Here is a 56,377-nt window from a genome sequence, read left to right as displayed (position 1 = left end):
GCACACACTCTGCTAGACTCGTTCCATGAAGCACATTAACTGGAATGCTGAAAAGAACCAGCAGTTGATGAGCGAGCGCGGAGTCTCCTTTGAAGACGTTCTGTTCGCCCTCCAATCTGGTGGTTTACTTGATGATGGACCTCACCCCAACAAGGACAAGTATCCAAACCAGCGCCTGTTTGTGGTTCGGATTGATGATTACGCCTGGTTGGTACCGTACATTGAGAGTGACAAGGAATTCTTTCTCAAGACGATTATCCCCAGCCGCAAGGCCACCAAGAAATTTCTAGGGGGCAGTATGGCCAACACCAAATTAAATCCTGAAGAACAAGAGTTGCTTGAGGCTTATGAGTCTGGAGAGTTTGAGTCAGATCTGGACCCTGATCGCCGGGAATATGTTACCAAGGCAGCGGAAGAAACAGTCAAGAAAGACAAACGGATTAATATCCGTATCTCTAGCCGGGATTTGGAGGCACTTGAGCGCCTGGCTCTGGAGGAGGGGCTTCCGTACCAGTCTCTGGTCTCCAGCGTCCTGCACAAATATGTCTCCGGGGGCCTGACGGACATCTCTGCTAACAAATCAGGCCAGCGGACGCGCTAAAGCGCGCCGCTGCCTTCTGCGTATGCACCGTTTATCAGCATGGCACGGTTCTAGATCTCCCTAACCCCCCTCCCGCGTCACTCGCCAGACGGTATTGGAAAGGTCGTCGGCAATAATCACGGCGCCGTCCGGGGCAACGGTTACGCCGACCGGTCGACCGCGCGTCTTGCTGTCGCTTGTGAGAAAGCCCGTTACGAAGTCGATGGGGTCGCCGTCAGGTTGGCCGTTGCTGAAAGGCACGAAGACCACCTTGTAGCCAACGGGGTCCGAGCGGTTCCAACTGCCGTGCTCGCCGATGAATACCCCTTCCGCGAATTTATCGCCCACGGCGGGCGTGGAAAAGTCGAGGCCGAGCGGCGCCCGGTGTGAGCCGAGGCTGTAATCGGGCGAAATTGCCGATTCCACCTTTTCGGGTTTCTGCGGGCGCACTCGCGAATCGACGTTCTGCCCCCAGTAACTATAGGGCCAGCCATAGAAGCCGCCTTCCTGCACGGAAGTGAGGTAGTCGGGCACCAGGTTGGGCCCGAATTCGTCGCGTTCGTTCACTACCGCCCATAGCTGATCCGTATCCGGCTGAATGGTCAGCGCCGTGGGGTTACGCAGGCCGGTGGCATAAGGCTTGTGCGCGCCGGTCTCGGCATCGATCTGCCATATTTCGGCCCGGTCGACTTCCGCCGCCATGCCGCGCTCGGTGATGTTGCTGTTGGAGCCGATGCCGACGTAGAGAAATTGTCCGTCCGCGCTGGCGGTGAGCGCCTTGGTCCAGTGGTGATTGATCTCGGATGGTAGCAGCGTCACTACCTCGGGCGGGCCGCTGGCCTGGGTCTGGCCTTCCTCGTAATCGAATCGCACCAGCGCATCCTGGTTGGCCACGAAAAGATCATTATCGACCAGGGCAAGCCCGTAGGGCGCGTTGAGGTTTTCGGCGAAAACCGTCTGGTCCTCATAGGTGCCGTCATCGTTGCCGTCGCGCAGCAGCGTCAATCGGTCACCACTCTCGACCGAGGTGGTCCCTTGGGACATGATGACACCGGCAATGAAATCCTTCGGTCTCGGTTTGGGGGCGTCGCCACCGCCTTTACCTTCTGCCACCAGGATATCGCCGTTGGGCAGCACCAGTGTCTGGCGCGGTACCTTGAGATCGGTGGCGATGGCCGTGATCGAATAGCCATCGGGCACCGTGGGTTTCTGGTCGCCCCATGGCGCCGGCTTGGGGATCGTCATGCTGGGCAACAGCCCGCGCTGCGGCTCGGGCAGTGTCGGGTTGGCGCCGTAGGGTCGTTCCACTTCGGCAGCGCTGGCTGTCCCGGCAATCAGGAATATCGAAATCAGGGATGTCGAAAGCGGAGCGGCGTAGCGAATGCTGGAAAATTTCATGCTTTACCTCCAGCGCTGAGACGGGAGAAACCGAGCCAGGTCGCCACGCAAGCCAGCACGGTAACGATGATCGAAAGCACGAAACCCGTAGGCATCACGCCCCAGGCATCCCGGGTATGAACCAGCGCATTGATGAAGCCGAGTATCCAGGTGGCCAACAGAAGAACGAAGTAAACGAGGGAAAGCCGACGACGGCCATCGGCCCGAAACAGGCCAATCAATGCACATAGCAGCGCGAGGCCGTTGAACACGAGACCGCCGACAATCAGCCAGGACGCGAAGTGGGTCCACTGTATGTAATAAGTCGATGAGTAGGCATAGTCGCTCAACGCGGCGCCAAGAAAGAGCGGCAGGGTTCCGGCAAGCAATACCCCATGAAGCGGATGCAACCCGCTTCGATAGGATCGTTCGGCAGTGGCGATCACGGCAAGCTCCTTTTGCTGATCAGGCGAAGATACGCCGCCCAGGGCGACCCGCGTTTTTCCTGTAGGTGATATCCAGTCCATTCGGCTGGAGTGTAGTTGACTCTTTGCGTCTTCAACAGTTTAAAGAAGGCGAGGGCATCTTCATCGAAGAGCCACACAGCGCCGACTGATACCACAAGACCAGCCAAGCCTTCGCTGTGTTCCTGCCGGTGAAGTCCGTGGACGTGGTCGGCGATGGCCGCCACTACGAATGGGTCATTGCGCTGCGCGCCGTGGAAACCATCGACTTCATGACCGCCCGTTGGGCGCACCTGCCTTATGAGCTTTTGGAGAAGGTCTCCAACCGCATCATCAACGGGATTGGCGGCGTATCCGCCGAACCCGGCAGTGTGACCAGATAGTGGCTGAACTCCGTGCGTCGCCAAGGTCGCTGCGGGGTGACTGCGCCTTGGCGAATCAGATCCCGGGCTACCGATAAGCGTGCAAGACATAGTCCCAGCCCTTGAGCGCAGGCGGCGAGCGCCAGGCCGCTGTCGGAGACTGTCAGGCGTCTTAACTCCTCGGGAGCATGCAAGCCAGCTTCACGCCACCACGGGCCCCACTGGCTCCAAGGTTCGCTTATGACGGTGCTGCTGTCTTCGATGAAGCAGGCGCTTTGCCAGTTGCTATTCATCGACCCTCTTGGTCCTCCATTTGCCGGGCCCAGCACGGTAATGGCGTCATCCATCAGATGGTCGGCCTGTAGGCCAGGATAATGGCCAGCGCCGAAGCGGATGGCGATATCGGCCTCGTCTTCGTGAAGGTTGGCGAGCCGGTTGTCCCCCTCCAGTGTCAGTTTCAGCCCTGGATGTCGGTGCAGCAGCTCGCCTATCCGTGGCAGTAAGGTGTGCTGCAGAAAGGCGTGGGGTGCCGACACTCGCAGCGAGCCCTCCATGCTGGGCTGGCCGATCTCGCTGGTCGCCTGCTCGATGAGAATGAAGGCTTCGGCGATGCGGTCCCGATAGCGGGCGCCGGCCTCGGTCAAGGCGACGCCTCGCGGCTTCCGTTCGAACAGTCGTACGCCGATGCCTTCCTCGAGGGCCTTGATGCGGTGACTGACAGCAGCGGCCGTGACGTGTAATTCATTGGCGGCGGCGCTGAAGCTGCTCAAGCGTGCCGCCGCCTCGAAGGCGCGCAGAGTAGCCAATGGGAGTCGCGAAGGCATGGCTTACTCCAGTTAAGCCTGAGGCTGAGAATCGATATGTTGTTATTACACTTGCTAAGGCCAGAATGCGAGTCATGGCTCACCGATCAGGAGAATGCTCATGACTGGCACCCTCTATCGACTTTCCGCTTTCACCCGTGACCCCCGGGGCGGCAATCCTGCCGGCGTCTGGGTGGGTGAGGCGCTACCCGACGCCGCTACCATGCAGCGTATTGCTGCAGAGGTTGGCTATTCCGAGACGGCTTTCATCGCGCCGCTTCACGGCAAAAGTCGTACCGTGCGTTACTACAGTCCTCGGGCCGAGGTGAGCTTCTGTGGTCATGCCACCGTGGCCAGCGGTGTGGTATTAGGACGCCTGAGCGGGGAGGGCACCTATGAGTTGAATACCGCCGTGGGCAAGGTGCCTGTGACGGTTCGTCAGGTGGACGGTGGCTGGCAGGCGTCATTGACGTCGGTGGCGCCAGACTACCAATCAGCCATGCCGGCCCTGGTCGAGGAAGCACTGGCGATTCTCGGCTGGCATTTCACGGAGCTGAATGCGGAGCTGCCGCCGGCCAAGGCTTATGGCGGGGCCTGGCATCTGGTGCTGGCGGTGGCATCGAAGACGAGGCTCGAACGACTGGATTATGACTTCGAAGCGCTCAAAGCGCTGATGCTGCGGGAGAACCTGACTACACTGCAGCTCGTCTGGCGCGAATCGGAGTCGCGGTTCCATGCGCGTAATCCTTTCCCGGTAGGTGGCGTGGTGGAAGATCCGGCCACCGGCGCGGCAGCGGCGGCGTTGGGCGGTTATTTACGTGAGGCGGGACTGATCAAGGTACCTGCAAAGCTAACGATCCACCAAGGTGTGACGATGGGGCGACCAAGTCTGCTAGAAGTCGAGATACCGAGCCGAGGCGGTATCGTAGTTACTGGCACAGTGGTGGACATACCGGAGAAGGCTTGGAATCAGAAGCCATGAACAGAGAATCAAGCATTATCTACGTGATACCGATAAGGCCATCGAGGTACGCTTGGGAGGGGCGGTGACGCCTCCTGTAGGCTCAACATTTGGGCTGCTGTTGGGTAATGCAGTGGACATTGCCTCCTCCCAGTAGAATCTCGCGAGCCTGCACGCCAATGACATGCCTGTCCGGGAAGAGAGCTTCGAGGATGGTCTTGGCTTCATTGTCATGAGCAGGATCGAGCAGCGGCATGACGACGACCGAGTTGCCAATATAGAAATTGACATAGGAGCCGGCCATGCGATCGCCGGGCTGACGGGGCTTTGAGCCGCTCAGACGATCGACGCCGCTGGCTTCCGTGTCGGCGATGGTCAGTGGCCCCGGCTGGGGCAATAAATGAACCTTTAGGCGGCGTCCCTGGGCGTCCGTGACATTTTCCAGGATTTCCCGCGCTTCACGGGAAATAACATGCTGCGGGTCGTTCTCGTCGTCGGTCCAGGTCAGTGCCACTTCTCCCGGGGCGACGAAGCAGCACAGGTTGTCGACGTGGCCATCGGTCTCATCCTGATGACAGCCCCGGGGTAGCCAGATGATCGTGCTCACGCCGAGAAAGCCTCTCAGCACGCGTTCCATGTCCGCCTTGTTCCATTCCGGATTGCGATTGGGGTTGAGCAGGCACTCCTCAGTGGTGATCAGGGTGCCTTCGCCATCCACATGGATCGCTCCACCCTCGAGTACCAACGGCAAGATGAAGCGCTCGATTCCCAACATCTCGGCGATCTTCATGCGAATGCGCCGATCCTTGTCCCAGGGGAAATAGAGCCCCCCGTTGAGACCGCCCCAGGCATTGAATTCCCAGTCCACCATCGCCAGTCGCCCGTCCGCATGGGTCAGGAAGGTGGGCCCGACATCGCGCATCCAAGCATCGTTGCTCGAGAGTTCGATCACGCGGATATGAGCGGGCAAGTGATGGCGGGCATTCTCGTACTGGTCGTCGTTGACGCCGACAAATACCGTCTCGCTTTCGGCGATGGCGCTGGCCACCGCGACGAAGGCCTCTTGGGCCGGCTTGGCACCGTAACGCCAGTTGTCGGGGCGTTGGGGCCACAGCATCCAGCAGGCATCGTGGGGCGCAAACTCGGCGGGCATGGAAAAGCCGAGTTCTACGGGAGTCGAGGCGTGATTTAAAGTGTTGTTGTCAGTCATGGCGATCGCGAAAAGGTCGGATTGAGCTTCAGCTTTACACACTGCCGGCGAAGGCGCCATGGTACGTTTTATTCAACGTTTCAGGCTAACCGATAAGACTCGGGAAGTATCAATGCCTTGAAAAAACGTAAGACAATGACCACAAATAATGGTTATCGAGTCAGCAGTAGCTCAGCGTTAAGTCCAACGGCCTGCTAGGCTGAAGCAGATGCGATCAATGACACAGGAGGTGACAATGAAGCTGACCATACAGGGCATCAACGACCGCCAACCCATTCCCGAAAGGTTCGCGTTTGGCGTGCCGGGCGATGGTGAACCCATGGCCACCGGGCCGAACCGCAACCCTGCTCTCACCTGGGAAGGTGCTCCGGAAAATACGAAGAGCTATGCCATCCTGGTGGTGGACCCGGACGTGCCCGAGGATGCCAGCGACGCCAATCAGTCCGGGAAGATGCTGCCGGCGGATCTCAAGCGGCGTAACTTCTATCACTGGGTATTGGTGGATATTCCAGTGAACACCAGTGCTATCGAGGAGGGCGCGGATTCAGACGGCGTCACGCCCCATGGCAAGGAGCCCGGCCCCAGCGAACTCGGCCTGCGCGGCATCAATTCCTTCACCGATTTCCTGGCCGGTGACCCGGACATGGAAGGCACCTACGGCGGCTACGATGGTCCCTGCCCGCCCTGGAACGACGAGCGCATGCACCATTATCATTTCACGGTCTATGCGCTCGACGTGGAATCCCTGGGGCTGAACGGTGAATTCACCGGTATCGAAGCCGAGAAGGCGCTGCAGGATCATGTGCTGGACAAGGCCACGGTGACCGGCACTTATACGCTGAATCCCGCGTTACGCTAAAATTGGCTCGCGTTGAAGAAAGACCCTCGCTATTTCATAAGCGAGGGTCTTTTGCAGCGTTGTAAAATATTGGTTGCGTGATCGTCACGAGCGCAATAGATCGAATTACGTCCAATCCAGAACGACCTTTCCCGACTTCCCTGTTCCCATCACCTCGAAGCCTTTCTCGAAGTCGTCGATACTGAAGCGGTGGGTGATGATCGGGCTCAGATCGAGCCCGGACTGAATGAGACTCGCCATCTTGTACCAGGTCTCGAACATCTCCCGGCCGTAGATGCCCTTGATGGTCAGGCCCTTGAAGATCACCTTGGTCCAGTCGATGGCCATTTCCTTGGGCGGAATGCCGAGCATGGCGATCTTGCCGCCGTGGTTGATGACATCGAGCATTTCATCCACTGCCGCCGGCACGCCGGACATTTCCAGCACCACGTCAAAGCCTTCATGCATGTGCAGGTCGGCCATCACGTCCTGGAGCCTCTCCCTGGAGACGTTGACGGTGCGCGTCGCGCCCATCTTGGCCGCCAGTTCCAGGCGGTAGTCGTTGATGTCGGTGATCACCACATGGCGGGCGCCGATATGGCGTATCACCGCGGCGGCCATGATGCCGATGGGACCGGCACCAGTGATCAGCACGTCCTCGCCCACCACATCAAAGGCCAGGGCGGTGTGCACCGCGTTGCCGAAGGGATCGAAGATCGCCGCCATCTCATCGGAAATCTCGTCCGGCAACTTGAACAGATTGTAGGCGGGCAGCGTCATGTATTCGGCGAAGGCGCCGGGGCGATTGACGCCCACGCCGACGCTGTTGCGGCACAGATGACGTCGTCCGGCGCGACAGTTACGGCAGTGGCCACAGGTGACGTGGCCCTCGCCGGAGACCCGGTCGCCCACCTCGAACCCCCGGACTTCTTCGCCGAGGGCGACGATCTCGCCGGAATATTCGTGGCCGGTGATCATCGGCACCGGCACGGTGTTCTGGGACCACTCATCCCACTGATAGATGTGCATGTCGGTGCCGCAGATAGCGGTGCGATGAATCTTGATCAGCACATCGTTGTGGCCGATTTCCGGCACCGGCGCATCGGTCATCCAGATGCCGGGTTCCGGCTTGAGTTTCGATAACGCTTTCATGAAATCACCTTGAGTTCGCGACCGATGCGGGTGAAGGCATCGATGGCGGTGTCGATTTGTTCAGACGTGTGAGCCGCGGACATCTGGGTGCGAATGCGCGCCTGCCCCTTGGGCACCACGGGAAAGGAAAAGCCGATCACATAGATGCCTTCCTCGAGCAGCCGATCGGCGAATTCGCTGGCCAGGCGTGCATCCCCCAGCATCACCGGTATGATCGGATGATCGGCACCGGCCAGGGTAAAGCCGGCCTGGCTCATGCCTTCGCGAAAGCGTGCAACGTTGTCCCACAGCTGGCTGCGTAGCTTATCGCCCTGTTCGACCATGTCGAGTACCGCAAGGCTGGCGGCCACGATGGGCGGGGCCAACGCATTGGAAAACAGATAGGGCCGGGAGCGCTGGCGCAGCCATTCGGCGATGGCACCGCGCGCCGCGGTGACGCCCCCGGAGGCGCCGCCGAGGGCCTTGCCCAGGGTGGTGGTGACGATGTCCACGCGATCCATCACCTGGTGATATTCGTGGGTACCGCGACCCTTGTCACCGAGAAAGCCGCTGGCGTGGCAGTCATCGATCATCACCATCGCATCATAGCGCTCGGCAAGATCGCAGATGCCCTTGAGGTTGGCGATCACGCCGTCCATGGAGAACACGCCGTCCGTGGCGATCAGCTTGAAGCGCGCGCCGGCATCACTGGCTTCCTTTAGGCGCGCTTCAAGCTCCGTCATGTCGTTGTTGGCGTAGCGATAGCGCTTGGCCTTGCACAGCCGCACGCCGTCGATGATCGAGGCGTGATTCAAGGCATCGGAGATGATCGCGTCCTCGGCGCCGAACAGAGTCTCGAACAGCCCACCGTTGGCATCGAAACAAGACGAATAGAGGATGGCGTCGTCCATGCCCAGAAACTCCGCCAGGCGTTTTTCCAGATGACGATGCTCTGCGTGAGTACCGCAGATGAAACGCACCGAGGCCATGCCGAAGCCCTGATCGTCGAGGCCGCGTTTGGCCGCGGCGATCAGGTCCGGGTCATCCGCCAGGCCCAGGTAGTTGTTGGCGCAGAAATTGATGACTTCGCCGCTCGCGACCTTGACCTTGGCCCGTTGAGGCGAGAGTAGCTCGCGCTCCTGCTTGTAGAGCCCTTCCTCGCGCAGCTCCTGAAGCTGCCGATCGAGATGTGCCTGAAATGCCTGAGACATGGTGATTGACTCCTTGTCAATGGGCCGAATGAAAAGGCCCGTGTGCGTTGTCACCCGTTTGAGAGTGATGCGACCAGCGTTGCGGCAGCAGGGTATCAGTTCAATGACTTGCGCAGCCGCGACAGGGCGATAATAAAGAATAGACCGCCAATGACCGCCAGGGCCAACAGTTGTGGCCAGACGATAGCGAACCCCGCACCTCTAAAGAGTATCGCCTGAGCGAGTTCGATGAAATGGGTGGTGGGCGCTGTGAGCATGATGTTCTGGATGGCTTCCGGCATGCTTTCCCGCGGCGTCATGCCCCCGGAGAGAATCTGTAGGGGGATCAGCACGAGGATGATCAAGAGCCCCAGTTGCGGCATCGATCGGGCCACGGTGCCGAAGAAGATGCCCATGGAGGTGGTGGCGAACAAGTGCAGCGCGGCTCCCAGCAGGAACAGCCACAGGGAGCCCGCCAAGGGTATGTTCAGCCAGGTTTGCACCACGAAGCGCAGGGCAAAGGCGGAGGCCAGCAGCACTACCAGCCCCATGGACCACACCTTGGCTATCATGATCTCCACCGGGGTTACCGGCATGACCAGAAGGTGTTCGATGGTGCCGTGTTCGCGCTCGCGAATCAGCGCCGCGCCGGTCAGGATGATCGAGAGCATGGTGATCTGATCGATGACCGAGTTGACGGCACCGAACCAGCTGCGATCCAGGTTGGGGTTGTAGTTCATGCGCACCACGGCCTCCACCGGCAGCGCATCCTGTCCGGCATAGCGCTGCAGAAAACTGGAGGTCTCGCTATTGATGATCTGCTGGATATGCCCGGCACCGGTGAACGCCTGGCTGACCTGGGTGGCGTCGACGTTGAGCTGAACAGCGGGGTTGCGCCCGCCCAGCAGGTCCCTCTGGAAATCTGGCGGGATGTTCAAGGTGAAGGTGTACAGCCCTTCGTCCATGCCGGTGTCCATCTGGGCATGGGTAATGGGTTCGGGCGGCAGAAAGTAGGGCAGTTGAAAGGCATCGAGAATGCGATAGGAAAGCGGCGACGGGTCCTCGTTGACCACGCCGATGGTGGCTCTGAAGGGTGCTTCCGGCACTGCGGTGGCGCTGGAATAGACGCTGAAGCTGAAGGCGTAGACGATCAATAGCATCAGGGCAGGGTCGCGGCTCAGGCTGCGTAGCTCCTTGATGCCGAGCTGGAGAATGTTGCTGAGGATGCGCATGTCATTTTTCCTGCTGTCGAAGACCGGCGATGCTGAGTAGCAGCAGCACAGGAATGATGATCAACAAGGGAATGAGATACGGATAGAGATCCGCCATGCCCAGCGCCTTGGCGAACACCCCGCGGCTGATGATCAAGAAGTGGGCGGTCGGATAGATCTTGCCGATGAAAGCAGCACCTCCTTCCATGGCGGACACCGGGTGAATCATGCCGGAGAACTGCACCGCGGGGATCAGGGTAGCGATCATGGTGCCGAAGATGGCGGCGATCTGACTGTTGAGCACCGAGGACATCAGAAGGCCAAGCCCAGTTGCGCAGAATATGTACAAAAGTCCGGCGATGCACAAAGTCAGGAAACTGCCCTTTATCGGTACGTCGAAGACAAACACCGCCAGGGCCACCATGATCAGAAAATTCACCATGCCCAGCACGACATAGGGCAGCTGCTTGCCCAGCAGGAATTCCGTTCGGGTCACCGGAGTGACATAGAAGTTGGTGATCGAGCCCATTTCCTTCTCGCGCACCACTCCAAGGGCGGTAAGCATCGCCGGAATCATCATCAGCAGCATGGGAATCACCGCCGGCACCATGGCGGGCAGGCTCTGCACGTCCGGGTTGTAGCGGTAGCGAAGCGCCACCTCTGCGGAGATCGGGCTGACGCCAACCGGTGCGTGCCGGGCGAGGTTTTTCAGGTAGTCCACGTGAATGCCCTGAACGTAGCCCTTGACCGTATCCGCGCGGCTGGGCATCGAGCCATCGACCCAGAAAGCGACTTCTGGATTGGCGCCTCGCTTGAGATCGCGCCCGAACCCCGGCGGAATGACCACCCCCAGACTGATCTCGCCGGTACGCATGCGCTCATCGAGCTGATTGATATTGGCAAGCGGTGGCTGCTCGATGAAATAGCGCGATCCCGCCAGGTTCAAGGCGTATTCATGGCTGGTGGTGGTCTGGTCGTAGTCAAGCACTGCATAGGGCAGGTCTTCCACGTCCATGCTGATGCCGTACCCCATGATGAACATCAGTATCACGCTTCCTAGCAAGGCAAGGATGCCGCGCACAGGGTCCCGGCGCAGCTCCATGGCCTCCCGACTTGCGTAGCTGTAAAGACGCAGGAAGCTGAAGCGTTTGGGCTCCGACGTTTGAGAGGTCTGCTCCGAAGGCGATTGCGATACAGTGGCAGGTGTATCCAGGAGTGGATCCGCATCAGACGCATCGTCGCTGGCCTGCTCGAGATAGGCGATGAAGGCGGCTTCCAGGGTCGGGGCGTTCTGCTTTTCCTGCAACGCCGTCGGGGTATCGCTGTCCAGCACCTTGCCTGCATGCATCATCGACATGCGATCGCAGCGCAGTGCCTCGTTCATGAAGTGGGTGGAGATGAAGATGGTGACCTGCTCTTCCCGGGACATGTAAATCAGCAGTTCCCAGAAGTTGTCCCTGGCCACCGGATCGACCCCGGAGGTCGGCTCGTCGAGAATCAATATTTCCGGCTTGTGAATCACCGCCACCGCCAGGGACAGGCGTTGACGGACCCCCAGAGGCAAGCTCATGGGAAGGCTGTCGACCACGGATTCGAGCGAAAAGCGTTCGAGCATTTCCTCGATGCGCGGTTCACGTTCCTCTTCGGGAATCCGATAAAGGCGCGCATGCAGTTCAAGGTTCTGACGCACCGTCAGCTCGCCGTACAGGGAGAAAGCCTGGGACATGTAGCCGACTCGCTGACGTATCTCCAGGTCGCTCGGGTCCACCGGCTGGCCGAACAGCCAGGCCTCGCCCTCGCTAAAGGGCAGAAGGCCGGTCAGCATCTTCATGGTGGTGGATTTGCCGCAGCCGTTGGAGCCAAGAAAGCCGAAAATCTCGCCGCGTTCGATACGAAAGCTCACGTGATCCACCGCGGTGAAATCATCAAAGCGCTTGGTCAGCCCAAAGGCCTCGATGGCGATCTCGTCACTGGATTCGCGCGGAGGTATCTCCACCTTGCGATGCTGTGCGCGCTTGGCTTCCGGCAACAGAGCGATGAAGGCGGCCTCGAGATTCTCGCTGTCGGTGCGCTCGAGTAGTTCCGTTGGCGTGCCGACCGAGAGAATGCGGCCCGCGTCCATGGCCACCAGCCAGTCGAAACGCGCCGCCTCATCCATGTAGGCGGTAGCCACCAGCACACTCATCTGCGGCCGCTGGCGTCGAATGCGCGCGATCAGATCCCAGAACTGATTGCGCGCCAAGGGATCGACCCCGGTGGTAGGCTCGTCGAGGATCAGAAGATCCGGATCGTGGATCAAGGCACAGCACAGCCCGAGCTTTTGCTTCATGCCGCCGGAAAGCTTGCCCGCCGGGCGCTCGGTGAATTTTTCAAGCCCGGTGCTGCGGGTCAGGTCCGCGATGCGACGATCCCGCTCCTCCTTGCCCTGGCCGAACAGCCGGCCGAAAAACTCGAGGTTTTCTCGCACGCTCAGGGTGGGATAGAGATTCTTGCCCAGGCCCTGGGGCATGTAGGCAATCAGCGGGCAGTAGACGCGGCGATGCTCCGCATCCGCCATGTCGCCGCCGAGCACCCAAACGCTGCCCTGCTGAAGGCGACGAGCGCCGGACACCAGCGCCATCAGACTCGACTTGCCGACCCCGTCCGGGCCGATCAATCCCACCATCTGACCCCTGGGGATATCGAGACTCAGATCATCCAGCGCCTTGACCTTGCCTTTTCGAACGCTGCCGTACGACAGGGTGACGTGCTTTAGGCTGGCGACACTTTCCTGAACTGCCATTATGGCCTCACGTTGATCTTGAGTTCTTCAGGCCACTGCGCGTCATCATCAAGTTTTACATAGGCCACTCCGGGTAAACCGGTCTTGACCTGCTCCACGTATTTCATCAAAAGCTCCGGGTCGAGCCGCGCCTTGACCCGGAACATCAGTTTTTCCCGTTCGTTCTCGGTTTCCACGGCCTTGGGGGTGAACTGGGCGACGCTCGCCACAAAACTGATGCGCGCCGGAACCACATAATCCGGGATCGCATCGAGCACGATATGCGCCGAATCATGGATACCGACCCGGCCCACGTCACGAGTAGGCAAGAAGAAGGTCATGTAGACATCGGTCAGATCCACCAGGTTGAGGATCTTGGCGCCGGCGCCCAACACCTCACCCGGTTGGGCAATGCGATATTGCACCCGGGCCACGCGATCCGCTTTCAGCTCACTATCGTCGATATCCGCCTGGACACGGGAAACGGCGGCTTTAGCGGCTTCGATGGCGGACTGCGCCTCGACCACCTGGGAGCGGGCGGATTCGATGCCCGCCTCCGCGGACAGCACCTGGGAGCGGGCGGCCGCCAAGGCGGCCTCGGCGCTCTGGCGGGCCGCCAGATCATCGTCGAGCTGCTGACGCGAAAGCGCATTACGTTCTACCAGGGTGGCGGAGCGCTGATAGCGCTTCTGGGCGGCATCAAGCTCTGCCTGACGCTGATTGACCACGGATTTGGCGGTCTCGTGTTCGCTTTTACGCTGAGCCACCACGCTGCGGGCCGTGTTCAGCGCGTTTTCCGCCTGGCGCGCCTGAGCCCTGGCCTGGGCCAGTTCGGCTTCCAGGGTGTCGGTGTTCATGCGCGCGATCACCTGACCCGGCTCGACGAAATCCCCCTCGTCCACCAGCACGTCCATCAAGCGACCGCTGAGCTTGGTGGCCACATCGATCTCCGTGGCCTCGATGCGACCATTGCCGCTGGCGAAGCCTTCGGGCAGCCCCTCGGGCTTGTACAGCTGCCAGGCCAGCAGTGCCAGGACCAGGACGATGCCGGCAATGATCGATAGCTTGATGAGGGATTTCCTGTTCGCATGCTTCATGGCATTGTTCCTGTCGCTCAAAAGGGCTCAGTAGCGGGGCGATAAAATTAGCTGGCAAACGTTACTGGCAGTCTAGTACTTGTGTCCTGAACATCGCTTGATATCGATCAGCTTTCAACATGATCGGCAATATTGGCGAGCCCCCAGTCAAGTAGTTGCTCACTGAGTTCATCCGCCGCCCGGCCAAAAGCATCGACGACGGATTCAATGCGCGTACCCTCGCTCTTGATGCGCACCGTGAAATACCGATTGGCCAGCAAACGGCGGCTGGCACCTTCGATCAGCTGGGCGTCGAGGCGAATGACGACCCAAGGGGTGTCTGCCTGATACTCGCTGTGAAAGGCATCCAGTTCGCTGAGCAGCATGAAGTCGCTCCTGACCGGGGCACTGCCGGCAAATACGCCGGTCAGACGGCCACTCTGGCGAAATGCCTCGATCAGGCGATCGCGCAGCAGAACAGGCACATCCGTACTCCAGCGCGCTCCCTTGTAGACACTCAATTCGTTCGATGACGGCATGACCAGAATGCGACGGTTCTTCAGGATCGCATTGGCCCGCGGCGTTGCAACCTGCAGCGTGGCATCCAGCGGTGCATTACTTGAGGGCGCCTGCGCGCCGACCGGCAGGATGAAGGTTCGCGCCGGCTCCGCTCCGGGAAGCAGGGTGCAGGCCGCCAGGGAGCTCGCCAGGATCATCAGGACAAGAAATTTCCAGGCAGCGGCCCGCCGATGGGTGCTCTTGCTGCTCGCGCTCATGGTGAAAACTCCGGCAGGGTGTCGCCCTTGAACAGATACTGGGAGGGGTTTTCCTCGAAGCGCCGGGTGATGCGGTTCAGGTTGGCCAGCACGCTGTTCAGCTCGTTGATGGCCGGCCCGAAATCGCTCAATCCCTGGTCGAGAGAGGCTTCGTTGTTTGCAAGCAAGGCTTCGAGACGGGCGCTCGTGCGGGCCAGGGTCGTCATCCCGCGCTGGGCGTCGTCGAACGCCACGCTTGCCTGATTTTCCAGCAGCGCGTTGACCTTCTGGCCGGCCTGGTTGAAGTGCGTCGCCGCCTGAGCAAGCTCACCGCGCTGTGCCGCCAGCGAAGCGGTGATTAGCGCCACATCCGACAGGATACGCTCGACCCGCCCGACGTTATCCGCCGACAGCAGCCGATTGGCGTTGTTCAGCAGTTGATCGAGGCTGCCGACCAGGGTTTCACCATCCGCCAGGAATGAGCGAAGGGGTGAGGGTTCGGCGATGATCACCGCTGGCTGATCGGGATCACTGGCAAGATCCGGACTTTGTGGCGTGCCGCCACTGAGTTGAACGCTCATGCTGCCGGTGATGTTGGCCAGCGTCAGGCTGGCCCGGGTGTCTTCCTTGATCGGGATGTCGCTGTAGACGCGCACCAGCGCCCGCACCTGGCCGGGGTCGTCCGGGCTCAACATCAGATCCAGCACGTTGCCTACCCGGATGCCGTTGTATTGCACCGCATTGCCCACGGCCAGTCCGCTGACGGCCTGATTGAAGCGTATCTCGTAGTAGCTATAGTCGCGTTCGACGCTCGACTTGCCCAGCCAGAGGGCGAACAGCAATATGCCGCCAAGAGCAATGAGGGTGAACAGGCCTATCAGCACATGATGGGCACGAGGTTCCATATCAGCTCACCTCCGAGGAATCAGGATGTTGCCGCGCCAAGCGCGCACGAGGACCATGGAAGTAGTCGCGGACCCAGGGGTCGTCCACTTTTTCGACCACTTCCAGACGATCCGCCGCCAGCACCTTTCGTCGGGATAGCACGGCGACCCGATCGCAGGTGCTGTACAGGGTATCCAGATCATGAGTAACTAGAAACACGCTCAGATCCAGGGCGTCTCGCAAGGTCAACAGCAGCTGGTCGAAGGCCGCCGCGCCGATGGGATCGAGCCCCGCGGTGGGTTCGTCGAGAAACAGCACCTCCGGGTCCAGGGCCAATGCCCGGGCCAGGGCAGCCCGCTTGATCATCCCCCCGGAGAGTTCCGCCGGGTATTGCAGGGCGGCATTTGCCGGCAGGCCCACCAGGGACAGCTTGACCCGGGCCAGGAACTCCGCCTCGGCGCGTGCAAGCCCCAGGTGCTCGATCACCGGAAAGGCCACGTTCTCCTGCAGATTCAAGGAAGAGAACAGCGCGCCGCGCTGAAACAGTACGCCGAAGCGCCGTTCCAGCAGGGAGCGGCGCCCGGTCGTCAGCCCCTGCAGATCCTCACCGAACACTTCGATGCTGCCGGCACTCGGGCGCAGCAATCCGACGATACTGCGCAGCAATACCGACTTGCCGCTGCCGGAGCCCCCTACCACACCAAGGATCTCTCCGCGATAGACGTCCAGATCGAGATGTTCATGCACGACATGCTCACCGAAGCGATTCCCCAGGTCGCGTATCCTGATCAGAACGTGGTCGCCGCTCATCGGCTTGTCTTTATCGAGGCTCACCATCCCATCTCCATGAAGAACAGCGCGGCGATGGCGTCCAGCAGAATCACCATGAAGATCGACTGCACCACGCTAGAGGTGGTGTGTTCCCCCACGGACTGGGCGCTGCCGCTGACCTTGAAGCCTTCCAGACAGCCGATGGCCGCGATGAAAAAGGCAAATAACGGCGCCTTGGACAGGCCGACGATGAAGTGGTGAGGTGCCACGTTCTGCAGGATGGTGAAGAACTGCAGCGCCGTAATGTCCAGGACCAGCAGACACACCAGTGCCCCGCCAAGGATGCCGCTCAACATGCCCACGAACGTCAGGATCGGCAGTGTCACCAGTATGGCAAGCACTCGAGGCAGCACCAGAAGCTCGACAGGGTTTAGCCCGAAGGCGCGAATGGCATCGATCTCCTCGTTGGCCTTCATCGAGCCGATCTGGGCGGTAAAGGCGCTGGTGGTGCGTCCGGCAAGCAGAATGGTCGCCAGCAACACGCCGAATTCCCGCAGGAAGGAAAAGGCGACAAGATTGACCGTATAGATCGTTGCGCCGAAGCTCTGCAGCACCGTGGCGCCGAGAAAGGCCACTACCGCCCCGACCAGGAAGGTCAGCAGGGCGACGATGCCAATGGCGTTGAGACCAGTCTGATGGATCTGTGCGACCAGCGCAGTCATGCGCCAGCGCCTGGGGCGCAACAGAGTCGTCACCAGCGTGCTCAGGATCAGACCGATGAAGCCGAGCAGCAGGCGTTGCTGTCGCCAGAAACCTTTGACTCGCTCACCGGTTTGCGCCAGAAAGACCAGCGGTTGCGACATTCTGCAGACTTCCGGCGTCAATGGCGTTGCCATGGCGCGGACCATGGTGTCCAGCAGCGCCCGACGGGCGGGTGGTATATCCGACGACCCCTGCAGGATCGCCGTCATGCGCTGGACGCCGAGCAGGTCGATCAGCAGCGCAGCCCCGGCGGTATCCAGGGTCTCGATTGCGCTTAAATCGACGCTTCTATTGAGGCCGTTGCCGTTCTCGGTCTGCGTCTTGAAAGCGTCGATCTGTTCCTTTAGATCGGGGTAGTAGGCAAGCGTCCAGTCGCCGATGATATGCAAACTGTCGGGCTGATCGTCGAGTCGACCGGCTCGGCTCGTGCCGAGGTTCATTTGGCTTTCGACGATCTACGCGGCGATTGGCTCTTCGGGCGGCTTGACGACCGGCTCGAAGGCTGTTCGAAAATCTCGTTTAGATGACGCCACAGCTTTCCGGTCTCGCCCTCGCCGTCGCACCAGGCCGGCTCGATCTTGGGAATGGTGTCGAGTATGCGCTGCCGGGCCTCCGCCTCCGGTACCAGATTCGGTAGCTGTTGCAGGCTTTCCTCGGGATAGGCGAAGACCAGCAGGTTCTGCTGGCGGGTGATCTCGCGAATCGTCGCGATATCCGGAAGATGCGTCGACGCCTTGCGATAGCCCTGAACGACGGTCTCCAAGGCTGACTTGGACAACTTGCCCTCCGCCTTGGCGAACAGCAGCAGCACCCGCAGAGCGGCTTCCAGCTCGCCGCCTTCCGATAGTGCATCTTTGAGCTGCTCGATGCGTTCGCGCTCCTCGCTTTCGTTGCGGCGTTTTTCCGTGGGCGAACTGGTTGCACCGCTAAGCAGGCTCAGGTAACCGTAGATCGCATGAAATTTGGTCTCATTGCTGGCATCACGGATATCTCGCCAGGTATCCAGCGTATTGACGATATTGCGTGACGCCAAGTCCTGCCAGGCCAGCAGCGGGTTTTGCGGATCGATGGAATGGCGAGTTTCTCGCACCTGCTCCGCGGCGCCAGGCAGCCACCAGAGAAATGGGTTCTGGCTACCCCAGAGACTGCGATTGAGACGAAACGGATGTGTCTTTCGCAGCGCCTCCGCCATGGGCTCATTGATTGCTCGGCTGAGCCAGGGACGTACCATCCAGCCGTAAAGGTTACTGGTAATTTCGGAGACGCGATCGACTTCGATGAATTCCCGGTCCTCGTCGTGACCGTCCGAGTCGAGGGCTCGGATATCCGCAATGCCGCGGGATTCGAAATGCACTTGATACTCACAGGCATCGCCGTTGGGAACCTCGTCGATGATCAGCTCGTAGAGCCCCGGCGGCAGCGCCTTGATCTCGTCGATGGCATTGATCATCTGGCGGTGCTCGCGACGCGCCACCTTGCCGGAAACGAAGATGCCCAGGTGTCCCGTACTGGCATGCTTGAGATAGACGATGGTGCGCCCGGCGCTCTGCAGCGCGAAGTCATCCGGGTAGAGATCGACGATCCAGTCCAGCGCCTGCTGGGGCGGCGTGATGTTGTCGCCGTAGGAACAGAACACCACCACCGGTGTCTTGATGGCGCGTAGATCGAGCAGATTACCACTGCCGCTCGTGGCACCGGCCAACCGGTTGCCGATGAACAGATCATCGACGATGGCTTCGATTTCCTCCGCATTGAACAGGTTGGGGCTACCCCACCAGCGCTCGAAGTCAAGAAAGCGCGGCGCTTCGGTATCGATATTCGCATAAAGCTGGTAGCCCTTGGACCACAGGGTATGGGAGGGATTGAGATTCTCGAAATTGCTGACCAGCCAGGCACCGTCGAAGCGTCCGTTACCGAGGTCGCTGGCGAGTCGGGTGGCCCAGGCGCCGCCCATCAGGCCACCGGCATAACGCATCGGATTGCTGCCATTTTCGCCGGCCCAGTAGGCCAGCGGTGCGCCGTTGACGATGACCAGCCCCGGCAGCTCCGGACGGGCGGCGGCAAGCCCCATCAGCGCCCAACCCGCCTGACAGTTACCGATGATCACCGGCTTACTGGCTTTCGGGTGCCGCGCGGTAATGAGTTCGATAAAGCGTATTTGAGCCATTGCCACATCGGTCATGGTCTGGCCAGGTTCCGGAGAGTAACCGAAAGCGATGAAATAAGTGGGATGGCCGGCGCGCAGGCTCTCACCGATTTCCGAATCCTGCTTGAAGCCGCCGATACCGGCGCCGTGGCCGCCGCGAGGATCGATGACGATCACCGGCGCCAGCATCTCGTCGATGGGCTGGTCCTTGCCGGGCAGAATGCGCAGCAGGGAATAGTTGACCGGAACCTCGAGATCGGCGCCGTCCAGCAACACCTCGTAATCGAACTTGAGCAGCGGCGGTGAGCCGGCCTGCTCGTGGGCCCGGGTGTTGTCGGCGCGCTTTCGCAGGGTGTTCCAGAACAACACGCTGCGCTCGCCTGCATCCACCAGATAGCTGAGCCAGTCGCCGGGGCCGGGCATCTTCAGCCTGCCCTCGAGCGCGGGTTCGATCATGTCCTGCTGGCGCCTTTGCAGATTGGTCAGCAGGTTCTGGCCTTGCTGGCGCTGAAGTTCGGCGATATTGCCGACCAACTGCCTGGCAGCGCTTTTTGCTGCGTGCGTTGTTTCTTGCGGGTTTATCTGGGTGGTTGCTGACGTATCCTGGTGACGATCCATGAAAGCTCCCCATGAAAGCGCTTGCGATGAGCGTTGGCAAACGCCCCGAGTTATTGATTAGCAGTCTAACCCGGGCGTTCTCAACACTGCTTGATGCGGATCATCTTGCAGGTGAATGCTTCAACTCATTACCGTCAGCATCTTCGAACTTCAGACCCCAACTGGTCAGGGCGGCGAACAGCATGATCAGCGCCAGGAACCAGCCCTGAAAGACGAAGGGGAAGACTTCGGTGGGCGCCACCGCTGGCAGCCAGTCGTAGGTGCCTTGCATCGACTTGATCGTCGACCAGCCCAGCAGCACCGGTGCGCCCCAGGGGAAGATATACCCCAGCGCGGAGGTTACCGCGTCGAGCATGTTGGCACGCCGATAGCGATGGATGTGATAGCGCGTGCCGAGTTCGCGAACGAAGGGGGCGGCGGCGATCTCGGCGGCGGTATTGATGGTGATGGCGCTATTGAGCAGGGCGACGATGCCCCAGATCGAGGTTTCGGCACGCTTCACGGAATCCTTGATCCAGGACATCAATTTCTCGGTGATCATCTCCATGGTGCCGCCGAGCTTCATGAGATAGGCCCCGGCAACGATGAGCAGGATCAGTATCGACATGGTGACGTAGCCCTGGACCCCATTGACTAGTGCCCCGGTAATCACGGTGTCGGAATCTGCATCGAAGGCGATGATCTCGGATAGGGAACCGGTACCGATGATGGCAATGGTGGGTATTGAGGTCAGAATGCCCCAGGTGAGCGAGGTAATCAGATGCTGACCGGACAGTGCCAGGATCAGTACCAGTGCGAAGGGCGCCAGCATCACCAGACCCAGCGGTTCGGTGGACTCCATCATGGCGTTAAGCGCGGCGGGGTCGGCGGCGCTGGTATCGCCACCGCCGCCAAACAGCACATAAAGAATTGCTGCCGGAATGGCGGCCATGATCGAGTACTTGAAACGACTGCGCACCACCCCGGGCACGTCTGCATCCTGGGTGGTGGCGGAGACGATAGTGGTGTCCGATACCGGTGCCAGATTATCGCCGAAGATGGCGCCGGAAAGAATTGCCGCAAAAAGCATTATCGGGTCGCTGCCCACGGCGACGCCGGCAGGGTACATCAGCGTACAGAAGGCCACGGTCGTACCGTAGCCGGTACCTACGGCGGTAGAGAAGATGGCAGCCAGGATGAAGGTCAGAGCGACGAACCAGCCCCCGGTCATGTCGGAAATCGCCCCCAGCCACACCAGGCCTTCCACCAGACCGCCGACCTGGAGCACCTGAGCGAACATGCCGGCATAGAACCAAGCCACGATGGCGACGACACCCACGGGTTGGGTCAGGCCTTCGAACAGCCCCTTGGCGTAGTCTTCCCATTTGCTGGTGCAGAAGAAGAGTCCCAGGGTGATGCCGAACAGGGCCCCCATCACCAAGCCGATCTCAGAGGAAAGCCCTAGGACGCTGGTACTGATTGCCCAGATCACGAAGAACAGTAGTGGTACCGCTGCCCCCCAGGCTCCCAGACGAAATGACAGTGATGAAACCGCTCCTTCTTCAGCGGTTTGTTGCGACTGATCTGTCGACGTGTTGCTCATAGGTCATCCCTTGCCACAGTGTTTTGTTTGAATTGCTTTCTCAGCGTAGCAATGAAGACAAGGAATGTCGGTACTCTGTTTGCCCTCCCAGGGGTTTTACCATCCCCAGAACATCAGCCACCAGGCCATCAGCACCACGCCGATCGCCAATGCCATTCCGCCCAGGGCGAGCAGGCGACGCATGCCACCGGCATAGCGGGCGAGGATCTTCCAGCTCAGCCATAAGCACCAGGCGCTACAGGAAATCAGCAGCGCCGCCCGGGCATCGTTGGCCCAGAGCATACGCAGACCGTCACCGCGCAGTAGTGTCACCGTGGTGGTGGAGAGTCCGAGGAATACCCCCAGCCCGCCCAGCGGTATCAAGGCATAGGCCAGATGCCACAGACGTTGCCAGGACCAGGTGCCCAGAGCGCGATTGGCCAGGGCCAGACATCCACTCAGCAGAGTGCCCATGACCATGCTGGTCGCCAGGATGTAGGCGATCAATAGGCCGCCGTCGAGCAGATTGAAGACATCGTTCTGCGCCGGATAGTTGGTCAATAACCACCAGGGGGCAGTGGTTTCCAGCGGCCATAGCCAGTCATGATTGACCAGCCAGACCGCGCTCAGCTGTTTGAGCTGGACGAACCAGGGGCTGGCCGTCCAATGAAAGGCGCCGATGGCGATACCCAGCAGTCCGAAATTCAGGAGCAGAAACTCCCAGGCACTGGCGGGGCGATCGCGACTTGGCGTGATCAGCTCGCTGCCGGGTTTACGCGCCTCGAGGCGCATGGCGTCCTTGTAGCCGCTGCAGCGCGAGCACATATGGCAGTCGCTGGCACTGTCGAGCTGCTTGAGGGGAATCAGTGGTGCACAATCCGGAGCAGAGTGGCGCACTGCCTCACCCTGGCGGACCTGGCGATTGTAATCCTCCCAGGCGCTTTTATCAGCGTGGTAGTGTACCGGTGCAAGTTTGGCGAGCAGCGCAAAGACGCCATTCACCGGGCACAGGTGCCGACACCACACCCGCTTGCCCTTGCCGTAAACGAGTCCAACCGCTACCGCGGCCACGGTGGAGCCTCCCAGCACCACCAGCGCCCCAGTGGGATATTGATAGACGCTGGCCATCTGGCCATACAGCGTGGTGCCGAGAAAGGCCACGAAAGGCCAGCCCTTCCAGCGCATCCAGGGAGGAATAGGACGGCCCAGGCCGATCCGGCTGGCGGCTTCCGACAGCGATCCTTCCGGGCAGAATACGCCACACCAGAGCCGCCCGAACAGCACCATGCTGACCAGCACGAATGGCCACCAGATGCCCCAGAACACGAAGGCGGCGAAGACCGTCAGATTGGAGAGAATATGTGCGCGATGATCCGGCAGGGGAAGCCAGGCCGGCACCAGCAGCAAGAAGGCATACAGTCCCACCACGCCCCATTGGATGGCCTGAATCGCCTTTCGATGACGCTGCATGGCGTGGCCCAGGGCAGCCAATCTAGGGTTGCGCGGGGCTGAAGTCTGGCCTGAGATTTGGCAGGCGCTCATCAGTGCTGCTCCGCGGCAATCGCCTGTGTCGGCCGAGGCGAGGACTGGTTGCGTCGACGCTGCCAGCGTAAAAGCCCGAGTATCGCGATCCAGTAGACCGCGTAGCCGGCGACCACGGTGAACGGTGGCCAGGCACGATATCCAGCGAAGGAGGCGAATATGCCGCCGATTCCGCTGCCATCATCCAACCAGGCACTGGTATCCCATAGTGGATCCGGACCGGTGGGCAACAGTCCCAGGCCAATGAGACGCTCGAGGCCGGAGACGAGCAGCGAGGCGGCGAGAAACAGCAGCATGGTCTCGGTAATGCGGAAAAAAAGCTTCCAGGAAAACACCCGAGTACCCAGTTGCAGTATCCAGAAAGTGATCAGCGCCAGTACGAAACCGACCGCAGCAGACAACACAAAACCACCGATGCCACCGCTTTGTAATTGAGCCATGCCCATGCCGTAGAGAAATACCATGGTCTCGGAGCCTTCTCGGGCCACGGCGATGGCGACCAGCAGCGCGATACCCCAATAACGGGATTGGGTCACGGAATCCTGCAAGCCGCGCTGCATGTCCGCTTTCAGGGTGCGACCATGAGCGCGCATCCATAGCACCATTTGCACGATCAAGACGCAGGCGATCAAGACCATGGCGGCCTGAAACATGTCCTGGGCCGGACCCTGCAGAAAGCTGCCGGCGCTCATCAGACCCACGCCCATGAGACCCGCCAGTACCAGACCGCCGAATACACCCAGCCAGAGATAGCGCAATCCGATGCGGGCCTCGGACTGTTTCAGCCAGGCGTAGGCGATGCCTACGACCAGAATCGCCTCGACGCTCTCGCGCCAGACGATGAAAAGTACCTGTTCGTTCACGATGGGACTCCTGAATCATTCGGCGATGACGAGGCCTTGTGCATCGGGCAGATGAAACTCGTCAAAGAAGTCGTATTTCCCGGGCTTGAGCGGGTGGATCACCACGAAGGAGTCGACCCCAGGGCCCATGACCTTCTCCTTTCTCAGGGAGCGGCTTTCGAACTCCACCGGGGTATTGCCGGTATTATGCAGGTTGATCTTGAAACGCTCGCCGGCCTTGACGTGAAGCTCCTGAGGTTTGAGCTCGCCGTTGTGCAAGTCAAGATCGTAAGCCGGCAGGCCGGCGGCCTGAACCTGGGCTTGAATAAGAACAGTCGCCAGGGCCAGCAGGAACAAACCATGTAGTGCTGTCTTCATAAAAGGACTCCGGGAATGGATCGAATCAATAACCGCCTTTCTTGCCGGTACCGGCGTAGACGAAGTCATAGTTGACCTGGAAGGTGTCGTACCAGGGCGTCACGCCGGTTTCCTTGTCGATATGGCGCTTCAACTGGGGCGAGGTGATGGTGTAGGTCAGGTGGTACTTGCCGGGCCCGTCGAGCTTGACGTTGGCACCGTAGTGGGTGCCGTCGTTGGCCATCATCGGCATGAAGCTACCCTCGATGGCTTCTTCGCTGCCCTGTTTGATGAGGGTGTAGTCGATGTCGAGATAGGGGATCCAGGCTCCCGGCGCGAAGCCGTTGGGATTGTCTTCCAAGGCGTGAATGTCCGCTTCCAAATGTACGTCGGCCTTCTCGGCGGGCAAGTCGCCCGCGGGCTCCATGGTCACCGGCTGCAGGTAGACCGCGGCGATCTCCATGCCATGCTCCAGTTTCGGCTTGCCAATGGGGTATTCGAGGGCCTGGGCCTGGGTGGCAACAAGGGACAGCGATAGGGAAAGCGGCAGGGCGGCAAGAATCAAGGGTTTCATGAAGGCTCCAAGCTAATGTTAGCGGGATAAGATCCTGCCTGACAATGATAGCTATTCTCAACCTCATTTGCGTTACTGCGACGACATGTCACTACGAGGGGAGCTGGTTGCTGATTACGTAAGCGTTTCGACTCTCGCTGATAGTGTGTGATGATTAACTGCAATCATTTGCATATGCCTTGCATAGGGTGATGGGATTCTGCATATTCAAGGCTGTATCCGAGTTGGAGACTTTCTATGCGCACTGTATCGATATTCAAGAATGGCAAGAATCAAGCTGTTCGCCTGCCCAAGGACATGGAGTTCGAGGATGTCACTGAGCTAGAAATCCTCCGCGATGGCGATACCATCACGCTACGTCCTGTCCGTCCTAGTTGGCGTTCGTTAAGAACGCTGCCCGAGGCAGATGCTGATTTCTTGAAGGAACGCCCCCCGATCGTCACTGACGAAGGACGTTTCGAGCCGTGAATACCTATATGCTCGATACGTGTATCTGTTCATTCATCATGCGCGACCACCCCGAATCGCTACTGCAACGCCTGACCGAGGAAGTTGGCAAGCAGAATAGAATCGTCATATCGGCCATTACCTATGCAGAAATGCGCTACGGCCAGATAGGTAAGAAAGCGTCACCCAAGCACAAGCAGCTCGTGGACGAATTTGTGTGTCGACTCGATGCCATTTTGCCTTGGGACAAGACGGCGATAGATGCCACGCTCGAGGCCAAGCGTCAATTGACCGAGGCAGGAACGCCGATAGGCGACAATGACAGCGCCATTGCAGGCCATGCCATCGCTAGCGGCTGTATATTGGTGACCAGTAATGTGCGCGAGTTCAGTCGTGTAACGGGCTTGGTCTATGAAGACTGGGTTCATTGACGTCGTAAAATGGAATCGCTGAGCTGATCCCATTCACTTGTTGCCAGCCATCCATTCCTTGCTATCATGGATAAATGAACAGTGCTTTGGCTTCCCACTCCTTCGCAGCGTCGGTGGACGATCCCTTTTACTATCTGATCAACTTTCGCTTCGTGCTCGATTGGGTCGGGGAGCGTTGCGGCGATCTGCTGGATGCTAGGGAACTTGGCTTCATTGCGTCCTTTCGCGCGTTGCCCCGTGCCTCCCAGGCCCTGCTGGTGCGCATGATCATGCGCAAGGGGACGTTGTTTCGGGCCAGCAAGCTCGCTTATTCCGAGATCGGCTCGACCCGGGACGCGGCCGAGTCATTGATTGCCCAGGGGTTGATCGACGACACGCCGGAACTGAGCCTGGAGCGGCTGTTCGGCCTGCTGACCAAGGCCGAACTTGTCGACGCCTTCAAAGACCACATCGGCAGCGCGACGCTCAGAAAGGCCGAACTGTTCGAGAGACTCAGACCCTCCTTTGAAGATACCCGACGTTTTGGTGCCTGGTACCCGCAAAGTGATGACTGCGTCTATGTGCTGCCGCTGATGGACCTGTGTGATCGCTTGCGCCTGATGTTCTTCGGCAATCTGCGCCAGGACTGGTCGGAATTCGTGCTGGCCGACCTGGGCGTCTTTCGTTATGAACGCGTGGCGTTCACCCATGACTCCCGGGCCTTCCAGAGTCGCGACGATGTGGAGGCTTATCTGCATCTGCACGCCTGCCGGGAGCGTTTCGAGGCGGGCGTGCCACTGGAAGATGTGCTCGCTGAGGTGCCGCCATCTTTCGCCGACAACCCTTGGCTTGAATCCCGACGCGCCAAGCTGCTGTTCCTGCTGGGACAGCACTGCGAGCGCGCTGCGCTGCTGGAAACCGCGCTGGCGCTGTATGCCGATTGCATCCATCCCGGTGCCCGATCTCGCCGTCTGCGAGTGCTGGAACGCCTCGAGGCATTCGACACCGCCCTGGAATTGGCTCGCGAGATGAAGCAAGCGCCGGAAAGCGAGGCCGAGTCTCAGCATCTCGAACGAGTTCTGCCGCGCCTGCGGCGCAAGCTGGGTCTGCCCAAATTGCAGCCTGAGCCCAATGCAACCGTCGAGCGCATCGATTTGATACTGCCACGCCCCGAGGGTCCCCTCTGCGTTGAGAGCGTGGTGCGCGAGCATTTCGATGAGATGAAAGGGCCCGTTCATTACGTCGAGAATGGGCTGATCAATTCGCTGTTCGGCCTGCTTTGCTGGGAAGCGATCTTCGCGCCGCTGCCCGGCGCCTTCTTCCACCCGTTTCACGCCGGCCCGGCGGATCTGCTGCGGCCGGATTTCCATGCTCGTCGCGAGGAGTTGTTCGCCGCCTGTCTGGCCCAGCTTGATTCGAATGCCTACCTGGAAACGATTCGCGAGAACTTCATCGCCAAACAGGGTCTGCAATCGCCCTTCGTGCACTGGGGCATCCTGAGTGAGGCGCTACTGGAGCAGGCGTTGGCCTGTTTTCCCGCCGACCATCTCAAGCGTTGGTTCGAACGCCTGCTGCGGGATATCAAGGCCAATCGCGCCGGCCTGCCGGATCTGATCCAATTCTGGCCCGAGCAGGATGATCCCAGACAGCGCTACCGGATGATCGAGGTGAAAGGGCCGGGAGATCGCCTGCAGGACAATCAGCTGCGCTGGCTGGCCTTCTGCGCCGAGCATGGGATGCCAGTCACGGTATGTTATGTACAGTGGCAGCACGGCGAAGCCAGGATATGAACTACAGCGTTGCGGTTCGCGCCCTCTGCGAATTCACCGCCAAGGCCGGCGATCTCGATCTGCGTTTCACGCCGTCGCCCTCCGCTCGAGAGGGGATCGCCGGTCATGCGCTGGTGGCCGCGCGCCGCGGGGACGATTATGAGCGTGAGATTCCCCTCGAGGGGAGTTATCGCCACCTGCGGGTGCGTGGCCGTGCGGATGGTTATGATCCCGCGCGCAACCAGCTCGAGGAGGTGAAGACCTTTCGCGGCGACCTGGCGCTGATGCCGGCCAATCACCGTGCGCTGCACTGGGCTCAGGTAAAGATCTATGGCCATCTGCTGTGCCAGAGCCGGGGGATAGACGAGATTCGTCTGGCCCTGGTCTATTTCGACATTGTCAGCCAGCGGGAAACGCCGCTCAGCGAGGTGTTTGCGGCGACGGAGCTGGAGAGCTTCTTCGAGCGGCAGTGCGAGCGCTTTATCGCCTGGGCCGATCAGGAGCTGGCGCACCGGGCGGATCGCGATCGCGCCCTGGGCGAGCTGAGCTTCCCCTACGCGAGCTTTCGCACCGGCCAGCGCCCCCTGGCCGAGGCAGTCTACAAGGCGGTCGGTACCGGGCGATGCCTGATGCTGCAGGCGCCCACCGGCATCGGCAAGACCCTGGGCACGCTGTTTCCCATGCTCAAGGCGCTACCCACCCAGCGCCTGGACAAGCTGTTCTTCCTGGCCGCCAAGACTCCTGGTCGCCGACTGGCCCTGCACGCTCTGTCCGCTCTCATGCCCGAACAGGAGCTAGAGCGTAAACAAGAACCGTCGCCCCTGCGAGTGCTCGAGCTGGTGGCCCGGGACAAGGCCTGCGAGCATCCCGACAAGGCCTGTCACGGCGAGGCCTGTCCCTTGGCCAACGGCTTCTATGATCGCCTGCCCGGGGCTCGCCAGGCGGCAGTGAAAATGGGAACGCTCGACCAGGCGGCACTGCGGGGCGTTGCGTTGGAACATGGCCTTTGCCCCTACTATTTGAGCCAGGAACTGACGCGCTGGAGCGATGTGGTGGTAGGGGATTACAACTACTACTTTGACCTCAACGCCATGCTCTTCGGTCTCACCGTCGCCAATCAATGGCGGATCGGGGTGCTGGTGGACGAGGCTCACAACCTGGTCGAGCGCGCCCGGCGCATGTACAGCGCCGAACTGGATCAGGCCGCCTTCAAGGCGCTGCGCAGGGCAGCACCCGCGGCGCTCAAGAGGGCGTTGGACCGCGTCGATCGCCAGTGGCGGGATCTCAACAAAAGCGTCAAGGAGGAGGGAGCGTCTTCGGACTATCGCGTGCTCGACTCGCTCCCGACGAGGTTGTTGAGTGCCTTGCATAACGCCGTTGCCAGCATCACCGATTATCTTACCGAGCAGCCCGCCGGTCTTGATGGCATGCTGCAGGCCTTCTATTTCGACACCATGCACTTCTGCCGCGTCGCCGAATTGTTCGACGATCATTCATTGTTCGACATGACATTGCGGCCCGGCAGGCGCGGGGGCGGGATGTCGACGCTGTGCCTGCGCAATGTCGTGCCGGCGGCATCTCTCACGCCGCGCTTCGAGGCTTCCCGGGCCACGGTGCTGTTCTCGGCGACCCTGAGCCCGAGCCGCTACTACGGGGATCTACTGGGGTTGCCGACGGACACACCCTGGTTGGAAGTGGAATCGCCGTTTCGCGCCGAGCAGTTATCGGTGCTGGTCGCCGGCCGGGTCTCGACGCGCTTTCATCATCGTGCGGCTTCCTTGGCGCCCATCGTCGAGTTGATGGCGAATCAGTTCGCAGCCCAGCCGGGCAACTATCTGGCGTTTTTCAGCAGCTTCGAGTACCTCGAGCAGGTCGTTGGGATGCTCCGTCAGCGTCATCCGGATATTCCCGTCTGGACTCAGTCGCGACGCATGGATGAATCGGCGCGGCTGGATTTTCTCGCGCGTTTTGACGAGGGCGGCCGGGGCATAGGCTTCGCGGTATTGGGCGGGGTGTTCGGCGAAGGCATCGACCTGCCCGGCGAGCGTCTGATCGGTGCATTCATCGCCACGTTAGGGCTGCCTCAGGTGAACCCGGTGAACGAGCAGTTCAAGCAGCGCATGGGCGCGCTGTTCGGCGACGGTTACGACTACACCTATCTATACCCCGGCCTGCAAAAGGTGATCCAGGCCGCCGGGCGCGTTATCCGTACCCAAGAGGATCGCGGCGTGATCCATCTCATCGACGATCGTTTCGCCCGGCCCCAGGTACAGAGCTTGTTACCCAACTGGTGGCGAATGACTAATTCTGCGACGGTTCGTCCTCCACGTTCTCGGCCGGACTGACAGCCACCCGGAGCTTGCGCTGATCACCGGAGGGCAGGTGCAGGGTAAAGATGGCGCGGGTAGGACCAGGGGGTGTCAGTTGCCAGTAGCGGCCATCCTGCGTCAGGACGCTCGTCCAGCCGCCTTGGTCGACGAACCAGGTCGCGATCTGGCGGCTATCCAGGCACAGGCTTTCATTGGCATTGAGGGTGAGAGGCGCGGCCGAGGAGCTAGTATCGGTGATATCCAGCACCTTATCGCAGCGTTGGGAGAGAGTGTCCGTCTGAGCTTGGGCGTTGACGGTAATGAAAAGTATCATCAAGGCAGCAGTGAAAATCGACTTCATGCAGAGCTCCTTCTCTGTTGAATCCGGATCGGTGGGCAAATGCCCGGTCAATCTGGCTGTCGCGTCCCCTACGAACCAAGGTGTTATTTAATCACTGGAACGCTGGCCAGTCATTACGTTGACCAATGACGACAATACTTGTGGCTCCGTTGGTGGAAAAACGAACGCCAAGCCCATATTTCTTCTCTAAACCATACGAAACACGCATTGTCGCGGTAATCTAATCGTTCCTGAGTCGACAGGCCTCGCATCCATGCTCGGATTTTTTCAAGGTTTTGCCTACGGGCTTTTCATCACCTGCTTGCCCTGGTTCCTGATCGGCATGATCAATCCCCGGCTTGCCCTTGGCACACTGACGCCGGATCGTTTCCAGGTCATCATTCGCTACTGGCTCACGGTGCCATTCATCGCCATGCTGTTGTGGTTGACCTCCCTGTGGGGCGGTTTTGGCCCCAGCTTGCTGGGCTGGCTTGCCGGGCTAGGCGCATTGGCAGTCGCCGTACCGCTGGAGCGACGTATTCGTGGCTGGTTGATGAAGCGCAAGCAGCGCCGTCTCGAAGCTCAGCTCGCGGCCGAGGCGGCGCGCCGTGAGCAACAACATGCTCAAGAAGCAAGCGAGAAGGGCGGCGCCACTCTCGACCCGCAACATCCTCCGGCGAATGCCGACGATGTCATCCGCGCACTGTGTGCCGCCAAAGAGCGCCTGATTGCCGTGAGCCAACCTCAGCTTGCCGTGCAGGCGGATCGTTTATATAGCCGTTACCTGCGCGTCACGAATGTGTTGCTCGAGCGCTTCGATAGAAGTGAACTCGCCTTCGAGCGTTCGCGTACCTTGATCGCGGAGGTGTGTTTCGGCGCAGTGGACAACCTCACCCGCATGGCCGCTCAGGCCAGCGGCATCGCCGGTGTGGACGGTGACTTCGTGCGTCGTCGTCTGTCCAGGGAGCGCAACAGCCTGAGTCTGACTGAACGCGCCACCCTGGAACGACGCCTGACCCTGCTGACTGAAACCCAGCAGCACCTGGATGAGTTGAGCGCACGCAACGAAGCCGCCCTGACCGCCTTGGACGATGCCGCCGTGGCCATGGCGCGTATCGACACCGGACGGCCCCAGGCCTCGGTGGATGCGGATCAGGCCTTGCGCGATCTGAGTCATTTCGTCGAGCGAGCCGAGCGTTATGGACGCCAGCGCTGATGGGATATCGTATGTTCAGAACCTGGAGGATGACGGGCTTATGAGTGGTGAGCGTGATAAGACCCAGATGGCGGGACAGTTGCGTTTGCCGCCGGCGGACGAGATCGCAACGCATCTGCAGGGCGAGTTCGAATCGCGGAATATACAAGATGACGAGGCGAAACTGGGCGCCGAGGCCGATGCCTTCGTCAACGATCTGTTGAGTGCCAGGCACGTCGAGGATGGCGCCGAGCGTCAGCGTCGTGCCGTGGACGAGATGGGCAGCGACATACAGCGCCAGGCCGCCTATCGCAGCGAGATGCTGCAAACCCCCATTCGCAAGCTCGCCCATCACGGTGACGATGGTGGGCCGGTGGCCCAGGCGCTGACCAGCCTGCGCGAACGCATGACCGAGCTCGATCCCAACCGTCAAACCCTGACCCGGGGCGGGCTCGACCGGCTGCTGGCGCGCATTCCCGGCGTTGGCAACAATCTGCAGCGTTATTTCCGTAAATATGAAAGCGCCCAGGAAGCCCTGGATGCCATCATCCGTGATCTGGAAGACGGGCGCGACATGCTGCGTCGCGACAACCTGACCCTGAGCGATGATCAGACGGCATTGCGCGATATTCTCGCTCAGTTGCAGCATCAGATCGCTTTGGGTCGACTGGTCGATGAGCGCCTGGAGGCGCGGATGATAGCGCTAGAAGAGGATGATCCTCAGCGCGCCTTCATCGAGGAGGAACTGCTTTTTCCCTTGCGTCAGCGCATCGTCGATCTGCAGCAGCAATTGGCCGTCAGCCAACAGGGAGTGTTGGCGCTGGAAGTGGTCATCCGCAACAACCGTGAGCTCATTCGTGGGGTGGATCGCGCCATCAACGTCACCGTCTCGGCGCTCACCGTTGCCGTGACTGTGGCGTTGGCCCTGGCCAATCAGCGCCTGGTGCTCGATCGCGTCGAAGCGCTCAATGCGACTACCTCGGATATGATCGCCGGCACTGCCAAGTCCCTGCGCAATCAGGGGGTGGAGATCCAGAACCGTTCTGCCGCCACCATGCTCGACATGGAAAAGCTCGAACAGGCTTTCGGCGATGTGCTGGCGGCCATCGACGATGTTTCGCGCTATCGTCGCGAAGCGCTACCGCGCCTCGACGAGCAAATCGACCGTCTGCAGGTGCTGGCACGTCAGGGCGGCGAGGCGATTCATCGGCTCGAGCGCGGCAACGATGCCAGCTCTGGTGACGCCATATGAAGCCCGATGATGCCTTGTAAGCGGCTAGCGTTTACTCAAACGGCCAACGTTGAACGAGGAGGGAGCAGCGCATGATCCATGTTCGCGATATCGATCATGTCGTTCTGCGGGTGAAAGACCCGCAGGCGATGCAGCACTTCTATGAAAAGGTACTGAATTGTCCCCTCGAGAAAGCCAATGAGGAGATAGGCCTGATTCAGCTGCGCGCGGGTCGTTCGCTGATCGACCTGGTGCCGGTGGAAGGCAAGCTCGGTCGCATGGGCGGCGCTGCTCCAGGCGAGGAAGGGCACAATGTGGATCATGTCTGCCTGCGCCTTGAGCCCTTCGATGGCGAGGCCATTCGTCAGTATCTGCAGGAACGGGGTGTCGACCCCGGCGAGATCGTGCAGCGTTATGGTGCCGAGGGCACGGGACCATCGATCTATGTGAACGATCCTGAGGGCAATACCATCGAGCTCAAGGGGCCGCCGGAGTCATCTTGAACGACGAAGATAAGGCGTTACGCCGGCTCGGGCTCGGCATGATGCTGCTGTTCTGGCTGATCGTGATGGGCTTGGGTGTCTGGTGGTTTCAAGGACACCTCGATGAACGCCGTAATCCCAATGCCGATCTGGCCCAGTTCGCAGGGGGGAAAGCCGGGCCCATCACGCTGGAGCGTAATGCCTCGGGGCATTTCGTGGCGACGGGGAGCATCGACGGGCAACCCGTGGAGTTCCTGCTTGATACCGGGGCAAGCCTGGTCTCGGTGCCTACCGCGCTCGCCGAGCAACTTGGATTACGGCGGGGTGCCGTCGCCGAGTTCAATACCGCCAACGGTCGCGTTCGAGGGCACCTGACCACGATCGATGAGATCACCCTGGGCGGCCTAAGCGCACAAGACGTGCGCGGTTCGATAAATCCGGGACTCGTGGGAGACACGGCACTGCTGGGGATGAGCTTCCTTAAACGTTTCGATATCGAAATCCGCGGTGCCAAGATGGTGTTGAGTCCGGCAGGCCGAGGCTGACATCGAACGGCTGTGGCCGGCGGAAGTATGTCGATATGACGCATGACACGCTCTGGAACAAGCGCTAAGCTGATTGTTGTAAATGTTATTAGCTTAGAGAAAATAGTTATGAAAAAGCCGCTACATCTTTTGGGTCTTTCCGTATTGTCGCTGATGCTGATGGCCGGCCCCGTGGCGGCAGAGGATGAGGAAATTCCTGCCTATCGGGAAACCCGGCAGGGACTCTACGTGACCGCCAAGGAGGCCCATGCACTGATGCAAGATAACGAGCGCGCCGTGCTGATCGACGTTCGCGATCCGGTGGAGATCAAGTTCACAGGTTTTGCCGAGCCCACGGGTATTCATGTGCCTTGGGTGCTGGCGGACCGCACCCGGTTCGATGAGCAGGGTGGCACCTGGCCCATGGTACGCAACAACCGCTTCGAGGAGCAGGTGCGCGCCAGGCTCGATGCCCTGGGCGTGGCACCCGAGGACCCGGTGATCGTCATGTGTCGTTCCGGCTCTACCCGCAGCGCCCCGGCTGCCGATCTGATTGCCGCGATGGGCTTCGAAGAGGTCTATTCGGTCACCGACGGCTTCGAGGGTGGAAAGCTCGATAGCGGTGACTCCAAGGGTGTGCGGGCCAAGAGCGGCTGGCGTAATTCCGGTCTGCCGTGGAGTTACGAAGTCGACCCGGACGTGGCTTGGACAGATGATCGATGATCCGGCAAGTCAAGGCTGAGGTAGGACATGCACAAGCAGCCATCCTTTAGAGGAGTACATCATGGCCGTCGTACTGCAGATCCACTTTCCTTTCCAGGGGCCTTTCGGTGAGGAAATGGCCGAAGCCATGCAGGCTCTGGCGCACAGCATCAACGACGAGCCGGGGTTTCGTTGGAAGCTCTGGACGGAAGACTCCGCGGCGCAACTGGCCGGTGGCGTTTATCTGTTCGATACCCGAGACCAGGCCGAGTCCTATCTCGAAAAGCATAGCCAGCGGCTCAAGGAGATGGATATCGACGGTATACAGGCCTGGGTCTTCGAGGTGAACGAAGCCCTGTCGACGATCAATCGCGGTCCTTTCTAGACAGCTTCTTTCAGAGCAGCTTGCGGTAGCTGTCGACGGATAGCAGGTCGGTATATCGCGTCGACGCAACTTGGCTACGGTTGTGCCGATTCAATAAGTTATGCTACTTATGAATAGGCCAATCCCTTTCGTTGCATAAGGAGTATGCATATGGGTATCGAAGTAGGTGGCTTACTAGGCCTGATCTGGCTGATCATTCTTATCTGGGCCATCGTCAAGGTCGCCAAGAGTGCGGCAAGTACGCTTGCCAAGATAATCTGGATCATCGTGCTGCTGGTGTTCCCGCTGGTCGGTCTGATCATCTGGCTATTGTTCGGCCCCAAGGGATAGTGATTCACCAAGGAGAGGAATATGGATAACTTGTTCGGTAGTCTGGGTAACGCCTTTGGTGGTCTGCTGAGTCTGATCTGGCTGATCATCGTTATCTGGGCCATTGTCAAAGTGGCGAAAAGCGGTGCCAGCACCTTGGCCAAGGTCATCTGGATAATCGTACTCATTTTCTTCCCGTTGATCGGTTTGATCCTCTGGCTGTTGTTCGGCCCCAAGGGGTAGCGCGTTCGTTGAGAAGATGAGAATAACGGGCAGGCCAATGAGGTCTGCCCTTTTTTATTGCGACGAAAGGCAAGGGGATATATATGAAGAGCATCGATGAAAGCGCATTCGAGATGCCTTGGCATTGGGCAATTCCCGGGCTGATGGCCAGCCTGCTTCTGCTTGGTAGCAGCCTGGCCATCGGCTATGACGAGCTGGTCGAAAAGCAGGTCTTCGAGATGGACCGCTACACTACTCGAGGCGGCGAGGAGATACCCTCACTCAAGGTCGGTTGGGAGGCTTACGGAACCCTGAATGAAGACAAGGACAACGTCATACTGATCACCCATTATTTCTCCGGCACCAGCCACGCGGCGGGACGCTACGGCGAGGATGACACCGCCCCCGGCTATTGGGATACCATCATCGGGCCGGGCAAGCCGCTGGATACCGATAAGTACTACATCATCGCCTCGGATACCTTGGTGAACCTGAATGCCAAGGATCCCAAGGTGACGACCACCGGTCCGGCAACGGTCAACCCTCAGACCGGCGAGCCCTGGGGACTGGATTTCCCCATCGTCACCATTCGCGACTTCGTCGAAGTGCAAAAGGCGCTGTTGGAGAGCCAGGATATCGACAGTCTGCATGCGGTGATGGGCGCTTCCATGGGCTCGCTACAGGCCTATGAATGGGCCAGTGCCTATCCCGATAAGGTGGAGCGGTTAATCCCGGTGATTGGCTCAGGGGTCGCCAATGCCTACCTGATCGGCTGGCTGAACGCCTGGGCGGCACCCATCAAGGTTGACCCTAAGTGGAACGAAGGCGATTACTATGCCGGCGATCCGCCAACCCAGGGGCTGCGGGAGTCACTCAAGCTAATCACCCTGCAAGCCAATCACTGGCAGTGGGCCAACGACACCTATGGCCGGCAGTGGGCCGAGGAGGACGTGGACCCGGCCAGCAGCCTCGAGGCGCGCTATCGTTTCGAGAAGATACTCGATGATGCCGCTGCCAGCCGCGCCAAGGTTGCCGATGCCAATCATCTGTTATATCTGGTCAAGGCCAACCAGCTCTTCGTCACCGGGGATAGTGGTGATGTAGAGGAAGGGCTCGCGGCCATCGAGGCGCCAACCTTGATGATCTATAGCGAAGACGATCTGGTGTTCTTTCCCGAGTTGGTCGACAAGACCATCGATCAGATAGCCGCAGATGGCACGCCGGTCAGCGAGGTGGTGCTGGAAGGCGATCGGGGCCATCTGGATGGCGTCTTATCCATCGAGCAGGCAGGAGACGATATCCGGCAGTTTCTGGCGCAGTGACACTGATCCCTGCACACGCTAAGTTGCTGGTCAACGCGGTGTCGGTCAGGCGTCAGTAGCGCGGCGTATCCATTTCGCGCTCCAGACGCCGGGAGATCGCCTGGGGCGAGCCGGTATGACGTGCCAACAGGTCATAGGCCACCGGCACCACGAACAGGGTGAATAGCGTCGCGGCGGCAACACCGCAGAAGATCACCGTACCCAGTACCAGCCGGGTTTCGGCGCCGGCGCCGGAGGAAAGAATCAGTGGCGCGGCACCGGCGATGGTGGTGACGGACGTCATGAGAATCGGCCGTAGCCGTGTCAGAGAGGCTTCGATCAGGGCGTCGCGGAATTCGCGGCCTTCGTCCCGCAACTGATTGGCGAATTCGACGATCAGAATGCCGTTCTTGGCCGCGAGTCCCACCAGCATGACCAGTCCCACCTGGCTGTAGATATTCAGGGATTGGCCGGTCAGATAGAGCCCAAGCAGTGCACCGCCAATGGCCAACGGCACGGTGAGCATGATCACCAGGGGATGCACGAAACTCTCGAACTGGGCCGCCAGGACGAGAAATACCACCACGACGCCCAGTACGAACAGGAAGGTGGTCTCGCCACTGGATTCCTGATAATCCCGCGCGGCGCCCTTGGTGTCGGTTTGCGCGCCCGGGGGCAGAATCTCGTCCACCGTCGCTTCCAGATAGGCAAGGGCTTCCCCCATGGAATAACCGTCCGCCAGATCCGCCTGCAATGTGATTGCCCGCAGGCGGTTGTAGCGGCTATAGGTGCTGGGCCCGGCGTAATCCGTCAGCGTCACCAGGTTGGAAAGGGGGATCAGTTGGCCGGTTCGCGCTGAACGCACCCGGATATTGTCCAATGCGCTGGGTGTCGAGTTGGCGTCACGCTCCGCCTCCAGGATGACATCGTACTCTTCGCCCCGGTCGACGAAGCGAGTGACACTGCGCCCGCCCAAGAGAGTTTCCAGGGTGCGGCCGATTTCCGTGACGGTGACGCCAAGATCCGCTGCCTGGGTGTAGTCGATCTCGACCTGCAGTTGCGGCTGATCCTCTTCGTAGTCGCTCTCCAGGTTGAGCAGCCTGGGGTTGTTCTCGCGAATATGGGCCATCAGGGTGTCGCGCCATTCCACCAGCTCCTCGTAGGTACCACCCCCCAGGACGAACTGCATCGCCTGTTCGGTGCTGCCGCCAAAGCCGCGGCGCATGATGGGGAAAACCCGCACGCCGGGCAAATCGTCGAGACGTTCGCCGATCTCGTCCATGATCGGCCAGGCGGCACGACGCTGGGACCTGTCACTGAGCCCTGCAATGACGAAGCCGGTGTTGAAATTCTCGCTAGGCCCACCGCGACTGAGCGGCGCCAGCACCAATATTCGATCGACTTCACCCTTTTCACGCAGGGGGAGAAGACGCGCCTCGACTTCGTTCATGTAGTCCAGCATGTAATCGTAGGTGGCTCCGGGCGGTCCGGAGACGATGACGAAGAAGGTGCCGCGATCTTCCCGCGGGGTATATTCTGCCGGCAGCAGCGGATAGAGCCAGGCGGTGGCGGCGAGCAGCGCAGCGAAAATGGCCACCAGTAACCAACGCAAGCCCAGGGCTCGTTCCAGCAAGCGACGATAGACGCGCTGAGAGGCTTCCAGTACCAGCGTCACGCGGTGCGCCATGGCGCTTTCATGCATCTCGGAGGAGAGAATCTTCGAGGTCAGCATCGGCGTCAAGCTCAACGCCAGCAAGGTCGAAATAGCCACTGCAGCGGCGAGGGTGAGGGCAAATTCCGAGAACAGGCGACCGATATCGCCCTGCAGAAAACTCAGCGGCACGAAGACGGCGATCAGGACCAGGCTGGTCGAGACGACGGCGAAGCTCAATTGCCGGGCGCCATGGAATGAGGCCACCAGTGCCGTCTCGCCATGAAGATGCATGCGGCGATGAACGTTCTCCACCATGATGATGGCATCGTCGACCACCAGGCCGATCGCCAGTACCAGCGCAAGTAGCGTCAACAGATTGATGGTGAATCCCAGGGCGGCCAGGATGGCGAAGGTGCCAATCAGGGCCGTGGGAACCGTGACGAGGGGCACCAGGGTCGTGCGCAGGTTGCCGAGAAACACGAAGATCGTCACCATCACCAGCACCATGGCGATTCCCAGGGTGATGACGACTTCATCGATCGCCCCGGCGACGAATTCCGAGGCATCGTAGCTGAGTCTCAGAGACATGCCCGGGGGCAGGGTGGGGGCAATACGCGCCATTTCTTCCCGCACCGATTCGGATAGCCCCATCACGTTGGCGGTGGACTGCTTGATGATTCCCAGCCCGATGACCGGTACGCCGTTGCCCCGAAACAGGGAGCGCTCCTCCACCGTGCCCAGCTCGACCCGGGCCACATCCTTGAGCCGCACCAGATAGCCGTTGGCATCCTGGTCCAGCACCAGGGATTGAAAGTCCTCCGGCGTGGCAAAATTACGGGGCAGGCGGAGGATGAACTGGCGATCTCTCGACTCCAGAGAGCCTCCGGGAAGTTCGACGTTCTCTTCGCGCAACGTGCTCTCGACATCGCCGACGGTCAGATTCCGCGCCGCCAGGGCATCGCTGTCGAGCCATATCCGCATGGCATATTCCCGATCGCCGCCGATGCGCACCCGGGAGACGCCTTCCTGCACCGAGAAGCGATCCAGCAGATAGCGATCGGCGTAATCCGTCAGTTCAGCTGTGGTATAGCCATCGCCGGCCAGCACCAACCACATCACCACATCCGAGCTGGCGTCTTCCTTGCTGATTTCCGGGGCCTCGGCTTCGTCGGGCAGCTCGTCCCGAGCACCGGCGATACGGTCACGGATATCGTTGGCGGCATCATCGATGTTCTTGTCGAGGCGGAACTCGGCGCTGATGCTGGAGCGTCCGTCCTGGCTGGTCGAGGAGATCACCTGGATGCCGGAGATGCCTGCTATCCTGTCTTCCAGTACCTGGGTGATACGGGTTTCCACCACGTTGGCGGAGGCACCGGGATAGCGGGTGTCGACGCTGACGATGGGCGGATCGATGGTGGGGTATTCCTGTAGCGGCAAACGGGTCAAGGCAAGCAGACCGAAGGCGACGATCAGCGCTGCGATGACCATCGCCAGTACCGGCCGGCGAACGGAAATATCCGAAAGCCGCATCAGTCGCTCCCTTCGCTGCGCTGGGTATCGAGAATCTCGCTGACGCTGGTATTTTCATCGACGACGCCGATCAACCGTACCCGAACGCCTTCCCGAAGACGATCGCCGCCATGACTGACGACCATGTCGTCTTCACTGAGCCCCTCGAGAATCTCGACCTCCCCCTCCCGCCGCGAGCCGATTTCCACCTCCCGTCGCTCGACCGGGGCGTCTTCGACCTCGCCATTCTCTGCCTGGCGGACGACCCACACATACTGGCGCCGACCTTTTGGCACCAGGGCGCTTTCGGGGATCACCAGGGTTTGACGCGTCGCCCGCGCGACGGATATGCGCATCAGCATGCCCGGGCGCAGCAGTCGCTCGTCGTTGTCGAGCAGGGCGCGTACCCCGGCACTGCGGCTGACAGGATCGACTCGGGAATCGATGATGCTGACGGTGCCCTTGAAAGGGTGATCCGGATAGGCGCTGCTCGTTGCCGTAATGGGAAGGCCGACAGCCATCGCGCCGAGCTGGACTTCAGGAATACGAAAGTCGAGCTTCATTCGTTCGATATCATCCAGGGTCACCAGTTCGCTGCCCGGCGTCACCAGGGTGCCGACACTGATCTGGCGTGCGCCGACTACGCCATCGAAGGGGGCGCGTACTGTGTAGTTATCGAGCCTTGCTTGAAGCGCCTGAATCTCCGCCTCGACCTGGCGTAGCTGGGTTCTGCTGTCCTCGAGATCCGCCAGCGCCGCCAGGTCGCGTTTCTGCAACCTGGCCAAACGCGCCACCGCGTTGGCCCGTTCCTCGCGCAATGTTTGCGCTACCTGCAGATTGGCCTGCTCTTCCTCCGCCGACAGACGTACCAGCACCTGGCCTTGGGAGACCTTCTCGCCGCCCTCGAAATTGAGGGCTTCCACGGTATCGGTCACCGTGGACGAAAGCGTCACGCTCTCGTTGGCCCGGAGCGTGCCTAGGGCGGACAGCGGATCCGACCAGTCCGTGAGGACGGCGCGTGCGCCAATCACCGCCGTGACGTCAGCGGAGTCGGATTGCTGAGCGAACAGTCGTGGAGAAAAGCAGGATGTCAGCAAGGCAATCGCGAAAAATACAAGTGTGATGATGGCGTTCAAGCGTGGCAGGCGATGTTGCAGACGTTTCAAAAACTTGAAAGAAAGACAAGCTGATGGCATGGCAACCACGATTATGAAAGTAAAGAGCAAGGGATATCACTATATTGCGTCAGGCGCATGAGTTGTATCTTAGCAAGCATTACACCACGATAGTGCTCGAATAGAGGCACAATGTGGTGATCGCCAAGGTGGAAATAACTGATGCTGATAGCATGCACGATGCTAGGATGGGGCTGGATTTCCTTGGATCAAAAACAAGCGAGACAACATCATGCCCCGTTCTGACCCCCGGAAAATGACACATCGCACACTTCCTGCCTGCAAGCGCATTGCCTTGATTGCCCACGATGACAAGAAAGAAGAGATGCTGGAATGGACAGCGCGCTGGCAAGCCCTGTTGGCAAAACATGAACTGACGGGTACCGGTACGACGGCAACCCGAGTCGCCCAGCATCTCGGGTTGCCGGTGGCAGCGATGATGAGCGGCCCCTTGGGTGGTGATCAGCAGATAGGCACGCTTATCACCGAGCAGAAGCTCGATTTGCTGATTTTCTTCTGGGATCCTTTTTCACCTCAGCCCCATGATCCGGATATCAAGGCCCTGCTGCGGTTGGCCGCCCTGTGGAATATTCCCGTCGCCTGTAATGCAACCAGCGCAGACTTCATCATCAGTTCGCCTTACCTGGACCAGGATTGCCAGATAGCCATTCCGGACGTCGAGGATTGGATGGCGAAGCGCAGTACAGGAAACGCATAAAAAAGGAGCGCCATTAGACGACGCTCTCCATTTCACAAGTTATAGATATGTTTTTAGGGCCTGTTCACGATAGTGAGCAGGTACCTACAGCTTGATCTCGGTACCCAGCACCTTCAGGAAGGCCGCTAGCCAGGCCGGATGCGCCGGCCAGGCCGGTGCCGTTACCAAGTTGCCATCCGTCTCGGCAGCATCGATGTCGATATCGGCGAATTCACCGCCTGCAAGCCGAACCTCTGGCGAACAGGCGGGATAGGCAGACACCTTGCGTCCCTTAATTACCTCTGCGGCAGCTAATACCTGGGCGCCATGACAAACGGCGGCGATAGGTTTGTCTTCCCTAGCGAAATACTGCACCATCTTGATGACTTCGGGGTCCAGTCGCAGATACTCCGGGGCACGCCCACCCGCAATCATCAGGGCGTCGTAGTTTGAAACCTCGACGTCCTGGAAAGTGGCGTTAAGGGCGAAGTTATGTCCGGCTTTCTCGGTATAGGTCTGATCGCCTTCGAAGTCGTGGATGGCGGTCTTGATGTAATCGTCCTTTTTCTTCCCCGGACAGACAGTGTCCACCTGGTGTCCCACCATTAGAAGCGCTTGAAAGGGGACCATGACCTCATAATCCTCAGCGAAGTCTCCTACCAGCATTAGAATGCGTTTTGCAGCCATGACAATATCTCCTCATTCATTTGTGTTGACCAGTGGCGTGATTGACCCACCGGCGGACCTCTACCACTGCAGTGTTTCGGAATGTGCCGGATTGCTGGGCTCGGCAGTGGCACTCAGCGACTCCAACGGCTGGTCGGAAGCATCGGCAAAGTACTCGTCGAAGCGCTCTTTGGCCTGATCCCCGAACAGGATCTCACAGGCCTCCATCAAACCCGGTGACTGGCGAATCCGATCCCGTTCGACGACCAGCGATATTTTTGAGCGACGGCGCAGGAAGTCTTCCAGCCGGGTGATCATTTCGCGGTGTTTGGCCTGACGCAATTCGCAGCGCAGATACTCGGTGCCCTCGATCAGCAGCTCGCCCTGGCGTGGGTCCTCGCGGATATCCTCGAGCATATCCAGGGCGTAGGCGCCATAGCGCCGCCATAGACGCGTCGACAAGGATTCCACCGACTCTTCCGGCGTCAGGGCATCCAGTTCCATCAGTTTGGCCTGATGAAAAAACTCCTGCCTGACCGACTCGGGAGACTCGCCATACCAGCGGTAATCCGGATAGGGTATTGCCACCCCAAGACGTTTTACTTCGGTGACGATCTCTTCACCCACGTTCAGACAGTCCGTCAGCTTGCCACCGAAGATGCTGATATGGGCATCCGCATCATCGGTATCGATGGCGTGTTTGCGCGACAGTTGCAGAAAGTCGCGCTTACCGCCACCGCTGGGTTGGACCGCCAGGGAGCGCACGCCACAACGGGTCGCGATGATGTCGTCCTGGCCAATCGCCTTGTCCAGCGTGAGGCGCTTGTTGATATTATCCAGTACGAATTGGACGTCTTCGTCGGTGACGTGTACCTCCGGACTTTCCATGCGAGTATCGGTGGTGCCGATACAGGTGCGGCGCCCCATGGGAATGACGAAGAATAGCCGGCCTTCGTCGTCGAAGAAGGCCAACACCCGCTGGTTATCCGTCAGCCGCGGTACGATCAAGTGAATGCCTTTGGAGTAGGCGTGCTTGTGTTCTGTTTCCTGTTGACTTAGAGCGTTGTGTTGATCGACCCAGGGGCCCGCAGCGTTGATCAGCACCTTGGCGCGAATATCGAACGTGGTGTCGTTCATGACATTGCGGGCTCGGGTGACCCAGCCATCGTTTTCGCGTTGTGCACCTTGGGATTCGACATAGTTGGCGGCCACAGCGCCATGGTTCAGCGCGGTGCGCACGAAGTTGAAAACGAAACGCGCGTCATTGTCATGCAGATAGGCGTCGGAATATTCGAATCCACCTACGGCCTCTTGGGTATCGATGATCGCCTCGCGATCCTTGATGGACTTAGGCGTCAAAAAGCGCGGGATTTGCGTAAAGCAGTTGCCCATCAGCCAGTAGAGCCAGGTGCCGGCCCATAGATAACTGGGACGGTAGCGAAAACCCTTGGTAATGGTGGTCAAGAAGCGGATCTCCTTGACCGTGGAGGGGAAGCTCTTGATCAGGTGATTGCGGCTCTTGCACAGCTTGCGGACCAGCGCGAAATCGTAGCTTTCCATGTATTTGATTCCCCCCCAAACCAGGTTGGAGGAGTGCATGCTGGTGCCGCCAGCGAAGTCACCGCGATCGATCAACGCCACCTTGACGCCTTTGCCGGCCAGAGCGGCGGCCGCGGAGGCGCCATTGATGCCGCCTCCGATAATCAGCACATCGAAGGTCTCACCAGCAAGTTTATCGATATTGCTATCACGCAGTTGCATAGATGGACTCCATCAGCACGGAAGAGAGCCGCTCAGGCGATAATCGACCATCGATCGGGCTGCCCGAGTGGATAGTGAGGGGGTTACTCCGCCTCGTCGCGTTCCCAGTTCATTGTGCGCCGCACTGCCTTCTTCCATCCCCGATAGTTGCGCTCACGCTGTTCGGCATCCAGCTTGGGCTCGAAGACGTGCTCGACCTCACCCTTGGTGGCGACCTCGTCCTTGGTCCAGAAGCCCACCGCGATGCCGGCGAGATAGGCTGCCCCCAGCGCAGTGGATTCCGTAATCACCGGACGCTCCACATTGACCCCGAGCATGTCCGCCTGGGATTGCATGATGACGTTATTGGCCACGGCGCCCCCATCGACACGTAGGGCCTTCAACGTGATGCTCGAGTCGGTCTGCATGGCGTCGATGACGTCCCGGGTCTGATAGGCAAGAGAATCCAGAGTGGCGCGGGTAATGTGTTCCTTGCGGGTACCCCGGGTCAGTCCAAAGATGGCGCCGCGAGCATACATATCCCAGTAGGGTGCGCCCAATCCGGCGAAGGCGGGGACCACATAGACGCCGCCGGCGTCTTCCACCTTGCCGGCGTAATACTCCGAGTCCTCCGCTGAATCGATGAGCTTCAACTCGTCACGCAGCCACTGCACTGCCGCGCCGGCGATGAAGATGGCGCCCTCCAGTGCGTACTCCACCTTGCCGTCCATTCCCCAGGCGATGGTAGTAAGCAGACCTGACTTCGAGGGCACGGGGGTCTCACCGGTGTTCATCAGCAGGAAGCAGCCGGTGCCGTAGGTGTTCTTGACCATGCCCTTCTCGAAGCAAGCCTGACCGAACAGCGCCGCCTGCTGGTCCCCGGCGATACCCGCGATGGGTACCCGTGCGCCGCCGAACATCTCGGCGCCCGTCGTGCCGTAGACCTCGCTGGAGGGGCGCACCTCGGGCAGCATGCTGGCCGGTATATTCAGCTCGTCGAGCATGCGCTGGTCCCATTTCAGGGTATTAATGTTGAATAGCAGGGTGCGCGACGCATTGCTGACATCCGTCATATGGCATTCGCCCCGGGTCAGGTTCCACAAAATCCAGGTATCCATGGTGCCAAACAGCAATTCCCCTCGCTCCGCGCGTTCCTGAGCGCCCTCGACGCTATCAAGGATCCAGCGAATCTTGGTGCCGGAGAAATAGGCATCCACCACCAAGCCGGTGGTTTCGCGTATGTAGTCCTCTAGCCCGCGCGTCTTCAGTTCGTCGCACAGCTCGGCGGTACGCCGATCCTGCCAGACGATGGCATTACAGATAGGCCGCCCGGTGTGGCGATCCCAGACTAGGGTGGTCTCACGCTGGTTGGTGATGCCGATGGCGGCGATCTGAGAAGGCAGGACCCCTTGGGTCTCGAGTACCTCGCGCGCCACTCCCATCTGGCTGCCCCAGATCTCCATGGCGTCGTGCTCCACCCAGCCCGGTGTCGGGTAATACTGGGTGAACTCCTTCTGAGCGGTGCCCACGATCTGTGCATCATGATTAAAGAGAATAGCGCGGCAACTGGTCGTGCCCTGGTCGAACGACATGATGTATTGTTTTTCCATGGTGTTGGCCTCGGCGTCTCTGATGGTTGTGTTTCTTGCGGGTGTCGATGTTACGATTTTCAATCCAACTTAGTAGATGAAGCGTCGCGTTTTGCTGACCACCGCCTCGCGGCGAAGAAATCGACGGACAGACATGCCACAATCACCGTCAAGGCAATAGCCATGGCCAGCGTGTTGCCGTCGATGAATACATGGCGGTAAAAAAGTCCGCCCGCAGCACCTCCGATCAAGGGCCCTACGATCGGTATCCAAGCATATTTCCAGTTTGAGCCGCCCTTTCCGGCAACAGGCAGGAGAAAGTGCGCCAGACGTGGCCCCAGATCCCTGGCTGGATTGATGGCGTAGCCGGTTGTGCCACCCAAGGACAACCCGATGGCGAGCACCAGCAGTCCGATAATCAGCGGGTTGAGCCCTTGGGTAAACTCATTGGCACCTATGGCAAGCACTGCTAGGACCAGCACGAAGGTGCCGATGATTTCGCTCATCAGGTTGGAAGGGGTGTGCGGAATGGCCGGATCGGTACAGAAAACGGCCAGCTTGGCACTTCGATTCTCGGTGGCTTCCCAGTGCGGGTAATAATGCAGCCACACCACTACGGCGCCGATGAACGCGCCAATCATCTGGCCCAGAATGTAAATCGGCACCTTGGCCCAGGGAAATTCACCGATGACCGCGAGACCGACCGTGATCGCGGGATTGATATGCGCTCCGCTGATTTTGCCTACCGCATAGATGGCCATTGCCACCCCTAGGCCCCAGCCGAAGGTGATGACGATCCAGCCGCTCGCTTCGGCTTTCGAATGCTTTAGGACCACGCCGGCGACGACCCCTCCGCCGAATATAATGAGGATCATCGTTCCGAAAACTTCACCCAGGAAAGGGGACATGGTGCTTTACTCCAATTGTATTGTTCGTGAGCCATCGCCCAGCAAATTCAGATCGATTACCCCAAGCACTGGAGTTTCAGGAGTGAATCTTGGAATTTGGAAGTGCGTATTTTGTTTTCTTTATCGATCATAATATTTTCATTAATGTTCGTTTTCAAAGGTGAGAGTAGCCTCAGAATTCCATTGGAGCAATGCTCTTATTGTTCCATGGCATTATCCTTTAGTCTAAAAAAACGGGCTTATGCAGCGCCAATCTTTAGAAAAAAGCGTGTGTAGCGCAGCTTTATGACTATGTCGAGTATTTTCGTAAATGTTCTATTTAAAACATTTATGAATAAAAACGAAAGCAGGGAAGGTGTTGGTTGAGGTTTGTGTAGGCGTTAAGAAGCGGAAAGATAACGATCAATTGGATTGGGTATTGCCGAGCCGCCAATGCAAGGCGCCTCATCCGGGAGAGGATGGGGCGCCTAGTTATCAACGCAACGAGTCTTTGTAATGGCCGGGAATCGTGACCCGCTCGCCGTTGGGTAGCTGGCGAACGTAGGTAGGAATGTAGACGCGCTTGATGATGCTCTTGTGTTCGGTCATGAGCAATACCTCCTTCAGGACACGATAACACCTTCAGAGCGTGATGGCATGACCGCGATCATTGTTGAATGGCGCTACTACCGAGACGCCCGAAGTTACCGCTTCGGGCGTTTTTATTGACCCTTGCTGAATACGAGGATCAAATTTTTCTAAATCAATCCCAGCTCAGCGCACCGCCGACCTGATATTCGGTGACCCGGGTCTCGAAGAAGTTCTTTTCCTTGCGCAGGTCGATGATCTCAGACATCCACGGGAAGGGGTTGCTCGCGCCCGGGAACTGCTCCTTCAGGCCGATCTGCGCCAGACGGCGGTTGCAGATGAAGTGCAGGTATTCTTCCATGATCGCGGCGTTCATGCCGAGCACGCCGCGGGGCATGGTGTCCCGGGCGTATTCGATCTCGAGCTGGGTGCCTTCGAGGATCATCTGGGTGACTTCGTCCTGGAATTCCGGTGTCCACAGGTGCGGATTCTCGATCTTGATCTGGTTGATCATGTCGATGCCAAAGTTCAGGTGCATGGACTCGTCGCGCAGGATGTACTGGAACTGCTCGGCGACGCCGGTCATCTTGTTGCGCCGACCCATGGAGAGGATCTGGCTGAAGCCGCAGTAGAAGAAGATGCCTTCGGTGACCACGTAGAAGCCGATCAGGTTACGCAGGAACTCCTGGTCGGTTTCCGGGGTGCCGGTCTGGAAGTTGGGGCGGCCCAGGGCTTGGGTATGCTTCAGGCTCCAGGCGGACTTGCGCGCCACGGAGTCGACCTCCCGGTACATGTTGAAGACTTCGCCCTCGTCCATGGCCAGGGATTCCACGCAGTATTGATAGGCGTGGGTATGGATGGCTTCCTCGAAGGCTTGACGCAGCAGGTATTGGCGGCATTCAGGATTGGTGATCTGCTTGTAGACCGCCAGCACCAGGTTGTTGGCCACCAGGGAGTCGGCGGTGGAGAAGTAGCCCAGCGAGCGCATCACGATCAGCCGCTCATCCTCGGTCAGGCCGTCCTGGCTCTTCCACAGGGCGATGTCCGCGTTCATGTTGATCTCTTGGGGCATCCAGTGATTGGCGCTGCCGTCGAGATACTTCTGCCAGGCCCAGTCGTACTTGAAGGGAACGAGCTGATTGACGTCGGCCCGGGCGTTGATCATGCGCTTGTCGTCGACCTCGACGCGACCGGCGCCCATTTCGAGCTCTTCCAGACCCGCGGCGATGTCGAGTTCGTCCAGGGCCTTTTCGGCCCGGGCCATGCGGTCGGTGTCGGCGACCTTATAGGTCCCCGCGCTTTCCTTGATTTCCGTTTCCGGCTTGGCCTCGGCCTTGGGTGCAGCCGTCGGTTTTGTCTGATTAGGGGCCGGTGCAGTGACGGTGTCGTCTTCGTGAAATTCGTCCCAGTTCAGCATTGAAAAACTCCTGTTAAAGTTGCTTCGCGGCTATTCCGGCGACAGTCCTGCGCGGAGGCGCTGTGAACCCTTCCCTGGGCGCTACTTTTGCTCTCTGACCGCCATGGATGGCGGAAATGCCGGAATGGAATGGATCATTTTCCGGCCCTGGCAAAAGACCTCCGCTACGAACTGTCCCCGGCGCCGCTCGATTGGAGCGCAGCACGTCCCCGTTGTTTTACTGGCAGGCCTCGCAGCCCAATTCATCGATCTCGCCCGCCGAGGGAGCGCGGGAGCCGCTGCCACCCTTGCCGGTGAGGAAATCCTCGATGCCGCGCGGCTCCTGAGCCTGGGGGGCAGGTGCCGGTGTCTCGCTCGGCGTGGCGCCGCCGACGGCGTTGTGCCGGCCACGATCGACGGTGGACTTCTCCACCGCAGTGGCCCCCAGCGCCCGCAGGTAGTAGGTGGTCTTGAGGCCGCGGAACCAGGCCATGCGATAGGTCACGTCGAGCTTCTTGCCGGAGACGCCGGCGATGTACAGGTTCAGCGACTGAGCCTGGTCGATCCACTTCTGGCGCCGCGAGGCGGCCTCGACCAGCCACTTGGGCTCGACCTCGAAGGCGCTGGCGTAGCGGGCCTTGAGATCTTCCGGCACGCGATCGATGGGCTGCACCGAGCCGTCGTAGTACTTGAGATCGTTGATCATCACTTCGTCCCACAGGCCGCGCTCCTTGAGGTCGTTGACCATGTGGGCGTTGACCACGGTGAACTCGCCGGACAGGTTCGATTTCACGAACAGGTTCTGATAGGTCGGTTCGATGGATTGAGTGACCCCGCAGATGTTGGAGATCGTCGCCGTCGGGGCGATCGCCATCACGTTGGAGTTGCGCATGCCTTGGCTGGCGACCTTCTCGCGGATACGGTCCCAGTCTTGGGTGGTCGAGGTGTCGACCTCGATGTAATCGGCGCCGCGCTCCTGGACGAGTTTCTCGATGGAGTCGATGGGCAATACGCCCTGGCTCCATAGCGAGCCGTCGAAGCTCTGGTACGTGCCCCGCTCGGCGGCGAGATCGCTGGAGGCTTCGATGGCGTGATAGCTGACCAGCTCCATGGAGGTGTCGGCGAAGCTCACTGCCTCCTCGGAGGCGTAGGCGATGCCCTGCGCATACAGCGCGTCCTGAAAGCCCATGATGCCCAGCCCTACCGGGCGATGCTTGAAGTTGGAGTTCTTGGCCTGGGGCACCGCGTAGTAGTTGATGTCGATGACATTATCCAGCATGCGCACGGCGGTGCGCACCGTCTTCTTCAGCTTGTCGCCGTCGAGCCGGCCATCGATCACATGCTGGGCCAGGTTGACGGAGCCCAGGTTGCACACCGCGATTTCGTCGACGGAGGTGTTCAGGGTGATCTCGGTGCACAGATTGGAAGAGTGCACCACGCCGGCGTGCTGCTGCGGACTGCGAAGGTTGCACGGGTCCTTGAAGGTGATCCAGGGATGGCCGGTCTCGAACAGCATCGAGAGCATCTTGCGCCACAGGTCCTTGGCCTTGACTCGCTTGTAGAGCTTGAGCTGACCGGTATAGGTCATCGCCTCGTACTCTTCATAACGCTTCTGGAAGGCGGCGCCGTACAGGTCGTGCAAATCCGGACAGGTGGAGGGCGAGAACAGCGTCCACTCCTTGTCGTCGAACACCCGCTTCATGAACAGATCCGGCACCCAGTTGGCGGAGTTCATGTCGTGGGTGCGGCGGCGGTCGTCACCGGTGTTCTTACGCAGTTCGAGAAATTCCTCGACGTCCATGTGCCAGGTCTCGAGATAGGCACAGACCGCACCCTTGCGCTTGCCGCCCTGATTGACCGCCACCGCGGTGTCGTTGACCACCTTGAGGAAGGGGACCACGCCCTGGGACTTGCCGTTGGTGCCCTTGATGTAGGAGCCCAGGGCGCGTACCGGTGTCCAGTCGTTGCCCAGCCCGCCGGCCCATTTGGAGAGCATGGCGTTGTCGCGGATGGCGCCGTAGATGCCGTCGAGATTGTCCGGCACCGTGGTCAGATAGCAGCTGGAGAGCTGGCTGCGCAGGGTGCCGGCGTTGAACAGGGTCGGCGTGGAGGCCATGTAGTCGAAGCTGGAGAGCAGTTCGTAGAACTCGATGGTCCGCGCCTCGCGGTCGTCCTCATTGAGCGAAAGACCCATGGCGACACGCATGAACATTACCTGGGGCAGCTCGTAGCGCACGTCGTCGCGATGAATGAAGTAGCGGTCGTAGAGCGTCTGCAGGCCAAGATAGGTGAACTGGTTGTCCCGGGTGTGATCGAGTGCATCGCCGAGGCGCTCGAGGTCGAACTCGGCCAGCCGCGGGTCGAGCTGTTCGAACTCGATGCCGCGGGCGACATAGGCCTTGAAGGCCGGCTTGTAGAGTTCCGCCATATCGCCAAAGGTGGCTTCCTCGGCGATCTCAAGAAAGCTCAGTGCTTCACGGCGCAGGTTGTCCTGCAACAGCCGGGCGGTGACGTAAGTGTAGTTGGGGTCCTTCTCCACCAGCGTCCGAGCGGTCATCATCAGCGCCGTGGCCACGCCATCCTGGGAAACGCCGTCATAGAGGTTCTTCAGCGAGTCGTGGACGATCTTGTCGGCATCCACATTGGCCAGGCCCTCGCAGGCATCGCGCACCAGGATTTCGATACGCCCCAGGTCCAGCGGCCGCGTGCTGCCATCCTCGAGAGTGACGTTGAGAGTCGGGTGAGGCTTGGCGATGTCGCCGCCGGCCGCCTGACGCGCCCGGGCGTGTTCTTCACGGTAAAGCACGTAGGCGCGGGCGACCTTTTGTTCGCCGCCGCGCATCAGGGCCAGTTCGACCTGGTCCTGAATATCCTCGATGTGCAGGGTGCCACCATCCGGCATGCGGCGCTGGAAGGCCTCGGCGATCTGCTCGGTGGAGCGAGCAATGAAGTCGCGAACCCGTGATGAGGTGGCGGCATTGTCGCCCTCGACGGCAATGAAGGCCTTGCTCATGGCCACCGAAATCTTGCTGGGGTCGAAGGCGACCACGTCGCCACCGCGTTTGATAACGCGAAGCCGTTGCGGTGCCGTTATATTCACGGAAGCCTGATTGGGGGGGAGAGTAGTGGTGTCCATGGTGCCGGATCCCTGATCTGCGTTGTAGGGGAAATCATAAGTCGAAGGGGTGGTTCGAAAACGCTCGACAGTGCCCTGAACAGCCTTGTAATCGGGTCTTGACAGCATCGAGCTCACTTGCTAGCAAACACATCATATTGTGTTTTTGATTATCATGACTACAAGATAATGTGTCAAAAAGCAGGCGGCAAGGGAACAACCTGTGGATAGCTTGTGTCTCTTCTGGGGGTTGTTTCACTCTTGCGTGATAAAACGCGGGGTTAGGTCATTCTTAGAAAAACAGTAAATAAGTGTGAGGTGACTTGCGAGCGCAATATGTAGGAATTTAGGCATCATTTGCCTCTATCCACTATTGTTGAGGGTGACTATCTCGTAACCCTCTGTAGCAAGGTGTAGCATTGGTTCAAATACCCGCGACGCCACGACATCACTTAGACGAATAGGATGGATGACAGCTTGGACAGCAAACAGAAGGACTTCGTACTGATCATCGAAGATGACGAACGCCTGGCCAACCTGACCCGCGAATATCTCGAGGCCAATGAGTTTCGGGTTGCCATCGAGGCCGATGGGGCGCACGGCGTCGAGCGCATCCTCGAACTGGAGCCGGATATCGTCATTCTCGATCTCATGTTGCCCGGCGAAGATGGCCTGTCGATCTGCCGTCGCGTCCGGCCTCAATATGCCGGCCCGATCTTGATGCTGACGGCGCGTACCGACGATATGGATCAAGTGCTGGGCCTGGAGATGGGGGCAGACGACTACGTGCCCAAACCCGTCCAACCCCGAGTGCTGTTGGCGCGCATGCGGGCCTTGATGCGTCGTAGCGATCAGATCGAGAGCAATAGCGGTGCTGCACGGCTGACCTTCAACGATCTGCTGATCGACAGTGCCACTCGGGAGGCCTGGCTCAGCAACGAGCGTATCGATCTGACCAGCGCCGAGTTCGATCTGCTCTGGCTGCTTGCCGACAACGCCGGCCGGGTGCTGACCCGAGAAGAAATATTCTCGGCGTTGCGCGGTATCAAGTACGACGGTCAGGATCGTTCCATCGATGTGCGGGTATCGCGTATTCGTCCCAAGATCGGTGACGATCCCAACCAGCCGCATCGCATCAAGACGGTTCGCAGCAAAGGCTATCTGTTCGTCAAGGACGTCTGAGCATCATGCGTCGTACCCTGGCCGACAGTACCTTCGTACGTGTCTACGCCACGCTGCTCCTGGCCTTGGTATTGACCTTCGGCCTGGCAATGATGGGCTATCTGATGGTCGATCAGGTACGGCGCGAATATTATCGCGAACGCTTGGCGGATACGCCCATGGCGCTGCTCACGACCCTGTTGAGCGAAGTGCAGCCGGTGGAGCGGGAGAGGTGGCTACAGCGTCAAGGCGAGCGCCTCGACATGCAACTATCGCTGTACTCCCGGGATGAACAGACGTTCAGCTATTTCCAGCGTCGGCGTCTTGAGGATGGGCGACCGCTGGTGATGTATGACGATGCGGGCAATGCGTGGAACCTGTGGCGTCAGGTGCCCGGACAGCCGCTATTGCTGAAGGTAACCCTGTCCCAGCTTTCGGGCCAACAACTGCGTGGCCTGGTCGATACCTTGCGTGACTGGCTCGAAGCCATGGCGGACCCAGAGCAGCCGCTGCAGGCGTTGATCGATAACCAGTCGCTGCCCATCACGCTTTCCTCGTCTCCTCCGGAGATGCTCGATTCTCGCCAGCGTGGCCGCCTGGCCAATGGCGATGTCGTGCTGCACTGGATGGCCGAAAAAGGCTCGATCTCGGCGCACGCTCGCCTGGTATCGCCGGTGGATGGTTCACTGCGCTGGCTGAAGGTGGGGCCGGTCTATGCCTTTGACACCATGCCGCTGATCCTGACTCTGGGATTGGTACTGGTGTCGTTGATCGTGTTGGCCGGCGCCATCTATCTCATCGTGCGTGGCGTCGAGACCCGCATGACCCGGCTCGAGAAGGCGGCGACACGTATCGCAGGTGGCTATCTGGATACCCGGGTCAAGGTTGAAAGCAGCGATTTCATGGGCCGTCTGGGCATGGCATTCAATGGTATGGCGGCTCAGGTGCAGTCGTTGTTGCGCGCACAGCAGGAGATGATTCGCGCCGTGTCCCATGAGTTGCGCACGCCAGTGGCCCGCATTCGTTTTGCGGCACAAATGGTCGAGGACATGACCGAACAGGAGGCGGTGCGCCGGCAATTGAAGGGCATCGATGGCGATATCGAAGAACTCGATCAACTGATCGATGAGATTCTTACTTATGCGCGTTTGGGCAGCGACAACGCTAGCAGCGTGAGCATCGATGCCGATAGCATTGAGTGTCGTGCCATGGCTCAGCGGGTGGTGGAAGCACTGAGTTCGCTACACCCTGACATACGCATCGAGGTGGCGCCGGGCGAGGAGATCGAGGTCATCGCCGAGCCGCGTTATCTGCAACGGGCGTTGCAGAATCTCGTGGCCAACGCCTGTCGTCATGCCGAGTCGCGGGTATTGATTCGTCTGACCCAGGATGCCCGTGCGGTGCGTCTGGATGTAGAAGATGATGGGCCCGGGGTGCCGGAAGGTGATCGCATGGATATCTTCAAACCCTTTGCCCGTCTCGATAACAGTCGCGCCCGACGCTCCGGTGGCTATGGGCTTGGACTCTCCATCGTGCAGAAGGTAATGCTGTGGCATGGCGGCAGCGTGATCGTCGATGAAAGCCAGCAGTTGGGCGGCGCACGCTTTAGCCTATTGCTTCCGGTGTCGGTACAATCCGCTAAGGATGCTTCCGTTTGAGTGGGTGGGTTCTTCTGGACAACTAAAGGACAATAACAATGACAATAACGGTACAGGCATTGAGTGGGCATTGGTCGCTGGTAAGCTTCGTCTATCGTTGGCCGGATGGCCGTGAGCTGGCGCCTCTTGGGCATGCCAGGGGACAGCTTCTCTATCTGCTGGAGGACGGCTTGCCTGGGCGTATGGCAGTGCAGGTGGTGGCCAATGAACGACCGCCCTTCGATCCCGATGGTGACGCTAGCCTGGCGGCGCATTTTCGTAGTGGCTTCGCCTATGGGGGTGGCTGGTCCTTGCAAAAGGACGTGGTACATCATGAGGTCGAGATCGCCAGCCTCCCTCTCTGGGAGGGAAGCCGATTATCCCGTCAGGTCCGTTTCGTCGGCGATCGGCTGGTGCTCTCCACCGACGAGCCCAACCCACAGTTGCCACAAAAGGGATATGAGACAGTGCTGGAATGGTACCGACCCTAGTTCGTTTACTGTTCTTACGCCGGCTTGATGCCTTCCAGCACCGCAAACGAGGTCTCGCGAGCGGTGCGCAGAAAATCCTCCATCCAGGGCAGATCGCGCTGCTCTTCACGAATCGCGGCGAACAGTGTGCTCCACACGCCCTGTTCTCCCAATGTCAGGGCGCGCACATAGCCGCGCTCCAGATATTCGGTCAATGCCCAGTTGGGAAGCGCACAGACGCCGCGCCCACTGGCCACCAGCTGCATCATCATGACCGTCAGTTCCGCAGTGCGTATCTCCTTGGGCATCACCTGGGCGGGTTCGAGAAACTGGGTGAAGACATCCAGCCGACTATGTTCCACCGGATAGATGATCAGGGTCTCCCCGGCCAGCTCCTCGGCGGTCACGAAAGGCTTGTCGGCAAGCGCATGCTGACGAGATAGCGCCAGCAAGCCTTCATAGCGGAACAGCGGTTCATAGTGCACACCGGTCAGGGGCTGGGGATCGGCGGTGATCACCAGGTCGAGCTGCTCCCGGGCTAGGGCGGGCAAGGGGTCGAAACTGCGCCCGCTGGGAATGTCGACTTCGACCTCGGGCCAGTGATCGCGAAAATGATCGATGGTCGGCATCAGCCACTGAAAGCAGCTGTGACATTCGATGGCCATATGTAGCCGGCCTTGTTCCTCGCCGGCCAGACGTGCCAGATCCCTCTCCGCCATGCGTACCTGAGGAAGTATTCGCTCGGCCAGTTCCAGTAATCGCACGCCGGCCCGAGTAAAGGTGACCGGTCGGGTCTTGCGTAGAAACAAGGGGGTGTTCAAACGCTCTTCCAGGTCCTTGATCTGGTGCGAAAGTGCCGACTGGGTCAGATGTATCCGCTCGGCCGCCTCGACCAGCGAGCCTGCTTCGCGTAGGGCAACTAAGGTTCGAAGATGACGAAGCTCGAGCATTGCATGAAAGCCATTCACGTTGATGATTAGATAATTTAGTTTGATTCACTTCGTAGCGCCAGTGACACTGCGTCCAACGCATATGGCGAAATTGATCGCCGATCTTACCGTTTAATTTCTTCAAGGAATAACGATGACACTGGCACACACCTTAGGTTACCCGCGGATTGGCGCGAAGCGTGAACTCAAGCAGGCCGTTGAAGCGTATTGGAAGGGCGAGATCGACCAGGCGGCTCTGGAAACCACCGGTGCTGAATTGCGCGCGCGGCATTGGCAGGCTCAGCGCGATGCGGGTCTCGATCTGGTCAGTGTCGGCGATTTTGCCTTTTATGATCAGGTGCTCAACGTCTCGGCACTGATTGGCGCGGTACCGCCGCGTTTCGAGCACGACGCAAATGAAGTCGATCTCGATACCACCTTTCGCATGGCCCGGGGGCGCGCGCCCAGTGGCACGCCGGCGGCCGCCTGCGAGATGACCAAGTATTTCGATACCAACTATCACTACCTGGTTCCTGAGCTTCATCAAGGGCAACGCTTTCGGATCGCCAGCGAACGATTGTTCGACGAAGTCGAGGAAGCCCTGAGCGCCGGTCATGCGGTCAAGGTCACCTTGCTCGGCCCCGTGACCTGGCTTTGGCTGGGCAAGGAAAAGAATGCGGGCTTAGACCGTCTCGAGCTGCTCGAAGGGTTGATCGAGGTCTATGGCAACATCCTGTCGCGACTGGCGAGTCAAGGCGTCG

The 56,377-nt window shown here is 59.7% G+C and carries 50 protein-coding genes and 1 pseudogene (1 of these 51 cut by a window edge); 22 read left to right on the top strand and 29 right to left on the bottom strand.

Annotated features, from left to right (window positions below; all coding sequences use genetic code 11):
• Positions 1-25: 25 nt before the first annotated feature.
• Positions 26-601: a hypothetical protein gene (locus ACPF7Z_RS01330; protein ID WP_425191350.1), complete on the top strand. Its 576-nt coding sequence runs from the start codon at positions 26-28 to the stop codon at positions 599-601.
• A gap of 60 nt (positions 602-661) precedes the next feature.
• Here ACPF7Z_RS01330 and ACPF7Z_RS01325 read toward each other — a convergent pair whose 3' ends face one another.
• Together ACPF7Z_RS01325 and ACPF7Z_RS01320 are read right to left on the bottom strand one after the other, a co-directional pair.
• Positions 662-1,978 carry a PQQ-dependent sugar dehydrogenase gene (locus ACPF7Z_RS01325; RefSeq protein ID WP_425191349.1) on the bottom strand — a complete coding sequence of 439 codons (1,317 nt, stop codon included), beginning with the start codon at positions 1,976-1,978 and terminating at the stop codon, positions 662-664.
• Entirely contained in the window at positions 1,975-2,403 is a 429-nt protein-coding gene (locus ACPF7Z_RS01320; protein WP_425191348.1) for a DUF2231 domain-containing protein, read from the bottom strand. Before ACPF7Z_RS01320 ends, ACPF7Z_RS01325 begins: the two co-directional genes overlap by 4 nt.
• Before the next feature lie 134 nt (positions 2,404-2,537).
• On the opposite strand from ACPF7Z_RS01320, the pseudogene ACPF7Z_RS01315 reads away from it, so the two are divergent.
• Positions 2,538-2,804: pseudogene (locus ACPF7Z_RS01315) on the top strand (hypothetical protein); the annotation flags it as partial.
• Here ACPF7Z_RS01315 and ACPF7Z_RS01310 read toward each other — a convergent pair.
• Positions 2,720-3,607, bottom strand: coding sequence for a LysR substrate-binding domain-containing protein (locus tag ACPF7Z_RS01310; protein ID WP_425191347.1), 888 nt, complete (start codon positions 3,605-3,607; stop codon positions 2,720-2,722). The pseudogene ACPF7Z_RS01315 and the gene ACPF7Z_RS01310 sit on opposite strands and share 85 nt — an antisense overlap.
• A 100-nt stretch (positions 3,608-3,707) precedes the next feature.
• On the opposite strand from ACPF7Z_RS01310, the gene ACPF7Z_RS01305 reads away from it, so the two are divergent.
• On the top strand, positions 3,708-4,568 hold the full coding sequence (locus ACPF7Z_RS01305) for a PhzF family phenazine biosynthesis protein (protein WP_425191346.1): 861 nt from the start codon (positions 3,708-3,710) through the stop codon (positions 4,566-4,568).
• An 82-nt stretch (positions 4,569-4,650) separates the two neighbouring features.
• On the opposite strand, the gene aguA is transcribed toward ACPF7Z_RS01305, so the two are convergent.
• Positions 4,651-5,757, bottom strand: a complete 1,107-nt coding sequence (gene aguA / locus ACPF7Z_RS01300; RefSeq protein ID WP_425191345.1) for an agmatine deiminase — start codon at positions 5,755-5,757, stop codon at positions 4,651-4,653.
• Between the two features lie 235 nt (positions 5,758-5,992).
• Here aguA and ACPF7Z_RS01295 point away from each other — a divergent pair, with 235 nt between their 5' ends.
• A complete protein-coding gene (locus ACPF7Z_RS01295; RefSeq protein WP_425191344.1) occupies positions 5,993-6,616 on the top strand; it encodes a YbhB/YbcL family Raf kinase inhibitor-like protein in 624 nt (207 codons plus the stop codon).
• Between the two features lie 105 nt (positions 6,617-6,721).
• Here ACPF7Z_RS01295 and tdh read toward each other — a convergent pair whose 3' ends face one another.
• From tdh to ACPF7Z_RS01220, 15 genes are all read right to left on the bottom strand, one after another.
• Positions 6,722-7,747 (bottom strand): L-threonine 3-dehydrogenase, encoded by a 1,026-nt coding sequence (tdh, locus tag ACPF7Z_RS01290; RefSeq protein ID WP_425191343.1) that lies wholly within the window; start codon positions 7,745-7,747, stop codon positions 6,722-6,724.
• Entirely contained in the window at positions 7,744-8,937 is a 1,194-nt protein-coding gene (locus ACPF7Z_RS01285; RefSeq protein WP_425191342.1) for a glycine C-acetyltransferase, read from the bottom strand. The genes tdh and ACPF7Z_RS01285 overlap by 4 nt, the downstream gene beginning before the upstream one ends.
• A gap of 95 nt (positions 8,938-9,032) precedes the next feature.
• A complete protein-coding gene (locus tag ACPF7Z_RS01280) occupies positions 9,033-10,148 on the bottom strand; it encodes an ABC transporter permease (protein WP_425191341.1) in 1,116 nt (371 codons plus the stop codon).
• 1 nt (position 10,149) lies between these two features.
• Positions 10,150-12,909 carry a ribosome-associated ATPase/putative transporter RbbA gene (gene rbbA / locus ACPF7Z_RS01275; protein ID WP_425191340.1) on the bottom strand — a complete coding sequence of 920 codons (2,760 nt, stop codon included), beginning with the start codon at positions 12,907-12,909 and terminating at the stop codon, positions 10,150-10,152.
• Positions 12,909-13,985: an HlyD family secretion protein gene (locus tag ACPF7Z_RS01270; RefSeq protein ID WP_425191339.1), complete on the bottom strand. Its 1,077-nt coding sequence runs from the start codon at positions 13,983-13,985 to the stop codon at positions 12,909-12,911. The genes rbbA and ACPF7Z_RS01270 overlap by 1 nt, the downstream gene beginning before the upstream one ends.
• 107 nt (positions 13,986-14,092) lie before the next feature.
• Complete coding sequence (locus tag ACPF7Z_RS01265) at positions 14,093-14,740, bottom strand: ABC-type transport auxiliary lipoprotein family protein (RefSeq protein WP_425191338.1); 648 nt, start codon at positions 14,738-14,740, stop codon at positions 14,093-14,095.
• Positions 14,737-15,624, bottom strand: coding sequence for an MlaD family protein (locus tag ACPF7Z_RS01260; RefSeq protein ID WP_425191337.1), 888 nt, complete (start codon positions 15,622-15,624; stop codon positions 14,737-14,739). Before ACPF7Z_RS01260 ends, ACPF7Z_RS01265 begins: the two co-directional genes overlap by 4 nt.
• Before the next feature lies 1 nt (position 15,625).
• Positions 15,626-16,441 (bottom strand): ABC transporter ATP-binding protein, encoded by an 816-nt coding sequence (locus ACPF7Z_RS01255; protein WP_425191336.1) that lies wholly within the window; start codon positions 16,439-16,441, stop codon positions 15,626-15,628.
• Entirely contained in the window at positions 16,435-17,577 is a 1,143-nt protein-coding gene (locus ACPF7Z_RS01250) for an MlaE family lipid ABC transporter permease subunit (RefSeq protein ID WP_425191335.1), read from the bottom strand. The genes ACPF7Z_RS01255 and ACPF7Z_RS01250 overlap by 7 nt, the downstream gene beginning before the upstream one ends.
• The gene (locus ACPF7Z_RS01245) at positions 17,574-19,901 is read right to left on the bottom strand and encodes a DUF3141 domain-containing protein (RefSeq protein ID WP_425191334.1); all 2,328 of its coding nucleotides are present in this window, start codon (positions 19,899-19,901) and stop codon (positions 17,574-17,576) included. The genes ACPF7Z_RS01250 and ACPF7Z_RS01245 overlap by 4 nt, the downstream gene beginning before the upstream one ends.
• Before the next feature lie 100 nt (positions 19,902-20,001).
• Positions 20,002-21,483, bottom strand: a complete 1,482-nt coding sequence (locus ACPF7Z_RS01240; protein ID WP_425191333.1) for a Na+/H+ antiporter NhaC family protein — start codon at positions 21,481-21,483, stop codon at positions 20,002-20,004.
• Between the two features lie 96 nt (positions 21,484-21,579).
• The gene (locus ACPF7Z_RS01235) at positions 21,580-23,004 is read right to left on the bottom strand and encodes a 4Fe-4S binding protein (protein ID WP_425191332.1); all 1,425 of its coding nucleotides are present in this window, start codon (positions 23,002-23,004) and stop codon (positions 21,580-21,582) included.
• Entirely contained in the window at positions 23,004-23,867 is an 864-nt protein-coding gene (locus ACPF7Z_RS01230) for an FTR1 family iron permease (protein ID WP_425191331.1), read from the bottom strand. The genes ACPF7Z_RS01235 and ACPF7Z_RS01230 overlap by 1 nt, the downstream gene beginning before the upstream one ends.
• Positions 23,868-23,882: 15 nt before the next feature.
• Positions 23,883-24,224, bottom strand: coding sequence for a cupredoxin domain-containing protein (locus ACPF7Z_RS01225; protein WP_425191330.1), 342 nt, complete (start codon positions 24,222-24,224; stop codon positions 23,883-23,885).
• Between the two features lie 25 nt (positions 24,225-24,249).
• A complete protein-coding gene (locus tag ACPF7Z_RS01220; RefSeq protein ID WP_425191329.1) occupies positions 24,250-24,777 on the bottom strand; it encodes an iron transporter in 528 nt (175 codons plus the stop codon).
• Positions 24,778-25,014: 237 nt separating this feature from the next.
• On the opposite strand from ACPF7Z_RS01220, the gene vapB reads away from it, so the two are divergent.
• The 4 genes from vapB (at position 25,015) to ACPF7Z_RS01200 (ending at position 29,748) form a co-directional block, all read left to right on the top strand.
• Positions 25,015-25,245 carry a type II toxin-antitoxin system VapB family antitoxin gene (gene vapB / locus ACPF7Z_RS01215; RefSeq protein ID WP_425191328.1) on the top strand — a complete coding sequence of 77 codons (231 nt, stop codon included), beginning with the start codon at positions 25,015-25,017 and terminating at the stop codon, positions 25,243-25,245.
• Positions 25,242-25,655: a type II toxin-antitoxin system VapC family toxin gene (locus ACPF7Z_RS01210; protein WP_425191327.1), complete on the top strand. Its 414-nt coding sequence runs from the start codon at positions 25,242-25,244 to the stop codon at positions 25,653-25,655. The genes vapB and ACPF7Z_RS01210 overlap by 4 nt, the downstream gene beginning before the upstream one ends.
• Before the next feature lie 74 nt (positions 25,656-25,729).
• Positions 25,730-27,424, top strand: a complete 1,695-nt coding sequence (locus ACPF7Z_RS01205; protein WP_425191326.1) for a VRR-NUC domain-containing protein — start codon at positions 25,730-25,732, stop codon at positions 27,422-27,424.
• Entirely contained in the window at positions 27,421-29,748 is a 2,328-nt protein-coding gene (locus tag ACPF7Z_RS01200) for a helicase C-terminal domain-containing protein (protein ID WP_425191325.1), read from the top strand. The genes ACPF7Z_RS01205 and ACPF7Z_RS01200 overlap by 4 nt, the downstream gene beginning before the upstream one ends.
• On the opposite strand, the gene ACPF7Z_RS01195 is transcribed toward ACPF7Z_RS01200, so the two are convergent.
• Positions 29,705-30,073 carry a hypothetical protein gene (locus tag ACPF7Z_RS01195; RefSeq protein ID WP_425191324.1) on the bottom strand — a complete coding sequence of 123 codons (369 nt, stop codon included), beginning with the start codon at positions 30,071-30,073 and terminating at the stop codon, positions 29,705-29,707. The two genes, ACPF7Z_RS01200 and ACPF7Z_RS01195, sit on opposite strands and share 44 nt — an antisense overlap.
• Positions 30,074-30,326: 253 nt before the next feature.
• Here ACPF7Z_RS01195 and ACPF7Z_RS01190 point away from each other — a divergent pair, with 253 nt between their 5' ends.
• The 9 genes from ACPF7Z_RS01190 (at position 30,327) to ACPF7Z_RS01150 (ending at position 36,424) form a co-directional block, all read left to right on the top strand.
• A complete protein-coding gene (locus ACPF7Z_RS01190) occupies positions 30,327-31,268 on the top strand; it encodes a cobyrinic acid a,c-diamide synthase (RefSeq protein WP_425191323.1) in 942 nt (313 codons plus the stop codon).
• 40 nt (positions 31,269-31,308) lie between these two features.
• Complete coding sequence (locus ACPF7Z_RS01185; protein ID WP_425191322.1) at positions 31,309-32,499, top strand: toxic anion resistance protein; 1,191 nt, start codon at positions 31,309-31,311, stop codon at positions 32,497-32,499.
• A gap of 71 nt (positions 32,500-32,570) precedes the next feature.
• On the top strand, positions 32,571-32,981 hold the full coding sequence (locus tag ACPF7Z_RS01180) for a VOC family protein (protein WP_425191321.1): 411 nt from the start codon (positions 32,571-32,573) through the stop codon (positions 32,979-32,981).
• Positions 32,978-33,505, top strand: a complete 528-nt coding sequence (locus ACPF7Z_RS01175) for a retropepsin-like aspartic protease family protein (protein WP_425191320.1) — start codon at positions 32,978-32,980, stop codon at positions 33,503-33,505. Before ACPF7Z_RS01180 ends, ACPF7Z_RS01175 begins: the two co-directional genes overlap by 4 nt.
• Before the next feature lie 108 nt (positions 33,506-33,613).
• Positions 33,614-34,207 carry a rhodanese-like domain-containing protein gene (locus ACPF7Z_RS01170; RefSeq protein WP_425191319.1) on the top strand — a complete coding sequence of 198 codons (594 nt, stop codon included), beginning with the start codon at positions 33,614-33,616 and terminating at the stop codon, positions 34,205-34,207.
• A 61-nt stretch (positions 34,208-34,268) separates the two neighbouring features.
• The gene (locus ACPF7Z_RS01165; RefSeq protein WP_425191318.1) at positions 34,269-34,571 is read left to right on the top strand and encodes a monooxygenase; all 303 of its coding nucleotides are present in this window, start codon (positions 34,269-34,271) and stop codon (positions 34,569-34,571) included.
• A 150-nt stretch (positions 34,572-34,721) separates the two neighbouring features.
• Positions 34,722-34,901 carry a PLDc N-terminal domain-containing protein gene (locus ACPF7Z_RS01160; RefSeq protein ID WP_425191317.1) on the top strand — a complete coding sequence of 60 codons (180 nt, stop codon included), beginning with the start codon at positions 34,722-34,724 and terminating at the stop codon, positions 34,899-34,901.
• A gap of 21 nt (positions 34,902-34,922) precedes the next feature.
• Positions 34,923-35,123: a PLDc N-terminal domain-containing protein gene (locus ACPF7Z_RS01155; RefSeq protein ID WP_425191316.1), complete on the top strand. Its 201-nt coding sequence runs from the start codon at positions 34,923-34,925 to the stop codon at positions 35,121-35,123.
• Positions 35,124-35,206: 83 nt separating this feature from the next.
• On the top strand, positions 35,207-36,424 hold the full coding sequence (locus tag ACPF7Z_RS01150) for an E22 family MetX-like putative esterase (protein ID WP_425191315.1): 1,218 nt from the start codon (positions 35,207-35,209) through the stop codon (positions 36,422-36,424).
• A 52-nt stretch (positions 36,425-36,476) separates the two neighbouring features.
• Here the strand turns inward: ACPF7Z_RS01150 and ACPF7Z_RS01145 are convergent, their stop codons facing one another.
• Positions 36,477-39,587: an efflux RND transporter permease subunit gene (locus ACPF7Z_RS01145; RefSeq protein WP_425191314.1), complete on the bottom strand. Its 3,111-nt coding sequence runs from the start codon at positions 39,585-39,587 to the stop codon at positions 36,477-36,479.
• Positions 39,587-40,762 carry an efflux RND transporter periplasmic adaptor subunit gene (locus tag ACPF7Z_RS01140; protein ID WP_425191313.1) on the bottom strand — a complete coding sequence of 392 codons (1,176 nt, stop codon included), beginning with the start codon at positions 40,760-40,762 and terminating at the stop codon, positions 39,587-39,589. Before ACPF7Z_RS01140 ends, ACPF7Z_RS01145 begins: the two co-directional genes overlap by 1 nt.
• Before the next feature lie 211 nt (positions 40,763-40,973).
• Between ACPF7Z_RS01140 and ACPF7Z_RS01135 the strand changes: the two genes are divergently transcribed.
• Positions 40,974-41,459 (top strand): methylglyoxal synthase, encoded by a 486-nt coding sequence (locus tag ACPF7Z_RS01135; RefSeq protein WP_425191312.1) that lies wholly within the window; start codon positions 40,974-40,976, stop codon positions 41,457-41,459.
• A gap of 84 nt (positions 41,460-41,543) precedes the next feature.
• Here ACPF7Z_RS01135 and ACPF7Z_RS01130 read toward each other — a convergent pair whose 3' ends face one another.
• From ACPF7Z_RS01130 to ACPF7Z_RS01105, 6 genes are all read right to left on the bottom strand, one after another.
• Positions 41,544-42,125, bottom strand: coding sequence for a DJ-1/PfpI family protein (locus ACPF7Z_RS01130; protein ID WP_425191311.1), 582 nt, complete (start codon positions 42,123-42,125; stop codon positions 41,544-41,546).
• 60 nt (positions 42,126-42,185) lie between these two features.
• Positions 42,186-43,865 carry an FAD-dependent oxidoreductase gene (locus tag ACPF7Z_RS01125; RefSeq protein WP_425191310.1) on the bottom strand — a complete coding sequence of 560 codons (1,680 nt, stop codon included), beginning with the start codon at positions 43,863-43,865 and terminating at the stop codon, positions 42,186-42,188.
• A gap of 83 nt (positions 43,866-43,948) precedes the next feature.
• Positions 43,949-45,454, bottom strand: a complete 1,506-nt coding sequence (gene glpK, locus ACPF7Z_RS01120) for a glycerol kinase GlpK (protein WP_425191309.1) — start codon at positions 45,452-45,454, stop codon at positions 43,949-43,951.
• 59 nt (positions 45,455-45,513) lie between these two features.
• Positions 45,514-46,341, bottom strand: a complete 828-nt coding sequence (locus ACPF7Z_RS01115) for an MIP/aquaporin family protein (protein WP_425191308.1) — start codon at positions 46,339-46,341, stop codon at positions 45,514-45,516.
• A gap of 742 nt (positions 46,342-47,083) precedes the next feature.
• Entirely contained in the window at positions 47,084-48,325 is a 1,242-nt protein-coding gene (locus tag ACPF7Z_RS01110; protein WP_425191307.1) for a ribonucleotide-diphosphate reductase subunit beta, read from the bottom strand.
• A 217-nt stretch (positions 48,326-48,542) separates the two neighbouring features.
• The gene (locus ACPF7Z_RS01105; RefSeq protein WP_425191356.1) at positions 48,543-51,440 is read right to left on the bottom strand and encodes a ribonucleoside-diphosphate reductase subunit alpha; all 2,898 of its coding nucleotides are present in this window, start codon (positions 51,438-51,440) and stop codon (positions 48,543-48,545) included.
• 444 nt (positions 51,441-51,884) lie between these two features.
• On the opposite strand from ACPF7Z_RS01105, the gene ACPF7Z_RS01100 reads away from it, so the two are divergent.
• The 3 genes from ACPF7Z_RS01100 to ACPF7Z_RS01090 are packed head-to-tail and all read left to right on the top strand — an operon-like array spanning position 51,885 to position 54,708.
• Positions 51,885-52,601 (top strand): winged helix-turn-helix domain-containing protein, encoded by a 717-nt coding sequence (locus ACPF7Z_RS01100; RefSeq protein WP_425191306.1) that lies wholly within the window; start codon positions 51,885-51,887, stop codon positions 52,599-52,601.
• 5 nt (positions 52,602-52,606) lie between these two features.
• Positions 52,607-54,238 carry an ATP-binding protein gene (locus tag ACPF7Z_RS01095; RefSeq protein WP_425191305.1) on the top strand — a complete coding sequence of 544 codons (1,632 nt, stop codon included), beginning with the start codon at positions 52,607-52,609 and terminating at the stop codon, positions 54,236-54,238.
• A gap of 38 nt (positions 54,239-54,276) precedes the next feature.
• Positions 54,277-54,708, top strand: coding sequence for a lipocalin-like domain-containing protein (locus ACPF7Z_RS01090; RefSeq protein ID WP_425191304.1), 432 nt, complete (start codon positions 54,277-54,279; stop codon positions 54,706-54,708).
• A 14-nt stretch (positions 54,709-54,722) separates the two neighbouring features.
• Here ACPF7Z_RS01090 and ACPF7Z_RS01085 read toward each other — a convergent pair whose 3' ends face one another.
• Complete coding sequence (locus ACPF7Z_RS01085) at positions 54,723-55,637, bottom strand: LysR family transcriptional regulator (RefSeq protein WP_425191303.1); 915 nt, start codon at positions 55,635-55,637, stop codon at positions 54,723-54,725.
• 133 nt (positions 55,638-55,770) lie between these two features.
• On the opposite strand from ACPF7Z_RS01085, the gene metE reads away from it, so the two are divergent.
• Positions 55,771-56,377: the 5' portion of a 5-methyltetrahydropteroyltriglutamate--homocysteine S-methyltransferase gene (gene metE, locus ACPF7Z_RS01080; RefSeq protein WP_425191302.1), read on the top strand. 1,679 nt of this gene lie beyond the right edge of the window; the window shows 607 of its 2,286 coding nt (coding positions 1-607); the start codon lies at positions 55,771-55,773; the stop codon falls past the right edge of the window.

Source organism: Halomonas sp. GXIMD04776, assembly GCF_049808615.1.
Classification (GTDB): Bacteria; Pseudomonadota; Gammaproteobacteria; order Pseudomonadales; family Halomonadaceae; genus Modicisalibacter.
Note: the sequence above shows the minus strand (reverse complement) of the source record. Positions and strands in the feature narration are given on the sequence as shown.

Excerpts from the sequence above, each read along its gene's own strand:
- ACPF7Z_RS01330 (WP_425191350.1), top strand. The coding sequence starts at position 26 with ATGAAGCACATTAACTGGAATGCTGAAAAGAACCAGCAGTTGATGAGC.
- ACPF7Z_RS01235 (WP_425191332.1), bottom strand. The coding sequence starts at position 23,004 with ATGAGCGCCTGCCAAATCTCAGGCCAGACTTCAGCCCCGCGCAACCCT.
- ACPF7Z_RS01295 (WP_425191344.1), top strand. The coding sequence starts at position 5,993 with ATGAAGCTGACCATACAGGGCATCAACGACCGCCAACCCATTCCCGAA.
- ACPF7Z_RS01325 (WP_425191349.1), bottom strand. The coding sequence starts at position 1,978 with ATGAAATTTTCCAGCATTCGCTACGCCGCTCCGCTTTCGACATCCCTG.
- tdh (WP_425191343.1), bottom strand. The coding sequence starts at position 7,747 with ATGAAAGCGTTATCGAAACTCAAGCCGGAACCCGGCATCTGGATGACC.
- ACPF7Z_RS01090 (WP_425191304.1), top strand. The coding sequence starts at position 54,277 with ATGACAATAACGGTACAGGCATTGAGTGGGCATTGGTCGCTGGTAAGC.
- ACPF7Z_RS01095 (WP_425191305.1), top strand. The coding sequence starts at position 52,607 with ATGCGTCGTACCCTGGCCGACAGTACCTTCGTACGTGTCTACGCCACG.
- ACPF7Z_RS01280 (WP_425191341.1), bottom strand. The coding sequence starts at position 10,148 with ATGCGCATCCTCAGCAACATTCTCCAGCTCGGCATCAAGGAGCTACGC.
- ACPF7Z_RS01105 (WP_425191356.1), bottom strand. The coding sequence starts at position 51,440 with ATGGACACCACTACTCTCCCCCCCAATCAGGCTTCCGTGAATATAACG.
- ACPF7Z_RS01200 (WP_425191325.1), top strand. The coding sequence starts at position 27,421 with ATGAACTACAGCGTTGCGGTTCGCGCCCTCTGCGAATTCACCGCCAAG.
- ACPF7Z_RS01260 (WP_425191337.1), bottom strand. The coding sequence starts at position 15,624 with ATGGAACCTCGTGCCCATCATGTGCTGATAGGCCTGTTCACCCTCATT.
- ACPF7Z_RS01185 (WP_425191322.1), top strand. The coding sequence starts at position 31,309 with ATGAGTGGTGAGCGTGATAAGACCCAGATGGCGGGACAGTTGCGTTTG.
- ACPF7Z_RS01180 (WP_425191321.1), top strand. The coding sequence starts at position 32,571 with ATGATCCATGTTCGCGATATCGATCATGTCGTTCTGCGGGTGAAAGAC.
- ACPF7Z_RS01100 (WP_425191306.1), top strand. The coding sequence starts at position 51,885 with ATGGATGACAGCTTGGACAGCAAACAGAAGGACTTCGTACTGATCATC.
- glpK (WP_425191309.1), bottom strand. The coding sequence starts at position 45,454 with ATGGAAAAACAATACATCATGTCGTTCGACCAGGGCACGACCAGTTGC.
- vapB (WP_425191328.1), top strand. The coding sequence starts at position 25,015 with ATGCGCACTGTATCGATATTCAAGAATGGCAAGAATCAAGCTGTTCGC.
- ACPF7Z_RS01240 (WP_425191333.1), bottom strand. The coding sequence starts at position 21,483 with ATGAGCAACACGTCGACAGATCAGTCGCAACAAACCGCTGAAGAAGGA.
- ACPF7Z_RS01115 (WP_425191308.1), bottom strand. The coding sequence starts at position 46,341 with ATGTCCCCTTTCCTGGGTGAAGTTTTCGGAACGATGATCCTCATTATA.
- ACPF7Z_RS01190 (WP_425191323.1), top strand. The coding sequence starts at position 30,327 with ATGCTCGGATTTTTTCAAGGTTTTGCCTACGGGCTTTTCATCACCTGC.
- ACPF7Z_RS01305 (WP_425191346.1), top strand. The coding sequence starts at position 3,708 with ATGACTGGCACCCTCTATCGACTTTCCGCTTTCACCCGTGACCCCCGG.
- ACPF7Z_RS01110 (WP_425191307.1), bottom strand. The coding sequence starts at position 48,325 with ATGCTGAACTGGGACGAATTTCACGAAGACGACACCGTCACTGCACCG.
- rbbA (WP_425191340.1), bottom strand. The coding sequence starts at position 12,909 with ATGGCAGTTCAGGAAAGTGTCGCCAGCCTAAAGCACGTCACCCTGTCG.
- ACPF7Z_RS01270 (WP_425191339.1), bottom strand. The coding sequence starts at position 13,985 with ATGAAGCATGCGAACAGGAAATCCCTCATCAAGCTATCGATCATTGCC.
- ACPF7Z_RS01220 (WP_425191329.1), bottom strand. The coding sequence starts at position 24,777 with ATGAAACCCTTGATTCTTGCCGCCCTGCCGCTTTCCCTATCGCTGTCC.
- aguA (WP_425191345.1), bottom strand. The coding sequence starts at position 5,757 with ATGACTGACAACAACACTTTAAATCACGCCTCGACTCCCGTAGAACTC.
- ACPF7Z_RS01085 (WP_425191303.1), bottom strand. The coding sequence starts at position 55,637 with ATGCTCGAGCTTCGTCATCTTCGAACCTTAGTTGCCCTACGCGAAGCA.
- ACPF7Z_RS01145 (WP_425191314.1), bottom strand. The coding sequence starts at position 39,587 with ATGCGGCTTTCGGATATTTCCGTTCGCCGGCCGGTACTGGCGATGGTC.
- ACPF7Z_RS01310 (WP_425191347.1), bottom strand. The coding sequence starts at position 3,607 with ATGCCTTCGCGACTCCCATTGGCTACTCTGCGCGCCTTCGAGGCGGCG.
- ACPF7Z_RS01245 (WP_425191334.1), bottom strand. The coding sequence starts at position 19,901 with ATGGATCGTCACCAGGATACGTCAGCAACCACCCAGATAAACCCGCAA.
- ACPF7Z_RS01155 (WP_425191316.1), top strand. The coding sequence starts at position 34,923 with ATGGATAACTTGTTCGGTAGTCTGGGTAACGCCTTTGGTGGTCTGCTG.
- ACPF7Z_RS01265 (WP_425191338.1), bottom strand. The coding sequence starts at position 14,740 with ATGAGCGCGAGCAGCAAGAGCACCCATCGGCGGGCCGCTGCCTGGAAA.
- ACPF7Z_RS01225 (WP_425191330.1), bottom strand. The coding sequence starts at position 24,224 with ATGAAGACAGCACTACATGGTTTGTTCCTGCTGGCCCTGGCGACTGTT.
- ACPF7Z_RS01135 (WP_425191312.1), top strand. The coding sequence starts at position 40,974 with ATGCCCCGTTCTGACCCCCGGAAAATGACACATCGCACACTTCCTGCC.
- ACPF7Z_RS01165 (WP_425191318.1), top strand. The coding sequence starts at position 34,269 with ATGGCCGTCGTACTGCAGATCCACTTTCCTTTCCAGGGGCCTTTCGGT.
- ACPF7Z_RS01205 (WP_425191326.1), top strand. The coding sequence starts at position 25,730 with ATGAACAGTGCTTTGGCTTCCCACTCCTTCGCAGCGTCGGTGGACGAT.
- ACPF7Z_RS01285 (WP_425191342.1), bottom strand. The coding sequence starts at position 8,937 with ATGTCTCAGGCATTTCAGGCACATCTCGATCGGCAGCTTCAGGAGCTG.
- ACPF7Z_RS01250 (WP_425191335.1), bottom strand. The coding sequence starts at position 17,577 with ATGAACCTCGGCACGAGCCGAGCCGGTCGACTCGACGATCAGCCCGAC.
- ACPF7Z_RS01195 (WP_425191324.1), bottom strand. The coding sequence starts at position 30,073 with ATGAAGTCGATTTTCACTGCTGCCTTGATGATACTTTTCATTACCGTC.
- ACPF7Z_RS01125 (WP_425191310.1), bottom strand. The coding sequence starts at position 43,865 with ATGCAACTGCGTGATAGCAATATCGATAAACTTGCTGGTGAGACCTTC.
- ACPF7Z_RS01140 (WP_425191313.1), bottom strand. The coding sequence starts at position 40,762 with ATGCCATCAGCTTGTCTTTCTTTCAAGTTTTTGAAACGTCTGCAACAT.
- ACPF7Z_RS01160 (WP_425191317.1), top strand. The coding sequence starts at position 34,722 with ATGGGTATCGAAGTAGGTGGCTTACTAGGCCTGATCTGGCTGATCATT.
- ACPF7Z_RS01150 (WP_425191315.1), top strand. The coding sequence starts at position 35,207 with ATGAAGAGCATCGATGAAAGCGCATTCGAGATGCCTTGGCATTGGGCA.
- ACPF7Z_RS01130 (WP_425191311.1), bottom strand. The coding sequence starts at position 42,125 with ATGGCTGCAAAACGCATTCTAATGCTGGTAGGAGACTTCGCTGAGGAT.
- ACPF7Z_RS01255 (WP_425191336.1), bottom strand. The coding sequence starts at position 16,441 with ATGGTGAGCCTCGATAAAGACAAGCCGATGAGCGGCGACCACGTTCTG.
- ACPF7Z_RS01170 (WP_425191319.1), top strand. The coding sequence starts at position 33,614 with ATGAAAAAGCCGCTACATCTTTTGGGTCTTTCCGTATTGTCGCTGATG.